This window comes from Corynebacterium sp. 20-84, from assembly GCF_053479455.1.
In genome coordinates, this window is record NZ_JBRBCB010000007.1 from 57672 (window position 1) to 114925 (window position 57254).

Here is a 57254-nt window from a genome sequence, read left to right on the forward strand (position 1 = left end):
GACGGCGGAAGCCGCCGAGCGGGTCACCGAGTACCCGCTCGTGGTCACCTCTCCGGGTTGGCGCCCGAATTCTCCGCTCCTCCTCGCCGCGCAGGACATGGACTGCACGGTGATCGGCGATGTCGAGCTGTGCTTCCTGCTCGACCAGAACAGCTTCTTCGGCCCGCCGCGCGACTGGCTCGTGGTCACCGGCACCAACGGCAAGACGACCACGACGGGCATGCTCGCCCGCATCATGGAGGAATCGGGGGAATACACCGGTAAGCGCGCGACAGCCTGCGGCAATATCGGTATCGCGGTCGGCGACGCGCTGTTGAGCACACCGCGCATCGACGTTCTTGTCGCGGAACTGTCCAGCTTCCAGCTCCACTGGTCCCACGACCTCACCGCTGATGCCGGCGTGTTGCTCAACCTCGCCGACGACCACATCGACTGGCACGGCAGCTTCGACGCCTACGCGGAAGCGAAAGCGAAAGTCTTCGGTTATTCGACAGCCGTCGCTGGCATCGACGACGAGCACGTGCGGAGCTACGCCGAGAAGTCTGGCCGCGCGGACATCATCGGCTTCACACTCAACGAACCGCAGGACAACCAGGTCGGCATCATCGACGGCACGATTGTCTCGCGCATCGGATCAGCGACGACGGAGATCACGCGTATCGACGGCATCGAGCCCGCTGGCACCGCCGGCACGCTTGATGCGCTGGCCGCTGCGGCCGTGGCTATTACCCGTGGCGCCACCCCGGAACAGATCGACCGCGCATTGCACTCTTACGAAGTGTCGGGGCACAGGGGAGCGGTAGTTCACACCGACAACAGCATCGACTGGATCGACAATTCCAAAGCGACCAACCCCCATGCGGCAGATTCGGCCCTCAACGGTGTCGAAGGACAGATCGTGTGGATTGCGGGCGGCCGGCTCAAGGGCGCTGAGATCGACCAGCTTGTCGCCGACCATGTGCAGCAATTCAGGGCAGTCGCTTTGCTGGGGGTGGACAGGGAAGAGATCGCACGCGCCGTCGATAAGCATGCCCCCGAAATTCCTGTCTTCCTGACAGATAGCGCGGACCCCGAAGAAGCTATGCGTGCTGTCGTGGAATTCGCGGCGGAACAGGCTCGCCCGGGTGACTCGGTGATCCTCGCGCCAGCTGCCGCGAGCCTGGATATGTACTCGGGAATGGCGCAGCGCGGAAATATCTTCGCTGACGCTGCGCGCGCCCTCGCCGGAAAACGCGACGTTTAAGGCAGTCTGAAACACGATGACCACAGCAGCTCAGCGCCCATCACGGCCACACCAGCCCCGTAAGCCGCATGCGAAACAGGCACAGCGGCCTACGCGACCGCGCCAGCGTGCCGCTGCCGGGCAGCATTCGTCCGGCATGGCGCGCGCGCTGTCCCGCATGAACGCGTGGATGGATGCGCGCCCGCTGCTCGATTACACGATGGTGCGCACGATCGTGCTCGTGCTCGCCGGTCTCGGCGTGGTCATGGTGACCAGCTCCTCGATGACCTGGTCCGCGCTCAACGATTCTTCCGTGTGGGCCCAGCCGCTCAAGCAGGTCATCGTCGTCTCATTGGGCCTGTTCATGTTCTGGATCGCGCTGCAAATTCCTCCCGAGCGGGTGCAGAAGATCGCGCTGATCCTGATGGTGCTATCGATTCTGCTGCTCATCGCGGTGCTCCTGCCCGGCGTGGGCACCGGGCGTGAGGAAGTGGGCTCCCAGTCGTGGATCTATATCGGCGGCTTCCAGCTGCAACCTTCGGAGGTGGCCAGGGTAGCCATCTGTGTGTGGGGTGCGTCGATTCTGGCGAATAAGGACCCACGCCGCATGTTCGACATGACCAACGGCTTCGTGCCGTTCGCCGCCGTCGCGGTGCTGTGCGTCGGGCTCATTGCCGCGCAGGGCGACCTGGGCATGGCCGTGTCGTTCTGTATCGTCGTCGCGTTCATCCTCGTCTTCGCGGGCATTTCCTGGAAATTCATCGGCGTTGTCGCCGCTTTCGGCGTGCTGCTCTTCGTCGGCGTCATGGCTGCCGGCGGCTACCGTTCCCAACGCTTCCACGTTTACTTCGACGCGCTCTTCGGCCATTTCGAAGACACCCGCGGCGTAGCGTTCCAGTCCTACCAGGGCTTCTTGTCGCTGGCGGACGGTTCCGTATTCGGTGTCGGTCTCGGCCAGTCCCGCGCGAAGTGGTTCTACCTCCCGGAGGCGAAGAACGACTTCATCTTCGCGGTCATCGGCGAGGAACTCGGCCTGTGGGGCGGGGCCTTGGTGATCATCCTGTTCACCATGCTGCTCTTCTTCGGTCTGCGCACCGCGCGTCTTGCCGCGAACCAGTACCAGGCTCTTCTGGCGGCCTCGATCACCACTGGAATTGTCTCCCAGGCATTCATCAATATCGGTTATGTCATCGGCCTGCTTCCGGTGACCGGTATTCAGCTGCCCATGATCTCCGCCGGCGGCACCTCGGCAGTGATCACCCTCGGCGCAATGGGGCTGGTCGCCTCCGTCGCCCGTCACGAGCCGGGTGCTGTGTCCTCGATGCAGAACTATGGCCGGCCGTTGTTCGATCGTCTCTTCTTCCTCCGCGAGCCGACTGCGAGCGAGCCCCGTCAGCGTCCCGCCGCACGGCAGGAGAAGAAGCAGCAGACAAATGACAGCCGCTACGGCACCCCTGTCACTGCGCGTCGCCGTCCCGCGCCGGAGGCACGCGCGGCCCAACGCGAAGGACAGCGGCGGGGCCGTGCTCAGGCCCCGACCCGCAGCGGTGGCCGCGGCGATGTTCGTGGCGGTGCCCGCACTGGCGCACGTCCGGCGGCCCGGACGCGATACGATGAGCCACGCGCGCGACGTGAGCCCCGGAACCACCGGAACGCACACGACACCCGCCGCGCCGGATAGTAAAGGCGGTTGAATCACCCAGTGACAGCACCACACATCGTGGTGGCCGGCGGCGGCACTGCCGGCCACATTGAACCAGCTTTGGCAGTGGCGGAAGTCCTGCGCGACTCCTTCGGTGCCGAGGTCACCGCGCTGGGCACCGAGAAGGGCCTGGAGACGACGATCATTCCCGCCCGCGGTTTCCCGCTCGAGCTCATCGAGCCCGTGCCGATCCCGCGCAAGAAACCGCTGAAGCTGCTCGGCGTGCCCGCGAAGCTCATTCGCTCCGTGGCACAGACTCGCGCAGCGCTGAAAAAGGCCAAGGCTGACGCGGTTTTCGGCACCGGCGGCTATGTGTCAGCTTCTGCATATCTGGCAGCGAAATCGCTCCGCATTCCCTTCTATGTGCTGGAGACCAACGCGCTGGCGGGCATGGCGAACAAGCTCGGCGTGAAGCTCGGCGGCACCGGTTTCAATGCCGTGCCTCATTCAGGCATGCCAGGCGAGGTCCTCGGCATTCCCGTTCGCCCGGGTGTCGGTGTGGACACCGACGGTGTGAAGGCGGAGCGAGGCTACAAAATGTGGAACCTGGATCCGCAGCGCCCGACAGTGCTGGTGACCGGTGGCTCGCAAGGAGCACGCAGCATCAATACCGCACTCGAGGGCGCGGTCGGCCCGCTTGTTGACGCCGGCTATCAGGTGCTGCACGCCTACGGCCGGAAGAATGACGCGCCGGCCGAGCACGCCCACTACACGGCTGTGCCGTACATCGACGACATGGAAGCGGCCTACGCCGTAGCCGACGTGGTCATTTGCCGGTCGGGCGCAATGACGGTGGCAGAGAATTCTGCGGCGGGCGTCCCCGCGATCTACATTCCGCTGCCGCACGGCAACGGAGAGCAAGGCCTCAATTCGGCGCATGTCGTCGAGGCAGGGGCGGCAGTGCGTATCGACGACGCCGACCTGACCCCCGAGGCCCTCGTCGACGCTGTCACGGACATTCTCGGCCCCGGCGGCACCGCTTCTGCCATGCGTGCGGCGTTGGATGACTCCGGGGCAGGCAATGCGGCGGAGGAAATCGCCCGGCGCATCATCGGAGAAAGGACATCATGACTTCTGCGGCACCCATCGACCTCTCCCGGGTCCACCTGATCGGCATTGGCGGTTCCGGCATGTCGGGCGTTGCCCGCATCTTGCTTGACCGCGGCTCTGTGGTCACGGGCTCCGATGTGAAAGACTCCCGCCCCGTCCGTGCTCTGCGCGCACAGGGCGCCACCATTGCGGTGGGGCACGCGGCGGAGAACCTCGAACTGTCTGGGCAGTTGCCGACTGTCGTCGTGACGAGTTTCGCGGCCATTCCGAAAGACAACCCGGAGCTTCTCGCCGCCGCGGAGCACAGCATTCCGGTGATCCGCCGCTCGGATTTGCTGGGCGAGCTCATGGAGGGCTACACCCAAGTCCTCTTCGCCGGCACTCATGGCAAGACATCGACGACGTCGATGGCGGTCGTCGCCCTTCAGGCGGCGGGGGAGGACCCCTCCTTCGCCATCGGCGGTCAACTCAACCGGGCTGGAACGAACGCGCACCACGGAAGCGGCCATATCTTCGTGGCGGAAGCCGATGAATCCGATGCGTCGTTGCTGCGCTACCGCCCGTCGGTCGCCGTGATCACGAATATTGAGCCGGATCACCTCGACTATTTCGGCAACGCGGAAAGCTACTACCAAGTCTTCGACGAATTTGCGGACCGTCTTCCGGACGACGGCACGCTGGTTGTCTGCCTTGACGATGAGGCGACGGTGCGGTGCGGCCTGCGCGCGCAGGAGCGCGGAATCACGGTGTTGGGCTACGGCACGGACACCGCAGCTGCCCGTCACCCGGAGATCCTGGCTGGAGCGGTGATCACCGACGAGTCGGCCGACGGCCACCTCACCGAGGTCGCCGTTGACTTGCGCCTCCAAGGCCACGAGGGCACGGTGGCGTACCACCTCGCGCTGCCAGGTCGTCACATGGTGCTCAATTCCGCCGCAGCGCTTTTGTCCTGCGCGATCGCTGGCGCGGATCCGCGAAAGCTCGCCGAGGGTTTGAGCAGCTTCACTGGTGTGCGCCGCCGTTTCGAGCTGCGCGGGGAGATCACCGCGGGTCCGCAGACCGGCACCCGGGTCTACGACGATTACGCGCACCATCCAACGGAGGTGCACGCCGTTGTGTCCGCCGCACGTGGCAAGGTCGAATCCGAAGGTAACGGCGCCCGCGTCGTCGTCTGCTTCCAACCTCACCTGTACTCGCGCACGCAGGCCTTCGCGCAGGAATTCGCCGAGGCGCTTTCGCTTGCCGACGCCGCCGTGGTCCTCGACATCTTCGGCGCCCGCGAAGCTCCTGTGGAAGGAGTGGACTCCCGAATCATCACTCAGCACATTGCCGATGGCACTGAGACTGTTTATGAGCCGGACTTCTCCCGCGCGCCAGCCACTGTGCGCTCCGTGACCCAGCCGGGCGACGTTGTGATCACCATGGGCGCCGGCACCGTCACCATGCTCGCCGACCCGATCCTCGAGGCGCTAGCGGGCACTGACACAGCCTCCGGTTCCACCGACGGTGAGGAAGCGAACTAAACACTCATGTCCACAGCCGTGAACCCGTCCAGCAGTGATGATCGGAACGACGATCGCACCCTTGACAGCGGACAAGCGAAGAACGTAGACCGGCAGCGCCGTAATGCTGCCCGCGGCCGCCGTGAGCTGCCGTGGCGCCGGATCGCGGGGATCGCGGCAGTCGGTGTGGTCGTTCTGGCGCTGTTGTGGGCGATCGTCTATTTCACGCCGTTGTTCTCTGTGAAGAACGTGGAGGTGGAAGGCAACGAGCACCTCGACGAAGAGGCAGTCGTCTCCGCCGCCGGCGTCGCCGAGGGCACGCCCCTGGCGCAGGTGAATATGCGCCAGACGGCGTCGAATGTGGTCTCCCTGCCGTGGGTGAAATCCGCGACTGCAACGCGGAAATGGCCGTCGACAGTCTCCGTGAAGGTGGAAGAGAACACCGCCGTCGCATACCGCGCCGCGTCGGACGGCACCCACCTCATTGACCCGGAGGGCAAGGAATTCGCGGTCGACACTCCGCCGGAGGACGCAGTGGAGCTGACCGGCGCTGCTGATTCAGATGAATCCGTGCGCAAAGACGCCGTGGACATCGCCGCGGCTCTCAGCGAGAACGGGCGCGCCGCGGTGACATCCATCGAGGCGAAGTCGAAATACCAATTCGTGCTCAATCTCAAAGACGACCGCACCGTCGTGTGGGGCGCGAGCGAAGACAACAAAAATAAATCCCTGGCGTTGGACACCGTGCTTCAGCGCGAAGGAAAAGAATTCAACGTGACCAACCCGCGGCAGATCACCGTCAAATAGAGACGTTTCTGTAAAAGCCCAGGTCATAAACCCTAAAGTACAGGTTGAGGGTACCGACACGCCGAAAGAATTCGCCGAAATGCCGCATCGTTTAGTCATGATGGGAGGCGTCTTTGAATCACATGTCCCCGTTATCTGAAAGGCGAGCACACACCCATGACCTCACCTAGCAACTACCTCGCCATGATCCGCGTTGTCGGTGTCGGCGGCGGCGGTGTCAACGCAGTGAACCGCATGATCGAAGAGGGCCTGAAGGGTGTCGAGTTCGTCGCCATCAACACGGACTCCCAGGCACTCCTGTTCACCGATGCGGACACCAAGCTCGACATCGGCCGTGAGGCGACCCGCGGTCTCGGTGCAGGCGCTAACCCGGAGGTCGGCCGCACCTCCGCCGAGGACCACAAGCAGGAGATCGAGGAGTCCCTCAAGGGTTCCGACATGGTCTTCGTCACCGCCGGCGAGGGCGGCGGCACGGGTACGGGTGCGGCACCGGTCGTTGCCGGTATCGCCAAGAAGATGGGTGCGTTGACCATCGGTGTGGTCACCCGGCCGTTCTCCTTCGAGGGCAAGCGCCGCACCCGCCAGGCGCTCGAGGGCATCGACGCTCTGAAGGAAGTCTGCGACACCGTCATCGTCATTCCGAACGACCGCCTGCTGCAGCTGGGTGAAGCAGACCTGTCGATGATGGAAGCGTTCCGCGCTGCCGACGAGGTGCTCTACAACGGTGTTCAGGGCATCACGAACCTGATCACCATCCCGGGCATGATCAACGTCGACTTCGCTGACGTTCGCTCCGTCATGGCCGATGCCGGCTCTGCGCTCATGGGTGTGGGCTCGGCCCGCGGCGAGAACCGCGTCATGGCCGCCACCGAGCAGGCCATCAACTCGCCGCTGCTGGAGACCACCATGGAGGGCGCCAAGGGCGTGCTCATCTCCGTGGCCGGCGGTTCCGATCTCGGCCTCATGGAAGTCAACAACGCCGCCTCCATCGTCGAGGAGAAGGCCGACGAAGACGCCAACATCATCTTCGGCACGATCATCGATGACAACCTGGGCGACGAGGTCCGCGTGACCATCATCGCCACCGGCTTCGACGAGAAGGCCAACGCTCGCCCGCAGGCGCCGGGCCAGGAGCAGGCAGGCCAGGGCTCCACCCAGGTGGTCGAGACCCAGCAGGTCCAGGTTGAGCCGGCTGCTGCTGCCGAGACCCCGACTCCGGCACCGTCCTCGAGCTCCCTGTTCGAGTCCAGCGACCGTCAGGAACCCGCTGACGCACCGGTGGCCGAGGAGTACACGCCGCGCCACCGTTTCGACGAATCCCGTGGCGGCCTGTTCACCAATTCGGACCGTGGCTCCGACCGCGACTACGACCGTGAGTACCGCACGACCCGCCGCTACGAGGACACCCGCGATTCCCGCGGCGGCGATGACGACCTCGACGTGCCGGACTTCCTCCGGTAGTAGCCTTGGGTGTCATGATTGACACCACCAGCCGCCCCGTCCGCATGCTGTTCACCAGCCGTGCGGGCGGGGTTTCTGCTTCCCCGTACGATTCCTTCAACCTCGGCGATCACGTCGGCGACGACGAGCAGTCAGTATCAGCTAACCGTGCGCGCCTCGCCGATATCGCCGGCCTTGAGTCAGAGCGGTTCGTGTGGATGGAGCAGTTGCACACCAATAACGTCACCGTCGTCGACGGGCCGCAGGATGGCCCAGTCGAGGTGACCGACGCGATCGTGACCACCAAACAGAACCTGGCGTTGTGCGTGCTGGTCGCCGACTGTGTTCCTGTGCTGCTGTCCGACCACAATGCCGGGGTGGTCGCGGCAGTGCACGCCGGGCGACTCGGCGCCCGCAACGGGATCGTGCCGCGCGCAGTGGAGAAAATGCGTGAGCTCGGCGCCGAACCTGCGAATATTCAAGCGCTCCTCGGGCCTGCCGCGGCGGGTGAATCCTACGAGGTGCCGCAAGAAATGGCCGACGATGTGGAGAAACACCTGCCGGGATCCCGCACGCGGACCAAGAAGGGCACGCCGGGATTGGATATCCGCGCCGGCCTGGTGCGGCAATTGATGGCGGCGGGCGTGACCCACATCGATGCGGATCCGCGCGATACCGTCACCGACGAATCCTTCTTCTCCTACCGGCGGTCGGGCACCACTGGGCGCCAGGCGGGCGTGATCTGGTTGACGGGAAAATCTGTTGATTCCGGGGAGGAGAACTAAGTGGAATTCACCGATGAGCGTCGCGATGAGATCGCAGCGAAGTGGGAGCAGCTCCAGTCCCAGGTGCGGGCGGCCGAAGAAGGAGCGGACCGGATGCCCGGCAGCGTGAGCATTCTTCCGGTCACCAAATTCCACCCGGCATCCGATGTCGCCGTGCTGGCGGAACTGGGCATTGGCCTCGTGGGGGAGAACCGCGAACAAGAGGCGCGCGGCAAGGTCGAGGAACTCACCGCCGCCGGAGTGGAGATGCGTTTCGCGATGATCGGCCAGATTCAATCCAAGAAGGCGAATGCCGTCGCGCGGTGGGCGAGCGAAGTCCATTCAGTGGATTCAGTGAAGCTCGCAGGCGGCCTCGACCGCGGCATGGCGCTCGCGCTGGAGCGTGGCGACCGCACCACAGACACCCTGCCCTGTCTGATCCAGCTGTCATTCGACGACGACACCAACCGCGGGGGAGTGCCGCATGACGACGCAGAGCTGCTTGATTTCGTGGTCGCCGCCGTCGATACGGCCGAGCATTTGCTTTTCGACGGCTTCATGGTGGTCCCGCCCCGTGAAGCCGAGCCGGGGGAGGTGTTCGCGGCGTCGAAAAGCATCTGCGATGCATACGCGGAAAAGCTCGGCCGTTCCCTGCGGCTGTCAGCGGGAATGTCCGGTGATTTTGAAGATGCAATTGCTCACGGATCGACCGTCGTGCGTGTCGGAACCGGGCTGTTGGGAGCACGGCCCGTAGGCTGACGAACAACGCTAGATCGACTCCCCAAAACAGCCCGCGAACAGGAGACTTACGCGCATGTCATTCTCTAACAGCCTCAAGGAATTCTTCGGCATCGGCCAGTACGACCCGGCAATGGACCCGTACTACGACGACCCGGCCTACGAAGAAGCTGGCGCTGGCGCGTACTCCCGCACCGCGACCGCTGCTGAGCCCCGCAGCCGCGAGCGCGAGTACAGCTACGAGCCGCGCGACTACTCTGCGGCGATCATCAGCGTCCGCCCGCGGAACTACAACGACGCTAAGGAGATCGGTGAGCCGTTTCGTGATGGCGATGCAGTGGTCATGGACCTGTCCAACGTCGATAAGCCGACCGCAATGCGCCTGATCGACTTCGCTGCTGGCCTGTGCTTCGCTGCCCGCGGCAAGATGCACAAGCTGTCTCGCACCGGCGACGAGCACCTCGTGTTCGCCATCGTTCCGGAGAATGCGCGCACCACCGTCAGCGAGCTCGAGCGCGCCGCGCACATCCGTTAGTTCACCGCTAATTCATTTGGCGTACGCGCCTAGGTAGGGTGGGTTCCCGTGAATATGCTCGGAGCCGTTCTCTATTCAATCGTCGGTCTGTACACGCTTTTCGTGATCATCCGGCTGATCATCGAGATGATCCAGTCGTTCTCCAAGCACTTCGACCCGCCGCGCTGGTTCATGGTGGCGGGCGAGTTCTTCTTTGTTGTCACGGACCCGCCGATCAAACTCCTGCGCAGGTACATCCCGCCGCTGCCGCTCGGTGGCGTCGCGTTGGATGTCAGCGTGATCGTGCTGTTCCTCGCCCTCGCGGTGCTTCAAGCGTTGATCCGTGGCATCTTGCTGTAGTGGCAAAACTGCAGAGCGGTTAAATCCCGGAAAATAAAATTCTGAAACTCACCCTCGGGTAAACGTTGAGGGTATAACTACTGTCAGCTAGGCTTTATGCCTAGACCGTGCCACTGGCCCGATCGGGGCTGGCAAAAAACGTCATTACTTGAAGGGAACGCAAATGCCGCTGACACCAGCTGACGTGCACAATGTCGCTTTCAGCAAGCCGCCGATTGGCAAGCGTGGCTACAACGAGGACGAAGTCGATCAGTTCCTCGACCTCGTTGAGGACACTCTCGCCCAGCTGCAGGATGAGAACGACGATCTTCGCGCACGCATCGAGGAGCTCGGCTCCGGCAGCGGTGCACCGGCTGCGGCAGCCGTTGCTCAGCCGTCCAACCAGGTTGACGAGAATGCGATCCGCCAAGAGATCGAGGCTAAGCTCCGCAAGGAGTACGAGGCACGTCTGAAGGATGCCGAGGACGAGGCCAAGGCAGCCCGTTCCCGCGCCGAGGCGGCAGATGCCGAGATTCGCTCCGCACGCGAAGAGGCTGCGCAGGCACGCAAGCAGGCCGAGGCATCCCAGAAGGGCGACGCACAGGCTCAGGGCATTTCCCGCCCGGTCACCCAGCAGCAGCCGAAGACTACCGGCGAGGCACACATCCAGGCTGCTCGCGTTCTCGAGCTGGCGCAGGAGACCGCCGACCGCCTCACCCGCGAGGCTGCCGAAGAGTCCGAGCGCGTTGTTGCCGATGCACGCGCCAACGCCACCACTCAGGTGTCCGACGCAGAGAAGAAGGCCGCCGAGACCACCAAGGCAGCCGAGCAGCGCGCTAGCCAGCTCGTCAGCGACGCTGAGCGCAAGGCTGAGGAGACCACCAACGACGCTAACTCCCGCGCCGAGGCACAGATCCGCCAGGCTGAGGAGCAGGCTTCCAAGCTGAAGAGCGACGCTGAGCGCAAGCACACCGAGATCATGAACACGGTCAAGCAGCAGCAGACCGCACTCGAGTCCCGCATTTCCGAGCTGCGCACCTTCGAGCGCGAGTACCGCACCCGCCTGAAGACCCTGCTCGAGTCCCAGCTCGAGGAGCTGGAGACCCGCGGCACCTCCGCTCCGAGCGGCGATGTGACGCAGAAATAAGCGCCAGCTTCTAGCACGCGTTTACAGGAATTGACCCGCCCCGATGTGGGCGGGCTTTTTCTATTGCAGCTACACTGACCCATGTCAGAACCAGACACGCATTGATCCGGCCATCACCGGGGAGCGTTTCCGGAAGAACAGCCATACAGCCTATTTCGCGCCGCTGGCCCAGTAGAACCGGACGTGCATAGGGATACGTCAATCCTTCACCACAATGAAGTGGGAATTTCCCCCTCCGGGAAGTTCCAAGCGGGGTGGTACCGCGCAGCCTGCTGCGTCCCCGCGCGATGATGTGCGTGGAGGAATCATGGCAGACAAGCAAGGTGTCGGCGGCGTGTACCCCAAGGTCGATATGACCGGTGGCTCGTCGAAATTCCCGGTAATGGAGCAGATCGTCCTGGATTATTGGAACCAGGACGGCACTTTCCAAGCCAGCCTTGAAAACCGCGAGGGCTGCGAAGAATACGTCTTCAACGACGGTCCGCCTTTCGCGAACGGCCTGCCGCACTACGGCCACCTGCTCACCGGTTATGTGAAGGACATCGTTCCGCGCTACCGCACCATGACGGGCTACCACGTCCCGCGCGTCTTCGGGTGGGACTGCCACGGCCTGCCCGCCGAGCTTGAGGCAGAGAAGCAGCTGGGCATCACCGACAAGGCCCAGATCGAGGACATGGGCTTGGCCAAGTTCAACGAGTACTGCGGCAAGTCGGTGATGCACTACGCCGACGAGTGGGAGGACTACGTCACCCGCCAGGCACGCTGGGTGGACTTCGACAACGGCTACAAGACGATGGATCCGGAGTACATGGAGTCCGTCATGTGGGCGTTCAAGGAGCTCTACGACAAGGGCCTGATCTACCAGGGCTTCCGCGTCCTGCCGTATTCCTGGGCCGAGCACACGCCGCTGTCGAACCAGGAGACGCGCCTCGACGACGCGTACAAGGAGCGCCAGGATCCCACGGTCACCGTCACGTTCCCGATCAAGGACGCCAAGGGGCACGAGGAGCTTATCGACGCCGCCTTCATCGGCTGGACCACCACCCCCTGGACGACGCCGTCGAACTTGGCTCTCGCTGTGGGGCCGGAGATCGAGTACGCACTGGTGCGCGTGGGCGAAGACACCTCCGTGCCGGAATTCGCTGGTGCGAAGCTGGTCTTGGCGTCTGACCTGATCAAGGCCTACGCCAAGGAGCTAGGGGAGAACCCGGAGGTGCTGGCCACCTACCGCGGAACCGATTTGGAGGGCGTCACCTACGAGCCGCTCTTCGAGTACTTCGCCGACGAGCCGAATGCCTTCCAGGTGCTGCTGGCCGATTACGTCACCACGGAGGACGGCACCGGCGTCGTCCACCAGGCACCCGCCTTCGGTGAAGACGATATGAATACCTGCGAGAAGTACGGCATCGGCCTGGTCATCCCGGTCGACGCCGACGGCAAGTTCACCTCCCAGGTCCCCGAATACGAGGGCAAGCTCGTCTTCGACGCCAACCGCGACATCATCCGCGACCTCAAGGCCCGCGGCCGTGTCGTGCGCGACCAGACCATCGTTCACTCCTACCCGCACTCCTGGCGTTCCGGCGAGCCTTTGATCTACATGGCTTTGCCAGCATGGTTCGTCAAGGTCGTCGACATCCGCGACCGCATGGTGGAGCTGAACCAGGAGATTGACTGGATCCCGTCGCACATCCGTGACGGCCAGTTCGGCAAGTGGCTGGAAGGCGCCCGCGACTGGAATATCTCCCGCACCCGTTACTGGGGTTCCCCGGTGCCGGCCTGGGTCTCCGACAACCCGGAATACCCGCGCGTGGATGTCTACGGCTCCCTCGACGAGCTGGAGGTCGACTTCGGCGTCCGTCCGGAGTCGCTGCACCGCCCGTACATCGATGAGCTGACCCGCCCGAACCCGGACGACCCGACTGGGAAGTCCACCATGCGCCGCGTCCCGGATGTTCTGGACTGCTGGTTCGAGTCCGGCTCCATGCCATTTGCGCAGTACCACTACCCGTTCGAGAACAAGGAAGAATTCGACACCCGCCAGCCCGCGGACTTCATCGTCGAGTACTCCGGCCAGTCCCGCGGCTGGTTCTATGTCCAGCACGTGCTGTCCACCGCGCTGTTCGACCGCGTGGCGTACAAGCAGGTAGTCGCCCACGGCATCGTGCTCGGCGAGGACGGCCTGAAGATGTCCAAGTCCAAGGGCAACTACCCGGATGTGAAGGAAGTCTTCGACCGCGATGGCTCGGATGCGATGCGCTGGTTCCTCATGTCCAGCCCGATCCTGCGCGGCGGCAACCTGATCGTCACCGAGCAGGGCATCCGCGACGGCGTGCGCCAAGCGATTCTGCCGTTCTGGAATGCCTACACGTTCTTGCAGCTCTACTCCGACCGTGAGGCAACCTGGGATACCAGTTCCGATAACGTGCTGGACCGCTACATCTTGGCCAAGCTGCACGACATGGTGAAGAACACCAGCTCAGCCCTCGAGTCCACAGATATCTCCGGTGCATGCGAGGAAGTCCGTCTCTTCGCCGACACTTTGACCAACTGGTACGTGCGCCGCTCCCGTGACCGCTTCTGGGCGGGCCAGGACGAGCACCCGGAGGCATTCAATACCCTCTACACCGTGCTCGAGGTCCTTGCCCGGACCGCGGCTCCGCTGCTGCCGTACATCACCGAGGTCATGTGGCGCGGTCTCACCGGCGAACGCTCCGTGCATCTTGCCGATTACCCGAATGCGGACGACTTCCCGGCCGACGACGAGCTCGTTGCCGCGATGGACACCACCCGCGCTGTGTGCTCCGCTGCGTCCTCGCTGCGCAAGGCGAAGAAGCTGCGTAACCGCCTGCCACTGCCGGGCCTGAAGGTCGCCCTGCCGGAGGCGGACACACTCGCCCCGTTCGAGTCGGTCATCCGCGACGAGGTCAACGTGAAAAACGTCGAGCTCACCCAGGACGTCGCCTCCGCCGGTTCCTTCGACGTTGTCGTCAATGCGAAGGTCGCCGGCCCGAAGCTGGGCAAAGACGTCCAGCGCGCGATCAAGAACGTGAAGGCCGGCAATTACGTTCACGATGGCGAGAATGTCGTCGTCGACGGTGACCTGGTGCTCACCCCGGATCTGTACACCGAACGCCTCGTCGCCGCAGACCCGGATTCCACTGCACGCGTGGAGGGCATGGACGGCCTCGTCGTCCTCGACACCACCCTGACCGAGGAGCTGGAGGCCGAGGGATGGGCCGCCGATATCATTCGCGGTCTGCAGGACGCCCGCAAGAACGAAGGGCTCGACGTCTCCGACCGTATTTCGGTCACCCTCCACGTCCCAGCGGACAAGGAGGAGTGGGCGAACCGCCACGCCGACCACATCGCGACTGAGACGCTCGCAACGTCGTTCACCGTCACGACTGACACCGATGACACTGATGACGCCGACGAGACCACTGACTCCGGCCACAAGGTCCTCGATGGCGTCACCGCGAACGTGACCAAGAACGGCTAAACGGTCTGCTTACGCCAAACACCTATTCCAGAGCACCTATTCACAACGTCGCGGGACACCCCACCGCGGCACCCACGTTGTGAACAGGTACCTAGGAGTAGGTGTTTGTTTTATTGCAGTGGAGACGATGGTTGTGCGCGATTACACAACGACAATCTGCACCAGCTCTTCGAGGCCCTTGAAGTCATCGGGATTTCGGGTGAAAAGAGGAAGGTTTTCAGCGATTGAGATAAGCGTCTACATCGGAGCGGAATCGCTGAAAATCTACCTGCGGGGCACTACGGAACGCTTCCAAGAGATCTTCTTTGCGTGCAAAGCGAGGGCGTCGCAAGGGCCGAAGTTCACCAACGGGTTGAGCATTCCTGGTCACGACGAAATTGCGGCTCGCATCAAGTTCACGCATGATGCGACCGCTGTCATTGCGGAGCTCTCGTTGGCTGATCATGTCGGTCATGGCGTTAGCGTAGCACTGCTAGCTACGTGCCAGCGAGGATGCAGCAGGGACCTGACCTGCGGTCACCGGGCCTTCCGGCCTACGCTGGAGTGGCTATGAATCGCTGGGTGCTGCACATCGACATGGACGCGTTCTACGCGTCCTGCGAGCAGCTGACTCGTCCGACACTGCAGGGTCGGCCGGTGTTGGTCGCCGGGGTGACCGGGCGCGGAGTGGTCGCGGGAGCGAGCTACGAAGCGCGTAAATACGGAGCGCATTCGGCGATGCCGACGTACCGCGCGGTCCAACTCGTCGGGCCGAAAGCCGTGCTGGTCACGCCGCGTCGGCCGGTGTACACCACGGCATCGCGCCGGGTCTTCGGGATCATCGCGCGCAGAGTGGATGTCGTGGAACAGCTTTCCATCGACGAGGCGTTCCTCGAACCGCGCGAACTCGCGGGAGCGTCCCCCGTCGAGGTCAAAAAGTGGGCGGATAATCTTCGCGAGGAGATCCGCCGGGAGACAGGCCTGCCCAGCTCCATCGGGGCGGGAACAGGCAAGCAGTACGCGAAGATCGGGTCCGGTCTCGCAAAGCCGGACGGCACATTCATCATTCCGCGGGAGAAACAAACGGAGATCCTTCACCCGCTACCCGTCGGCGAATTGTGGGGTGTCGGGCCCGTGACCGCGAATAAGCTCACCGGCATCGGGGTGGAGACCATCGGCGATTTCGCGGCCATGAGCGAGCGTGAAGTGGAAGTGGCGCTGGGCGGGGTCGTGGCGAAGCAGCTGTGGACGCTGGCTCGCGGCATCGACGATCGCGAAGTCGCGCCGCGGGCAGAGTCGAAGCAGATCTCCGCCGAACACACCTACCCGCGCGACCTGACAACGAAGAGCGAGGTCGAGGCTGCCATCAGACGCGCGGCGGAAGGAGCGCATAAGCGGTTGCTTATCGACGGCCGCGGTGCCCGCACCGTCACCGTCAAACTCAAGATGGCTGATTTCCACATCGAATCGCGCTCCAGCACTTTGACCTACGCCACTGATGACATAGACACGCTCACGGCGGCGGCGTTCCGCATCGCCCGCTACCCGGACGAGCTCGGACCGATCCGTCTCGTCGGTGTGGGATTTTCCGGTTTAGAGACCGTCATGCAAGAAGTGCTCTTCCCGGAGCTTGACCGGGCGAATTTGCCCGAGCCGCAGACGGGGGAGATCCTTCCGGTCATGCCCACCGGCACCCGCGCGTGGGCGGCGACGCAGGATGTCCACCACTCCGAATTCGGCCACGGCTGGATTCAAGGAGCGGGTCACGGGTTCGTCACCGTACGGTTCGAGACCCGCGCGACGGGTCCTGGCCCGGTGAAGAACCTCCGCGCGGACGATCCCGATTTGAGCCCCGCCGACCCTGTCGCGTCGTTGGCATGGGAGGACTGGCTGGCTACGACTGAGGATGCTCCGGCCCAGATGGACGATGCCCCGGCGCCGGGTGAGCCGAACCCGGAAGGCTGAGCCGGGCGATGACACCTCCGCCACGGCGCGGGGTGAGATCGAGGTAGCCGTGGTGGGAGGTAGCAATGGCGTCCACAAGCGCGAGTCCGAGACCGTGACCAGGCCCGGCTACTCGGTTCGCACCGCGAGCGAAAGGTTCTTTGAGCTGGTTCAACTGCTCCGCGCTCAATTCGGGCCCGCCGTTAGACACTTCGATGACCGCCGTGTTCGCGTCGTTGAACAGACGCAGTTGTGTAGTTCCCTCCGTCCCGTGCGCGTGCGCATTGCGCAGCAGGTTGTCCACTGCTTGGCGAATGAGAACAGGGTCGCCGGCGACGGTGACTGGTGCATCGCCGTGAGAGCTTTCTGTGTCGGTCGTGGAGGTGATCGCGGAGACGGGCAGCGCATCGGCGAGGTCGAAGACCGACACATTTGGCGTCTGGGCGCGTGCGAGGTCGAGCAGAGCGGAGACGGTTTCGGAGCTGCGCGCGTTCACGGTGCGAATCTGGGAGAGCGCCGCGCGCATCTCGTCTTCGCCGGCTTCGGGGGCAAGCGCCACGTCGGCGACGGTCTGAATGGTGGCGATGGGCGTTTTCAGTTCATGCGACGCATTGGCAGAGAAACGCTGCTGGCTGGCAATGGAAGCGGCGAGTGAATCCAGCATGGTGTCGAGTGCATTGGCAAGGTCGCCGACCTCGTCGTTAGCGCCGGCATAGCCCGTGCGTTGGTCCAAGTTCCCGGCGGTGACCTGACGTGCAGATTGCGCGATACCGGTCAAGGGAGTGATCGCCCAGCCAGCGACGAACCAGCCGATCGCGCCAGCCAACACGGTGAGAACAGCCAGCGTGGTCAGCGACACCGTGAGCACGACCTTCAAAATGTCGTCTGTGACAGGAACGGCACCGCTGATCGCCGCATCGTCGGGGAAGACTGCTTCGAACGGCACCGGAGTGAGCTTCAGATAGGCGTACATCACCGCGATGAGAATGCCACCGACACCGGCGACGGTGAGCACGAATAGCAAAGTGATGCGGGCGCGCAGACTCAACGCTTTTTTCATGAGTCCATCTCCGCGGGGTCGGCGGCGAAATACCCTTCGCCAGGCAGAGTGTGAATGATCCATGGTTCGCCGAGCTTGCGCCGCAGATACGAAATGGTCACGCGCGGTGAGTTGGTGAAGGGATCGGCGTTGGCGTCCCACGCTTCCTCGAGCAACTCTTCGGCCGAGAGCACCGCGCCGCCGGCCTCCATGAGGACTTTGAGGACGGCGAATTCTTTGGGGGACAGGTTGATCTCGTTACCGGCGCGCATGACGCGCTTGCGGGTCTCGTCGAGACGCACGTCGCCGCACACCAGCACTGAATTGCGCTGCGGGGAGGAGCGGCGCGACAGAGCGGTCACGCGGGCGATGAGCTCGGGCAGCTCGAAAGGCTTGAGCAGGTAGTCGTCGGCGCCGAGCTCGAAGCCGCTCAAGCGGTCGTCCAATGTCCCGGCGGCGGTGAGCATGAGCACCCGGATATGCGGGTAGTCGGCGACGATCCGGGCGCAGATCTCATCGCCGTGCACGCCGGGTAGGTCGCGGTCGAGAACCACGACATCCACATCTGCGGCGTGGGAGGTGAGGTGGGTCAGAGCTGAGGTGCCGTCGTAAAGCGCGGAAGCGTCGAAATTCTCCCTGCTCAACGCGGTCGTTATAGCGTCGGCGAGGAAGGTCTCGTCTTCGACGATGAGTACGCGCGCGGTCATGTTTTGTGATCTTAACGCTCTCGCAACATCGCCCTGAATAGCGTGCGAAGCATGCCAAAACGGATTGTAGGAATCGATGTGTGCCGCGCGGTCGCGCTCATCGCGATGATGGCCGCGCACTTGACGACGACGGGCGCGAACACCCTCGGGATCACCGGTCAGTTGCTGTACGGATTTCCCGCGGCGTTGTTCGCGTTCCTGGCGGGCGTGTCCATGAAGCTCATGGCGCGTTCCGCGGGGCCGCTGCAGTTCACCGTTCGCGGTGTGCTGCTCATCGCGCTGCACTTTGCGCTCGTGCCGTTTGCGGGCGAGATCACCGTCGTCCTGCTTCCCATTGGCATGTCCATGATCGCGCTCGGGTGGATCACTGGCTGGGACGTGCGCGCGAAACTCGCGCTGTGCGTGGCGCTGTCGGTGGCCTCGGGGCTGATCTACCAGTTCGGTCTCGAACCATGGTCGCTGTTCGGCCCGCCGTATCCGCTGCTGATGTGGGCGGCGTTGATGACCGCGGGAATGGTCGCCGAAGAACGTGTTTTGCCGTCGCGCACAGCCACTGTTGTTGCGGCTGTGGCTGGCGCCGTTATCGCCGTGCTCGTGGTGGTCGTGCGACTGAACTTCATCGTGCCGTCCGCATGGCTGGAGCCGAACGGGCACACCGGCGGGCTGCTGGATATTGCCGGTTCGGTCGGGATGTCGCTCGCCGTGCTGGGCCTGTGCAGTTTTGTCCCGCGGTCGTGGATGATGCAGCCGCTCGGCTCGATGTCGCTCACCATCTACTGCCTGCACATGCTCAGCGCCCAGTGGCTGAGCTTCACCGTCAGCGTCATCATCGCCGCTGTCTTCGCCGTCGCGTGGGAGGCCTTCTTCCGCCGCGGACCGATGGAAGGGGCGATGCGCTGGTGCATCGACCGAATCACAGCTCTGGTGCCAAAGCCGGCATCAACCTCGTAGAACTCTTTGAAGGAGAATCATGAAACTCACTCGTACTCATAGTCGCATTGCCGCCCTCGCACTGACTGCTGTGCTGGTGTCGCCGACACCTGCGTGGGCACTGGACAGCAAAGACATGGCTGGTTCGACCCCGGAAGCCGGCGCTGTCGTCTCGCTGCGCATGGAAGACGGGGAGCCGGATGACGGCAGCTGCACCGGCACCGCGATCGCCCCGCACTGGGTGGTCACCGCGCGCCACTGCATGGAGATGTTCAACAAACCCGGCGGCACGGTCCGCACCGGGGAGGGCGACCATCAGCGCATGTACAAAGTCGACCGCTGGGAGAAGGCACCCCGCGGCGATATCGGCCTGGTGCACACCGAAGAGCCGATGCAGCTCGAGCACTTCGCTGAGGTCTCCCATGACGAACTGAAAAACGGGGAGGTCACGGTGTACGGCTGGTCCTCGGAGGGCACCGGCGGTTCGAAGACCCTGCCCGTCGCGAAGGGCGATGCCGATACCGCGGCCGGCGATCAAGCACCCGCGCTTTTCGACGCCCCGTCGGCCGCCGTGGTCTCGCTGAAAAACGGCGCGCGCATCCAGGGCGGCGACTCGGGCGGACCGATCTTCGCCGACGGGAAGGTCGCGGCTGTGATGTCTGCCGGGCTTTTCGATGACCCTGACAACCCGTCCGAGGAAGACCTGATGAGCAACCCGAAGGTGGCCGTGTCCCCGGTAGCGGACCAGGCCGAGTGGATCGAAAAGACCGTTGCCGGTGAAGAAACAGCATCGGGGGAGGCCGCAGCAGGCGAAGAAGCAGCATCCGGCGAAGAAGGATCTGAGGCTGTTTCCGGTGCCGACACCATGACGGCTGATGACGGTGCCCGTCAGATGCCGGTGAGCCTGTGGATCATCCTGGGCAGCGTCGTCATCATTGCTGGTGCGGTGGTGTGGCGCCTGAGCCGTCGATAAGCGTGCGCGGGTCGATACCTGCCGATAGCGCCGCGGCGAGGGCGATACGTGCCTGACCGGCGCGCAACCACCCGGCTGGAATCGCGCCGCGGTCCCCGAGCGTTGCGCCGCCGCCGGCACCGCCATAGGCGAATTCCACCTTGCCGTGCGGCACGACGGTGGTGACCACCACTGGAATCCCGGCGTCCAGTGCACGGTGCAGCGCCTGGCCCATCTGCTCCGAGACATTGCCGGAGCCCATGCCCTCGACCACGATGCCGTCGGGGGCCATCCCGATCACCGCGTCGACGATGTCCCCGTCGGCGCCGGCCCACCCGGCCACGATCGGGATTTTCATTCCGGCAAGCCGCACAGGCTGGATCGGAGCGGGGCGAGGCGGATTCTCGTCGCCGGTCGATCCGGTGGTGGGGCGGAAGGCATCCAGTGCGTGTGTGTCCGCCTTGACTAAGCCCCGCGCCGGGGTGATGCTGCCGCCGAATGCCACGACGACGCCAGAAGCGCGGCGGCGGTCAGCGGCGTCGCCTGAGACAGCTCCAGAGATGTAATCCGCGGCAGCACGCAGATTGCCTGGCCCGTCGGGGGCGTCGGCATCGGCGGCGCGCTGTGCACCAGTGACCACGACCGGCTTAGCCGGGTTCGTGTGGAAGAGATCGAGCGCAAAAGCGGTCTCCGCCAGCGAATCGGTGCCGTGGGTGACCACGACGCCGGCGACGGACGGATCGGCGAGCTGCTTGTGAACGGTGGCGATGAGAGCATCGACATCCGCCAGAGTCATCGACGACGAATCCAAGGCGCGGATGTCGACTGGACGGCACGGCGCAGTGATACCGGCGGATTCGATCAGCTCTGCGGCAGTGCGGCGGGGCACGAGCGCGCCGGTCTCGTCTGCCTCGCAGGCGATGGTTCCTCCAGTGGCGACCACAGCGATTTCTAACGCATTCATGAACTTCAGATTAGGCGCGCCGATTAGTCCTTAACCAACCAGCGCCGGTAACGTTAGGCCAGTTAACGGAATTCAAGGAGAGATAAATGAACGCACCGATCACCGCACGGAAATTCGCCGCCATCGCGGCTGCGTTCGGCGCCGCAATGACCCTCGCGGCGTGCTCGAACGACGAGACCGGATCCGACTCGGACACTGCCACCGAGACCAACACGGCTTCGCAGCAGGCCGCCCCGGCTGCTGAGAAACCGACGGCTGAGCAGCTCAACGAGGTGCTCGCACGTGCCACCAACCCGGAACTGCCGATGGAAGAGCGCGTGAAGACGGTTCAGGGCGGCGAGAACGCCCGTGAGCTCTTCGACGTCATGACGCAGGCAAAGAAGGAGTCCGGCGCGGACTTCCAGGTCGTCGAACCGATCCTGCCGGGTTACACCCCGAACGAGGTCCTCGCCGCCGTGAACTTCACGCAGCCGGACCAGGGCCCGTCTGTGGCTGAGAACGTCTCCTTCATCTTCGAAGATGACACGTGGAAGCTGTCCCAGTCCTGGGCCTGCACCCTGATCACCAACACGGTGACTCCGGAGCAGGTCCCGGCAATGTGCAACGCCCAGGCAGGCCAGGATGCTCAGGCACCGGCGCAGGGCGGCCCGGGCGCACCGGAAGCACCGGCACAGGGCGGCGCTCAGGCCCCGGCACAGGGCGGCGCTCAGGCCCCGGCGGCCCCGGCCCCGGCGCTGTAAGACGAATAGGTCAAGACGACCTATTTCAGTTCTCTTCGCGCCACACTTCTTCCGTCCACAGCGTGGACAGGGTGAGAAGTGTGGCGCGTCCGTCTTTCTGGGCGATGCGCTGGCGCCAACGGCGACGGATCCAGCGGTCGTGGCTGGTGATGATCACGGTGCCGGGGAAATCCACCAGGGCGGCCTCGAGCTCCTCGGCCAAGGCGAGGGAGAGGTGGTTGGTGGGCTCGTCGAGAAGCAACAAATCCGGCGGAGAGCACAAGATCTTGCCCAAAGAGACGCGGCGGCGCTGGCCGAGCGAGAGGTCCTTCAGCGGCATCGCGGCCTGCGCCGATGTCATGAGACCCATGTCGATGATTCCGGGCACGATATCGGCACCGGTGACAGAGAGGTCCGTCCATGAATCGTCCTGTTCCAGGCGGGCGACGGTCATCTCCTCCGGCATGACGAGCTCGCCGGAATAGTCGGTGAGCTCGCCGTCCAGAATCTTCAGCAGGGTCGATTTGCCGGAGCCGTTCGGGCCCTCGACAAGGAGCTGTGCGCCGGGCTGGACTTTGAGGTTCAGCGGTGCGAGACGGTCAGGGACCGCGAGTTCGTTCGCGACGACGGCGGGAACGCCGAGGGAGGTCGCGGTGTGTTCCGGGATGCCGGTGAAACGCAGCGGCTTCGGGGGAGCAGGGATCTGGTACCGCTCCAATTCCTCGAGGCGGTTCTCGGCGGCGCGGCGACGGTTGCCCACGGTCTTGGCGGCGCGGTCGGCATAGAACTTCGCGGCTTTGCGGACCTCGGATTTCGATTCCTGTGAGTGGAAGATGTCCTCCGCCGACTGCTCAGCGGCTTTTTCCAGTCGCTCGCGTTCGTGTTCCTGCGCGGCATAGTCGGTGGCCCAGCGCTGACGGCGCTGCTCGCGGGCCTTCAAATAATCGCTGAAGGAACCGCTGAAACGCGCACCCTGGCGGGTTTCTTCGCCCATACCGCCCTCCGCACCGAGACCCGGGTCGAGGTCGACGAGTGCATCGCAGACCGCGTCGAGGAAATAACGGTCGTGGGAGGCGGCGAGCACGGGACCGGAAAAAGATTCGAGCTCGCCGACGAGGAAGTCCACGGCTTCATCGTCGAGGTGGTTAGTCGGCTCGTCGAGCACCATCGCGTCCACTGGGCGCAGCAGGAGAGTGGCCAGAGCGAAACGGCGGCGCTGCCCGCCGGACATCTCTCCCAGCGGAGTGGACAGATCCACATTGGCCAGTCCGAGACCTGCCAAGACGGCGGCGATGCGGGCATCGAGCTCCCATACGCCGGAATTCTCAGCCCTGGCCAGTGCGAGATCGAATTCATCGGCCAAGCGCGTGTTCTCGGGCTCTTCCGCCATCCGGCCGGAGAGATCCGCAATGGCGCGCTCCACGCCGCGGAGCTCGTCCACGGCGGCGTCGATAAGCATGCTCGCCGGTTCCGTGAACGGCAGCGAGGTCTCCTGGGCGATGAAGCCCGTGACTGGCGGGGTGACCAACGTTCCTGCGGTGGGGGTGAGGTCGCCGGAGATGACGCCGAGGAGCGTCGACTTGCCCGCGCCGTTTTCCCCGATGAGTCCTGTGACGGAGCCGGACGGCACAGCGAAGGAGATGTCCGTGAGCACGCGGTGCCCGTCCGGGTACGTGAACGAGATTCCGTCGAGTCCGATGTGGAGTGGGGCAGGCATGATGGCTTATTTTCCGTATCGTGTCGCGGTGGTGATGTCCTGGACCACCTTGAAGTCTGGGTTTTGGCCGGTATAAACCAGCCGTGTCGTCGCGGCATTCTGGCCGGCGACGGGGATCGGTTTTGTCAGGTCGACCGTGATCTCCGCTTGCGATGTCGTGCTCGTGCTTTCGGTTTCGAGCTGTACTGTATCGCGATCGTCTTCAATCCCATCGGGGTTAGGCCCGAAGTTAGAGGGGCCTTGTGACAGCTCCTCCGAAATATCAAGGTCGAGCGTGACCGTCGATCCCTCGATTTTCGTGACCGTGTAAGTGGTCGTGCGGTTCATCGAGGTCTGCCCAGTCGTTCGCGCCTCCGCCGTCCACGATGCGCCTTCGCCGACCTCCTCGCGGGGGAAGACCGGCATTGTCGACAGAAGCTGGAGCAAACCGCGCTCGAGGCGTTCGCGGTCCTCGTCGCTGCTTCCTTCTTCTGGGAGCAGCTTCACATCGGTGATCAGCCCCGTCGGGTCGGCGGACCAGCGCATGCTAAAACCTTCGGCGACAACGTCGGTGGTCTCCCCGGTGCTGGTGGCCTCCAGCTGCAATGACTGTGCATCAGTGGCGGCCGGCTCCGGTGCGTCGGGGTCGACCTTGTCCGTGGCCACGCGGCCCTGGTAGATGCCGTTTATGGTCTCGATCCCGGTGGTCTGCTCCGCGCCTTCGGTCGCGTACGCGAGCACCTTCTTATCGCCCTCGCCTGCGTTGACGAGCGTGACACGTCCCGGGTCGACATCGAATGCGGGGACCTCCGCGAACGGGTCGGCATCCTGCGACGAGCACGCGGAAAGCATCGCGGTAGCGCCTAGCGCGCCCGCGATCATGATTGCTTGCAGATACATAAAGCTCACACAATGAACCTACCGCACACATAACCGACTACAGTAAGGCGACGATGAGCACCTCTACTTCGCAGAAGCCCAACAGTGCCCGCGGAACCACTCGCCGCCGGACCGTGGCGATGGTCGCCGGCATCATGGTTGCCGTGGGGCTCGTGGACCAGGTGGTCAAACAGATCATGGTCACAACCCTGACCCCCGGTGAGCCCGTCGCGGTGATCGGGGACTGGTTCCGCTGGCTGCTGTTATTCAACTCCGGTGCCGCGTTTTCCATGGGGCAGGACCTCACCTGGCTGATCACCGCGATTCAGCTCGCCTTCGTCATCGGTGCGCTCGTGTTCGCGCACCGTCTCCACAACCGCTGGGAGGTACTCGGCATCGCGCTCATTGCCGGCGGTGCGCTGGGCAACCTCATCGACCGACTATTCCGCCCGCCGGGATTCTGGTTCGGTCACGTCGTGGACTACATTTCCGTCGGCGATTTCGCCGTGTTCAATCTCGCGGACACCGCCATCAACATCGGGGTTGCCGTGTTCATTCTCGCCCTGTTTTTCGCCAAGGATGAAGAGGACACGGCCGAAAAGGACGAGTCATGACCAGCGGTTACAGGTCGATCACGGTTCCGGAGGGGCTCGACGGCATGCGCGTCGACGCCGCCGTGGCCAAGGTCTTCGGCGTGTCACGCTCGGTTGCGGCGGATCTCGATGTGCTTATCGACGGCACCGTGGTCCCTAAATCCACCCGCCTCACCCCCGGGCAGACCCTCGAGGTGACCCTGCCGGAACCCAAGACCGTGCCCATGCCGAAGGACGAACCGGTAGAGGGGCTGGAGATTCTCTACGACGACGAGGATGTCATCGTCGTGGACAAGCCCGTCGGGGTGGCCGCGCACCCGACGCTCGGGTGGGACGGCCCGACCGTCGTCGGCGGCTTAGTGGCCATGGGCTTCCAGCTACCTGATGCCGGTCCGCCCGAGCGCAAAGGCATCGTCCAGCGCCTCGATGTGGGCACCTCCGGCGTGATGGTCGTGGCCAATTCGATCCCCGGCTATTCAGTGCTCAAGCGGGCCTTCAAAGAACGCACCGTGGAAAAGACGTATCACGCGGTGGTTCAAGGTCTGCCCGATCCGATCGTGGGCACCATCGACGCGCCGATCGGGCGCCATCCATCCTCGGGATGGAAATTCGCCGTGACGCAGGACGGCCGGCCGTCGGTGACGCACTACGAAGTGATCGAGGCGTTCCGTGAAGCGAGTCTGCTCGAGGTCCACCTGGAAACCGGCCGGACCCACCAGATCCGCGTGCACATGTCCTCGGTCGGCCACCCGTGCGTCGGAGACCCGATGTACGGCTCCGATCCGAACCTGACCAAACGGCTGGAACTCAAACGCCAGTGGCTGCACGCCACCGGGCTCGGTTTCACCCACCCAGGCACCGGCAAGTGGATGGACGTCACCTCGCCGTACCCGGAGGATCTCCAACGGGCCGTCGAAAAGCTGCGCGCATGAACCGGCGTGAATTCGCGGCGGGCGCAGCCTTAATCCTCGGTGCTGTTGCCGCCGGTGTGCTCGTGGCACTCATCTCCGCGCTGGGCACCCGCACGCGCTTCGAATCGGTCCCGCTTGGCGACACGTTGGGGCAGGACAACGGCGAGACTTTCGCAGAGTACGTCGAACGCGCAGACCACTCGCTGGCTGAGGCGCCGGATGACGAGCCGGTCTTCGCTCTTGTGACCTTCGCTGCTGATGCTTCCGCGGAGCAGGCGTCTGCGGTGCTCGAACCCGTGGGAAGAGTCGACGCCGTGATTCCGCCCAATGCTCCGCTTACACCCGTCGGCGAGCCGAAGGAAGGGCGGGACAGAACTGAAATCTTCCGAATCGCCACAGACGGGGAACTGGCCGGTGTGGTTGTCCGCGATACCGGAGACGTGCTGCGCGGCATCGCCGATGACGGAAAGGTCGTCGCAGTAGAGGCCCTTCCGCCCGATGCCGTGTGGGGTGCTTTCGGGGTACGTTCAGTGAATTTTCAGGCTCGTTAAGCGCCTATCGGTGAGGCCTTCCGAACGTGTAAGGTCATTGAAGGTTAATTTTCGATCCTTAAACGAGGAGATGAGACGTGTCAGCTATCCGTAAAACCGGGGCATCGCTCGCTATCGCTTCGACCCTGTTCTTCGCAACTGCGTGCGGTCTGGGCGGAGGCGGCGGCGACAAGGAAGATGGAGCCTCCCTCGGCGCTGGCGAATACGATGTCGTGGCCAAGGAAGAAGTGGTCAACAGCATCATCGTCGACGGTTCGATCGCCCCGATTCGTCAGGCTGGCATCTCCACCACGCTGCAGGTTCCGGTGGAGAAGATCCACGTCGGCGTCGGCGACAAGGTGAAGCAGGGGCAGCTCCTGGTCACCATGGACACCTCCTCGATCGAGCGCGAAATCGACGCCCAGCGTCAGGCGAACGAGCAGCTGACGAGCCAGGGCCAGGCCGGCGGGGAACCCGTCGAGATGACCGCCGCGTCGAACAACGTGAAGCGGATGGTCGATGACGCGCGCAAGACGATCGACGACTGCATCAAGCAGGTTCTGCCCGGCCCCGCCCCGGCACCCCAGCCGGCACCTGCTCCGGAAGAGAAGGGCCCGTCCCGCGAGCAGATCGAAAAGGCGTTGAGCGAAGCCCACGAGCAAGGCCGCGCCCAGGGCGCACAGGAAGCGCAGGACGCACTGCAGCAGCAGGCACAGATGGGTGGCGGCGGCGCAATGCCGGGCCAGGGCGGCATGTCTGAAGAGGAAGCCATGGCCCAGCAGCAGGCGCTCGCACAGCAGGAAGCGATGGCGCAGGGCGGTGGCATGCCGGGCGGCGGTGGCGCTGATACCAGCATGCTCGAGCACCAGGTTCAGGAGCGTGAAGTCACTTCGCCGATCAACGGTGTCGTGACCAAGATCGAGGCTGAGGAAGGCTCTCCGGCCGCCGGCGCTCTCATGACCATTGCCGATACCTCCCGCTACCTGATCAAGACCACTGTGCGCGAGTCCGACATCGCAAATGTGAAGGAAGGCAACCGCGTCACCTTCACCACCCCTGTCACGGGCGACCGCGAATTCGAAGGCAAGGTGCGCCGCGTCGCACCGATGGCCGACGGCGGCGAAGACGGTGGTGCTGCGGCAGCCGCACGCGCCATGCAGGGCGGCCCTGGCAGCGGTGGTGGCCAGAACAGCAAGAAGGACACCGGCATCAGCTTCCCGGTCGAGATCGAGGTCACCGGTGACACCAAGGGTCTCCGCCTGGGTGGTTCCGCCCGCGTAGAGATCATCACCGAGGAAGACCGCGACCACCTGAGCATCCCGCGCGATGCTGTCTACGACGAGAACAAGGTGCTCGTGCTCAACCGCGCCAACAAGGATGCGACCGAGGGCACGATCGAAGAACGCACCGTGAAAACGGGCGTGAAGAACGACACCGACATCGCGGTCACCAGCGGTGATCTCAAAGAAGGCGATATCGTCATCGCGTGGCCGGATGATTTCCGTGGCCGCGTGGGCGAGACCCTCAGCATCAACGACGAGAATTTCGGCCGCGGATCGTCCGGCAATGGTGAGAAGGACGACAAGGCTGATCAGGACGAGCAGTCCGACAAATCGGACAAGTAGGGGGAGAGTAGCCCTGTGAGCACTGCCATCAACGGCGGCGAACAGCCGGCCATGGTCAAAATCGACCCCGACAAGCTGATCTTCATGCGCGGGATCGTCAAGACCTACAACCAAGGCAAAGACACCGAGCTGACCGTATTGCACGGCATCGACTTCGACACCGACCACGGAGAATTCGTGTCCATCGTCGGTCCGTCCGGTTGCGGCAAGTCCACATTGATGAACTTGATCGGCATGCTGGATAAGCCGACGCACGGCGGGTACGCGTTCAACGGTGAGGACATTTTCCAGAAAGTGGATAATGAGCTCGCCGCGTACCGCTCGGAAAATATCGGTTTCATTTTCCAGAACTTCAACCTCGTCGGCCGCATCAACGCGCTGCAGAACGTCGCTATGCCGATGATGTACGCGGGTGTGGGCAAGCGGGAGCGCGAGGAGCGCGCTGCGGAATTGCTCGAACTCGTGGGCATGGGCGATCGCATCAAGCACGCACCCAACGAGCTGTCCGGTGGCCAGAAGCAGCGCGTGGCTATCGCGCGCAGCCTCGCCAACGACCCGGATTTGCTGCTTGCCGACGAACCGACCGGCGCCCTCGACTCCGAAACCGGGCGCATGGTGATGGATCTGTTCCACCAGCTCAACCAGGAATACGGCAAGGCGATCGTCTTCATCACCCACAACCCGGAGCTGGCGGAAGAAACCAGCCGGATCGTCGAAATGAAGGACGGCCGCGTCGTGGACGTGCGTTCGGGAGGAGCGGTCTAAACCATGGAATTCCGTGAATCAGTCAACCTCGCGCTCGGCAGTCTGCGGACGAACAAGATGCGTTCGATCCTCACCCTGCTGGGCATCATCATCGGCATCATGGCCGTGGTGATCATTATGACGCTCGGCCGCGGCTTGCAAAACAGTGTGACCAGCGGCCTCGAGGACATCGGCGCATCGCAGCAAGCGGTGTTCATCACCGAGAAGCCCGAGGAATCCGAGGACGGCGCCGAGGACGCGGGCGGCTTCAGCCCGCCTGTCGGCGACGAAGCGGACAAAGTCACGCTCGAGCAGCTGGACGAACTCAAGGACCACTTCGGCGACCGCATCGTTGGCGTGGACATTCAGGACAGCTTCGGCGGCGATGCCAAATTCGAGGGTGAGGATGCCTCGGTCCAGGTGCACCCAGTTCTCGGCGAGTCCATGGAAGTGCGCAACGTCGAGATCGCCTACGGGCGCGCAATCGAGCAGCAGGACATCGACAGCCAGCGCCCGGTCGCGGTCGTTTCGCAGGAGCTTGTCGACGCCTTCTTTGGCGGCGACGGTGCCGCCGCCCTCGGAAAGCGCATCGATCTGAGCGTGGAATCGACCGGTGTCTACACCATTGTTGGTGTCGCCGAGGCGGAGAAGCAAGACGCCAGCAACTTCGGCCAGGATTCCGCTGCTGGCCAAGCCTTTGTGCCACTGAGCTCCGTCGACCGTATCGCGGAGCCGATCACGAGCACTGATTTGTTCAACGTGCAGGCCAAAGGTGACGAAGATCCGGCGGAGTTCCGCGACGAACTCCAGAAGTACGTTGACCGGTGGTACTCCAAGAGCGAGACGGCTCAGGCCGAAGTCATCGACATGCAAGCGGAGCTCGCGTCCTTCACCAAGATCTTCGGCGCCATCAGTGCTGTGATCGCCTCCATTGCCGGTATCTCCCTGCTCGTCGGTGGCATCGGTGTCATGAACGTCATGCTCATCACCGTCACCGAGCGCACCCGCGAAATCGGTGTGCGTAAGGCGCTCGGCGCGACCCGCCGTGACATTCGCACCCAGTTCATCGTCGAGGCAGTCATGGTCTGTCTCCTCGGCGGCATCATCGGCATCGTTTTGGGTGGTCTCATTGGCTCGGTCGCCAGCGGCTTTATCGGCATGTTTGGCGGTGGCGAATACGGACCAATGGCGTGGCCTCCGATCAGCGCTGTCCTTGCCTCGTTGATCTTCTCCATGGCGATCGGCGTTTTCTTCGGCGCGTACCCGGCGAACAGGGCCGCCAAGATGCAGCCGATCGACGCTTTGCGCTACGAGTAAACTACCGGCATGGCCAAAAACTCCTCGTTCGTCCACCTGCACAACCACACCGAGTTTTCCATGCTCGACGGTATGGCCAAGGTGGATCTCTTGGCCGAGGAAGTCGTCCGCCAGGGCATGCCCGCCGTGGGCATGACGGACCACGGCAATATGTTCGGCTCGAACGCGTTCTACCGCCGGATGGTGGAAGCCGGCGTGAAGCCGATCATCGGCATCGAGGCGTATATGGCCCCGGAATCCCGCTTCAACAAAAAGCGTGTGCTGTGGGGCACTCCCGACCAGAAGGGCGACGACGTCTCGGCCTCCGGCGCTTACCTGCACCAGACGATGCTGGCGGAGAATGCCACGGGCCTGCACAACCTGTTCAAGCTGTCCTCCTTGGCGTCTTACGAGGGGCAGCTGGGCAAGTGGCCACGCATGGACGCAGAGCTTGTCGCCGAGCATGCCGACGGAATCATCGCCACCACCGGCTGCCCGTCCGGTGATGTCCAGACGCGCCTGCGTCTCGGCCAGTACGACCAAGCACTCGAGGCCGCCGCGATGTGGCAAGACATCTACGGTAAGGACAATTATTTCCTCGAGCTGATGGACCACGGCCTGCACATCGAGCGCCGGGTCCGCGACGATTTGTTGCGCATCGGCCAGGCGCTCGACCTGCCGCCGCTGGTCACCAACGATTGCCACTACGTGCTCGAATCACAGGCACCAGCCCATGAGGCAATGCTGTGCGTCCAGACGGGCAAGACGCTGCTCGATCCGGACCGCTTCAAATTCGACGCCACCGACTTCTACATCAAGTCCGCTGAGCAGATGCGCGCCACGTGGGACGATATGGTGCCGGACGGCTGCGATAACACTCTCTGGATTGCTGAGCGCGTCGGTGATTACAGCGAGCTGTGGGAAGAACACCCGCACGACCGCATGCCGATCGCGACAGTGCCGGAAGGGGAGACCCCGACGACGTGGCTGCGCAAGGAGGTCCACCGTGGCCTGGAGGAGCGCTTCGAGGGCAAGGAAGTCCCGGAGGAGTACTTGAAGCGCGCCGATTACGAGATCGGTGTCATCGACATGAAGGGCTACCCGTCCTACTTCCTCATCGTCGCTGAACTGATCAAGCACGCCCGCTCTGTGGGCATCCGTGTCGGACCGGGCCGTGGTTCCGCTGCGGGCGCACTGGTCGCATATGCCTTGACGATCACGAATATCGACCCGATCGAGCACGGTCTGCTCTTCGAGAGGTTCCTGAACCCGGAACGTCCCTCCGCACCGGATATCGATATCGACTTTGACGACCGCCGTCGCGGCGAGATGCTCACCTACGCCGCCGAGAACTGGGGCGAGGACAAGATCGCCCAGGTGATCACCTTCGGCACAGTGAAGACCAAACAGGCCATCAAGGACGCCGCCAAGGTCAATTTCGGCCAGCCGGGATTCCAGATGGCCGACCGCATCAACGCCGCACTGCCGCCCGCGATCATGGCAAAGGACATTCCGCTCGCCGGCATCACCGACCCGGAGCACGAGCGCTACTCGGAGGCCGCCGAGGTCCGCTCCATGGTCGAGACCGACCCGGATGTGGCGAAGATCTACGAGACTGCCCGCGGCCTCGAAGGCGTCGTGCGCCAGGCGGGCGTTCACGCTTGTGCAGTGATCATGGCGTCGGTTCCGCTCATGGACCACATTCCGATGTGGAAGCGCCCCGCTGACGGTGCCTTGATCACTGGCTGGGATTACCCGGCGTGCGAGGCCATCGGCCTGCTGAAGATGGACTTCCTCGGTCTGCGCAACCTGACCGTCATCGGCGACGCGATCGAGAATATCCAGAAAAACAGGGGCGAGACCCTCGACCTTGAAGGCTTGGACACCGATGACCCGAGTGTCTACAAGCTTTTGTCTCGCGGCGACACCCTGGGGGTGTTCCAGCTTGACTCTGGCGGCATGCAGGAGCTGCTCAAGCGCATGAAGCCGACGGGCTTCAACGATATTGTCGCCTCGCTCGCGCTTTACCGACCGGGACCGATGGGCGTGAACGCGCACTGGGACTACGCAGACCGCAAGAACGGCCGCAAACCGATCACGCCGATCCACCCGGAGTTGGAGGAGCCGCTGCGCGAGATCCTCGACGAGACGTACGGTCTCATCGTCTACCAGGAGCAGATCATGAGGATCTCCCAGAAGGTAGCCAATTACACGGCTGGTGAGGCAGACGGCTTCCGTAAGGCCATGGGTAAAAAGAAGCCGGAAGTGCTTGCCCAGCAGTACGAGAAATTCTCGCAGGGCATGTTCGACAACGGTTACACCAAGTCCGCGGTCGACGCGCTGTGGGGCACGATCGAGCCATTCGCGTCCTACGCGTTCAACAAATCTCACGCCGCTGGCTACGCGTTGGTCTCGTACTGGACGGCGTACCTGAAGGCTAATTACGCCTCCGAGTACATGGCGGCACTGCTGACCTCTGTCGGCGACAAAAAAGACAAGTCCGCGATCTACCTCGCTGACTGTCGCCACCTGGGTATTTCTGTTCTGCCGCCGGATATCAACGAGTCCGAGGAGAACTTCCTCGCTGTGGACAAAGACATCCGCTACGGGCTCGCCGCGATCCGCAATGTCGGCGTGGAAGTGGTGGAGTCCATCATGGAGACACGCCGCACCAAAGGCGCGTTCACGAGTTTCTCCGACTACCTGGACAAGATCGACCTGCTGCCGTGCAATAAGCGCATCACGGAATCGCTGATCAAGGGCGGCGCATTCGACTCGCTCGGCCATCCGCGCAAGGGGCTGCTGCTCGTCTCTGACGGTGCGGTCGATTCAGTTCTGACGACGAAGAAGGCAGCTGATAAGGGTCAGTTCGATCTGTTCTCGTCCTTCGGCGGCGACGACGGCGACGACAGCGCCGCAAACGCATTCAGCATTGATGTGCCGGAAGAAGAATGGGAGAAGAAGCACAAGCTCGCGCTCGAACGGGAAATGCTCGGCCTTTATGTCTCGGGCCACCCGCTCGACGGGTTCGAGGAAGCACTCGAAGCGCAGACGGACACTCCGATGCCGAAGATTCTCGGCGGGGAGATGCGCCACGGCGACCAAGTGACCATCGGCGGCATCATCTCCGGTGTTGACCGGCGCTATTCCAAGAAGGACGGCTCACCGTGGGCGATCGTCACGCTTGAGGACCACAACGGTGCCCAGGTGGAGGTTCTGCTGTTCAACAAGGTCTACGCCCTTGTCGCGCCGCAGATCGTCGAGGACAACATCATCTTGGTCAAGGCGCACGTCTCCATCCGTGATGAGCGCATGAGTTTGTTCGGCGACGACGTGAAGGTCCCCGAGCTCGGACCCGGCAACGGTGCTGGTCTGCCGCTGCGCCTGACATTGCGCACCGACCAGTGCACGATGGATAACATCCGGAAGCTCAAGCAAGTGCTGGTAAATAACCCGGGTGATTCCGATGTGTACTTGAACCTCGTCAACGGGGACCACTCCCAGCTGATGGTTCTCGGTGACCACTTGCGGGTGGAGCGCTCCGGCAGCCTCATGGGCGATCTCAAGGCAGCCATGGGCGCCGGCGTGCTGGGGTAGGTCAGCAGAGGCGACGTCGATAAGCGCGCTTATCGACGCGCAAGCGAAAGACTCCTCGCCCCCACGGATTCATTCCGAGGGGAACGAGGAGTCTTTAACAATTGAGGCGGCCCTTCATCATCTAAGGGGCCGTGCCGTACTTAGCGGAGGCTCCTCAAGAAGTTGTCGAACTGAGCCTTCGCTGTAGGGGAGACAGAGATGATCAGCGCGGCCACCTGGGAGCCCACCGTGATCACACCGGAGATCAGGGCCACGATCGTGGAGATGCTCTTGAACTGGTTGCTCTGGGTGTAGTTCGAGATGCGGTTCAGGCCGGACGAGCCGAAGGGACCTTCCTTACCGGCTTCGGAGCTGGCACCGCCGTTGTCCCACTTGCCCTTGGTCGGGTCGAGGGCGTTCGGGTTCTCCTCCTCTTCTTCGTCTTCGTCCTTATCCTTCCCAGGCTTATTCGGTGCCGGCTTGGTTTTACCGTTGTCGTCGTCTCCGTCCTTATCCTTCGGAGGTGCCGGCTTGGTTTTACCTTTGTCGTCGCCAGTCTCGGAGGTGGTGTCATCGTTGCCGGAGGTGGTGTCACCATCGTTGTTGGTGCCGGTGTCGGTCGATGCGTTGGACACGTCGGTGGTCTCGGCGACGGCCGGTGCGACGCTGAAAGCCATTGCGGCGGAAAGTGTTGCGGCGATGAATGCGGTGCGCTTCTTCACGAAGGACTCCTTCTGCACTGAATACGTTCGGGTAAAGCTAATAGGAACCTCGAAAGAGCTTACGCCCCGCATTAACTAATGCCAAGGGTTTTCGCGGGCTGCTCTGCTTGGCCCAGCCTTTGTCAAGGCCGGAGCTGGTGCAGAGGAAAGGTGATGACTCCGTCGTCCAATTCCGCAGTGATGCCTGTGCCAGTGATCACGGCGGTGAATGAGGGTGCACGTCCTTCGTGATTGATGGCTTCGACGGCTTTCTTGAGGGATTTAGCGCCACGCTCAACTCCGCCGAAACCAGTCTTGACCTCGATAGCTCCCCATCGGCCATCGGGGAGTGTCAGCACTGCATCGATCTCATTCCCGTTCGAGTCGCGGTAGTGGTGGATAGCTCCACCCAACGATTCGATCATGACCGCAAGGTCGTGAATCACGGCAGATTCGAAGAGCAGACCAGTGGTCTCGGGGTCTTGTTCCAGTGAAGCGGAGGTGGCGCCCAGAGCTGCGATGGCGAGTCCAGCATCTGCGAGGTGGTATTTCGGGGACACCCGCAGACGTGCCTTGGAACGGAGCTGCGGTGTCCAAGCGGCGACTGCTTCGACGACAAAAATGCGCTGCAAGCTGTCCAAGAGCTTGTTCACCGTTGGCAGCGAGATGCCCGGGCTTACCGCATCTAGGTCTTTCCGTAACGTGGCCACGGAGACTTCGCCTGCAGTTGACCGCGCGATCGCAGCAATGAGTCGTTCGGTCGCTAAGGGCGAGATGCGGAGATCCACCACCCGCTGCATGTCGGCTCGGGCTGCCTCCGTCAGGTAACCACGCAATTGAGTGAGCACGACTTGCTCGTTCGTGTCCTGATAGCCGGGAAAACCTGGCCGGAGCAGATCGCGGATGACCTGTTGGTAGGAGATTTGTTTTGCATCTGGAAGTGGGGACTCGCCGTTGAACAACGATTCGAGAGAAACCGCCGGCTCATAGTCTGCCTTCTCAAAAAGTGTCAGAGTGCGCTGCCGCATGCGCAGGAACCGTGCGGCGCCTGTGTGGCGAGTGAGATCATCTGCCGGCACAGCCGAGCCTGCCAAGATGAACTGTCCCGGCTCCCCGGCCTGGTCGATGGCGCGACGGGCGAGATTGAACAGATCCGGTGCAGTCTGCCATTCGTCCAGCAGCCGGGGTCGCGGGCCCGCGAGCACGGACTCAGGTACGAGTCGCGCTACTTGGTTGGTGGCGGGATCGTCAACAAATGCGAAGGACTCGCAGTGGTACAACCCGGTCATCGTCTTGCCGCATCCGCGCGGACCTTCGATGATGACGGCGCCGCTGGCCTGCAGCAAAAATTCGACTCGAGTGTCGACGATCCGTGGACGGTAGCGGCGGCCTGCTAGCTGTTTAGTATCCACACCAATCCCTCCTAATTTATGTTTTGCAGCAAGTGTAGTTTATGTTTTGCAGTAACCATAGTTTAAGTTTTGCAGATTCTGGGGCGGGGGACCTGCTGGAAACGCGGCGGTCTTCGGTCATGGAGCACGCTCGCGGCGTCCGGAAATTTTCGGTTCACATGCGCTTGAGGGGCCATGTGTGAGTCTATGATTGCTCGGTATGACACATTCGCCTGATTTTTCACCCGTCCATGCAGCAGACATCCAAGGGGCACAGGCGAGCATTTCGAGCATTATTGCGCCGACTCCGTTGCAGTATTGCCCGCGTTTATCGCAGGCCTACGGGGTGGAGGTGTATTTCAAGCGCGAGGACCTGCAGGATGTGCGGTCGTACAAGATCCGCGGCGCGTACTACAACATCAGCAACCTCACCGAAGAAGAAAAAGCGGCAGGTGTCGTCGCGGCGTCGGCAGGCAACCATGCGCAGGGTGTCGCGTACGCGTGCCGCTCGATGGGCATCGACGGAAAGATCTTCGTGCCGAAGCGCACGCCCAAGCAGAAGCGCGACCGCATCAAGGTGCATGGCGGGGACAATGTGGAGCTTGTTCTCGTCGGCGACACCTTCGACGAAGCGGCAGAAGCAGCGCGCAAGGACGCACAATCACGCGGTGCCACCATCGTCGAGCCCTTCAATGCGCGCAATACCGTGATCGGCCAGGGCACCGTGGGCGCTGAGGTGGTCTCCCAGCTGTCGGGTCTGGGCAAGTCGCTCGACTCCATCGTTGTCCCAGTTGGTGGCGGCGGACTGCTCGCTGGCATCACTTCCTATTTGGCAGACATGTCACCGCGCACCGCGGTCGTCGGCGTGGAACCGGCAGGCGGCCGATCGCTGCAAGCGGCGCTCGATGCCGGCGAGCCAGTGACGCTGGAGACTATTGACCCGTTCGTCGACGGTGCCGCGGTCAAGCGCATCGGCGACGTGAACTTCAAGATCATCGAGGAAAACCTCGGGCGCTTGCACGTTGTGGCAGCCGATGAAGGGGCGGTGTGCACGAGCATGCTCGCCCTGTACCAGAACGAGGGCATCATCGCGGAGCCCGCGGGCGCCCTGTCAGTGGCGGCGTTGGCCGATGTGAACCTGACACCTGGCAGCACCGTTGTGTGCGTCATTTCCGGCGGCAATAACGATGTCTTGCGCTACGCCGAGATCATGGAACGGTCCCTGGTGCACCGGGGACTGAAGCACTACTTCTTGGTCAACTTCGCGCAGGAGCCGGGCCAGCTGCGTCGCTTCCTCAACGACGTACTCGGCCCCGACGACGACATCGCGTTGTTCGAGTATCTGAAGAAGAACAACCGCGAGACCGGCGCGGCACTCGTCGGCATCGAGCTCGCCCGCGCATCCGATCTCGACCCGCTGCTCGAGCGAATGGAGGAGGCCGCATTCGACTGCCGCCGGCTTTTCCCGGGCACCCCCGAATACGATTTCATTGTCACTGGCTAGCGCCTGATGATGGCGAATCCCCAGGGCTCCAGCTGAGTCTCGTCGGCGGTGACAGTGGGAGAGCCGAATGAGTAGATGAGCTCCCCGCCCGCAGGGACGGTGACTGGCTGGTCAGTGAAATTCGCCGCGAGGAAGACATCGTCGTAGCCCATGGTCAGCCAGGAATCGGAATGATCGACTTCAAGCTCGCGCAGATCCTCGCGGGCGAGGTTCAATTCGCGGCGCAGGGTGATCAGTGTCTTGTACGCCTCGTGCATTGCGGAGGCATCGTCGTTGGCATTCCAGTTCAGCTTCGCTGATGCAAAAGTAGCTGGATCAGCCGGATCAGGGACCTCGTCGAAGTCCCAGCCGTAGCGCACGAATTCGTGGGCGCGTCCCTGACGGGTCAGCTGCATCAGCTTCTCGTCAGTGTGGGAGACGAAGAAGGGAAACGGTGTCTGCGCGAAGGATTCCTCGCCCATGAAGATCATCGGCGTGAACGGGCTGAAGAAGATCACGGCGGCTTTCAGCGCGTGCTGGGCCAACGTGAGATTTTGCGACGGGCGGTCGCCCTGCGCGCGGTTGCCCACTTGGTCGTGCGTCGTGGTGTAGGTGATCAGCTTCCACGGCGGGATCGTCGACAGATCCAGTGCACGACCGTGGGTGCGGCCGCGGAAACTGGAGTAGTGGTTACGGAAGCGGAAGCCGTGGCGTAGCGTGTCCGCGAGAATCTCAATCGTGCCGAAGTCTTCGTAATATGCGTTATTTTCGCCGGTGACGACGGTGTGGAGGGCATGGTGGACGTCGTCAAGCCACTGCGCGTCCAGGCCGTAGCCACCGACGGAATAATCGGAGATGATCCGCGGATCATTGAGGTCGCTTTCGGCGATGATGATCGGATTCGGCCCGAATTCCGCCTCCACCTCGTCGGCGAGCATGTTGATCTGCTCCATGATCGAGTACGCGTTGCGGTCATCGTAGGAGTGCACCGCGTCGAGACGCAGCCCGTCGATGTGGAATTCGGTGAGCCAGCGGCGGACAGCGTCCAGCACATACGCCCGGACCTCGTCCGAATCAGCGCCGGAGAAATTGACCACGTCACCCCACCCCGTGGAACCCGACGTAGTGTACGGCCCGAATTGGCCGTTGTAATTGCCGTCGGGCCCGAAGTGGTTGAACACCACATCCAGGTACACGCCCACGCCGCGACGGTGCGCGGCATTGACCAGACGTTTAAGCCCGTCCGGCCCGCCGTAGCTCTCCTGCACCGCGAACCAGTCCACACCGTCGTAGCCCCAGTTGCGCTCGCCGCCGAAGGGCTGGACGGGCATCAGCTCGATCGTGGTCACGCCCAGGTCCACAAGATAATCAAGCTTATCGACGACCCCGTCGAACGTTCCCTCCTTACTGAACGTTCCCACGTGGAGCTCGTAGATCACTTGCCCCTTGAGCTCGTAGTTGGTCCAGTGCTGGTCGGACCACTCGAATTCGGGATCCGTCACCGCAGACAGGCCGTGCACTCCGTCAGGCTGGCGGGTCGAGCGCGGGTCTGGGAGGGGAGAGGTCCACGACGCGCCGTCGAAAAGCGAAAAGCCGTAGCGCTGACCTGGAACCTTCTCGATATCGCTCAACCACCAACCCGTGCGCGCGTCGTCGCGGCGCATCGGGTGCTCGACGCCGTCGACCACCACTTTCACATCGTGCGCGTACGGGGCCCACACATCGAACTTCATATGTTCAACCCTAAGTAAAATGATCTACCGATGGCGACAACATATTCATTGTCTGTCGCGGGTGAGCTGACGGTGAGCGAGATCGAGATCAAACTTGCCGAAGCGTGACCGCGATGCTTGTAGACCGATTAAGAAAAAGCGCCGCGAGCTAGACAAACTGCGTGGCAGGTGCGGCTAAGCGTGGAGCGGGAAGCGCCGCCAGGGAGAGTTCGGGTCGATCAATGCTTCCGTGAGAATGTGGTCGAACAACTGGAGTTCACCCTGCATGTCGTCTGCGTTGTCCCTGATGGTGTCGGCTGACCAAATGGCGCGACCCCACCAGAAGCTGGCTGCGGCATCCCCCCAAGACCGGAAGTGCTTCTGCAGCTCGGCGACAGCGCGCGAGGCGTAGCTGGAGTATTCCTCAGGGGTGATGAGCCCGACGAGCGCGGCTGTCGCGCCTGTCATTTCCACCCGCATGATGTCCCAAGCGCGGGTCGTTGCCGGGGCTGACGGCGCGTTAACGTTCGCGAACGAAGGGTGGGTGCGCACAGCTATCCAGTGGTCGAAGTCGGTCCAGAGCTGCTTCGGATCCATCCAGTTGGAAATAGCCAAGTGCTCCAGGAAGATCTCCATCGTCCGGCGGCGCTCCGCAAAATCCTTCGAACGCCATTCCTGCGGCGCGAACTCACCCGTGAGCATTTCGGCTGTGTGCAGCACTGCATCAAGCGACGCGGTGTGCATGTCGCCGGCGATGAGCATCTCCATCATTCGACGGGTTTCATCAGCCGAGGTGATGCCCCACCACTGCTCAAGCAAGCGCTTGTATTGCACGCGATCTTTCTTTACAGGCAACGTGGGAGTGTCCACGGGCCGGTCGTTTCCCACCCGGTACGGCAGGGCGAAGACCGCCTCCAGTACCGTCTGACGGTCCGGCTGCGGGGTGCTCCATTCCCACAGGTCAACTGCCATATCTTCGGCCCTGGCGCGGGGGCGTTCGAACCGTGCGGCGGTGATGGCGGTCATCAGGGGATTCCTTCCTCACAAGACGAAAATCGCGCAATACACATGTTAACCTGCCTTACGTGGTCGATGAGAACGAGTTTGTGCGTAAAGCGTTAGAGCGCTGTGGCGACACCCAGATCGCACCGGCCGTCGTGAACGATGTCATGCAGGTGCTTGGGCCTGGTGAGGAAATCCTGGAGGTGGCACTCACGAGTGCTCCCGGGTTCACGTCAGCATGCGTGTGCACGACTTCGCGCCTGTTTCTTGGCACTGCGCCAGGCCAGGTGACAGTGATCGACCACGCCTGGCTCACCGGCTTCTGTGCTCGCCCGTACGGGCCCGCAGAAGAGCTCACACTCACACTCAAGGCCGTGGACGGGGAAGTGAACTGGATCGGATTCAATCGCACTGGACTGATGCGTATCTTGCACGCCCTCGATTTCGCGATGCAGAGCCCGGCACCGGAAGCAACCATTCCAGAACTGTTCAACAAGTGGATCGATGTCCAGCAGGAAGCGGACAACGTTGAGATAACTCCCGAGCAGTTCGAACTGAACATCCGCGAAGCGATCGGAGAGCGTAAGTGGCTGACATAAACACCTACCCGGAGCCAAGGGCCGCCTTCTCTGGCGACGCGCTTCTACCCGAGCCGCCATCGAACCGGCCCCAGCCCAATTACGGGCCGAAAGTTGCGCCCCCGGCGCAGAAGGCTCATAATGGCGCCCCTTACGGTGAGGACTACGATCAGGGCCTGCCCCCGGTGAAGCTCTCCGTTCAGACGCAGCTCATTCTGGCCGCCGTGATCGTGACCATTATCGTGACTTTCGCGGTGATCTTCGTTTAAGGATCTAGCGCAGCTCTGCGCCGCCCACGCATCGAACTTCATGTGTTCAACCCTAAGTAAAATGGTCCGGCGATGGTGACAACATATTCATTGCCTGTCGCGGGTGAACCGACGGTGAACGAAATCGAGATCAAACGCTCCCGCTTTATCACCTGGATTGCACGAGCTGAGACCGAAGAAGAAGCACGCGATGTCATCGCGCGCGCACGACACGAATTCCCCGATGCGCGGCACCACTGCTCCGCATTCATCGTGCACGTCGACGGTGCCGTGCCCATTGAACGCTCCAGCGATGACGGTGAACCTGCCGGCACAGCCGGTAAACCGATGCTCGATGCACTGCGCGGCTCTGGCCTCGAATCCGCTGTGGCCGTGGTGATCCGTTATTTCGGCGGTGTGAAACTCGGCGCAGGCGGGCTCGTCCACGCCTATTCGGAATCTGTCTCACAAGCTCTTGAATCCGTGCCACGGGCGGAGAAATCCCTTCGCGAACTCGTCACAGTCGATCTTCCTCATGCTGATGCCGGGCGGATTGAAGCGGAACTGCGCACCCACGGCATCGACGTCGTCGACGTGACCTATGGCGCGCACGCGAGCTACCGGCTCGCCATTGCCCCCGGAACCCGAGACGATTTCGATGAGCTGCTCGCCGCCGTCACTCAAGGAAACGCAATCGCGCGCGAGGCGGGAACAATGTGGGTGGAGCGCGCCCGCTAAACTTATGCCCATGACTCTTCAGCCCCGACCGAATAACCCGATCGAAGCCCGTAAACAGGCCGTGCGCCGCTACTCCCGCAACGGAGTGGCTTGCGTCGGTGGCGGTGTGCTCGGCGGTGTGGCGCTGGGCCTGATCTTCTCCTCCTTCTGGTTTTGGTTCGCCCTCGGCATGGTCGTCGCTGTCGGCGGCGGGCTGTACAACTACAGCAAGATCCAGAAGATCATCAACCACCAGGACAACTACTAATTCCGTGGCTGGTGCTGAACCCGACGGCAGCCCCGTCCGCATCGACGTGTGGGTGTGGGCCGTCCGCATGTACAAGACCCGTTCCGAAGCCGCCAACGCGGTGCGCGCCGGGCACGTCAAGCTCAACGGCAACGCCGTGAAACCATCCACGCAAGTCGTGCCGGGCGACCGAGTCAAAGCGTGGAAAGACTACCGGGACATCGAGTATGAAGTGGTGCAGACCCTTCGCAAACGCGCCGGTGCACCTGTAGCCCGGACCTGCTACAACGATCACTCGCCGCCGCCTCCGCCGAAGGAGTACTTCTACTCCATGCCGAAGCGCGACCGGGGTGCCGGCCGCCCGACCAAGAAGGAGCGGCGCGAACTCGACCGGCTGATGGGTCGGCGCTGAACTGGGACTGAGCAGGCGAGCCCTGGATGTGGGCATCCTCGGCGAGGATGTGAACCCCAAAACTTAGTTAGCCCAGGTCGGCGAAAATGGCTTGAAATTCGCGACCTGGGGTAACTCATTTCTGGGGTTAACATCTAGAAAGCTGAAGTCCAGGGGGGCTAAGTTTGAGCCGCGCTACACGTCGGTGTGGGCAGCGACCAGTAGCGCCGTCGGCAGGACGTCCAGGACATCGCGGACGAGGACCGTGCCCGTGAAAGTCGAGCCGGTGAGCCGGTCCGTCCACTCGCCCTCGGGCAAGGTGACGGTGGTCTCGCCCCATCCGCCGCGGTCCTCCAGCAGGAGCGGGCGGCGGGTGGCTAGCGCGACAACATCGAGGCCGTCGGTGCCCCGCGCCATGCCGACGAGGTGGCTCGCAGCCTCGCCCACGCCGAAGACTGCCTGGTAATCACCGTCCAAGAAGATGTCCGGGTGCTCTCGACGGAGGTAGACGCCCTCGTGGGTGACAGCTTGCTTGGCGCGGTCGATGATGCCGGCCAGATGCGGATAGAGGCCGGGCTGCTCGTCGCCCGCCGCGGCGTCGCGGGCCCGGGCCAATTCGGCGTGGACACGGCCGGACAACGCCGCCTCCTTGAACTGTTCCAGTGTTTGCTCCCGGGCCACGTAATCGACGAAGCGGCGATTGTCCGGGTCCACCAGCGACAAATCCCAGAATTCCTGGCCCTGGTAGGTATCTGGGATACCGGGGCCGATGAGCTGGAGCATCTTCCGGCCGAGGGAGACTTGCACGGCACCGCGGTGAATCTCACAAAGGAAGTCATCGATCATGGGGGCGGCGGGGCCGTCGATAAGCGCGTCGACCCAGTCCGTGATTGTCCGTTCGAAATGCTCCTCGTTGTCGAACCACGACGTGTGCACACCAGCTTCGCGCACTGCTTTGACGGCGTAGTCCTTGAGGCGCTCGCGGATGGTGTCGGTGCTGCCGTCGGTCGGCCAGATGCCGATGATGTTCTGGAGGAGGAAATGCGCCGTCGCATCGTCAGGCGCGGGGACCAGGGCGCTGATCTGCTGGGCCAGCTCCGCGAAATCCTTGTGGCGCTCGGTGAGCTCGATGATGCGGGCGCGTGTGTCCTCGCTGCGCTTCGTGTCGTGGGTGCTCAGCGACGTCATGGCGTGCGGCCACAGCATCGCACGCTCCTGCTGGAGCAGGTGGAATTCCGCAGCCGAGACCCCGAACCGGCCGGGCGCACCACCGACCTCCTGGAGCGCGACGAGGCGGCAGGCCCGATAAAACAGCGTGTCCTCCACGCCCTTTGCCATGACGGCACCGCAGACCTGGGCGAAGCGTGTCTTGGCTTCGCCGTTCGCAAGAAACGCCGCAGAGATCAGATCGAGTGCTCCGCGGCGCGACGGGAAGCGTCGCACCATGTCCGCCACGATCGTCGACGTCTGGCGGGATAGGGAGATATAGTCCGCGCGGTAAACCGGCATAGCGGCGACGAGGTCGATGACAGTGCGTTCCAGGTCCTCGTCGGTCACGTCCGCGCCGGCCGTGGAGAAATTATCGCGGCGGATGGCGCGGGTCAGGCGTCGGACCTCGGCGGCCAGCTCCGACTGCGCCACGTCTCGTTTGAGCTGGTGCTCGGCTGCAGCGATAGCTGCTTCATCCCATGTCGAGCCGGACTGCTGGAGGGAGAGCATGCTCAACGAATCCTCGGCGTCGCGGGAAATGAAAATGCCGTCGAGCTCTCGCAGCGCGTCGTATCCGGTAGTGCCGTCGACGGCCAAACGCGGGTCGAGCGGTTCGGTGACGCCGAGAATCTTCTCGGCAACCAGCCACCGGTCCTTCCCGATTAGATCCCGCAAGCGGTTCAAATAGGTGAATGGGTCGGCGAGTCCGTCTGGGTGGTCCACGCGGACACCATCGATCAGGTCTTCCGCGATGATCTGGCGCAGCGTGCGATGGGTGTGCTCGAAGATGAGCGGGTCCTCCTGGCGGATGCCCGCCAGGCCGTTGACGGAGAAGAAACGGCGGTAGGAGATCACTCCGTCGCGCCAGAACATAAGGCGGTAGCTCTGCTTTTCGTAGACCTCGCGCGGATCATCGTCGAGGCTGGAAAAAGAGCCCGGCGCGAGGGGGAAATAACTGTCGAAATAGGCGAGCACCGGCTCATCGATATCGTCGAGATAGGTCAGTTCGAATTTGTCCTCGTCGCCTGGCTGGCCCAGCACAGGGAGTCCCAGCTTGCCGCCTGCGCCGTTGTCCTCGTGCCAGTCGATGTCGAAATACGACTCGAATTCCGAGTCCTGCCCGTTTTTGAGTACGTCCCACCACCAGGCATTCAACTGTGGTGTCTCCACACCGAGGTGATTGGGCACAATATCCACGATCAGACCGAGCCCTGCCGCGTGCGTTTCCGCCGCTAGGTGGCGTAGCCCTTCGATTCCGCCGAGTTCCGGGTTCACTTCGGTCGGGTCTGTCACGTCGTAATTGTGGTTGGACTCCGGATACGACGTGAAGATGGGGGAGAGGTACAGGTGGGAGACCCCTAACTCCTTCAAGTAGGGGACGAGAGCGGCGGCATCGGCGAAGGTGAAGCTTCGGCCCGCCGGGTCCGCTTTCGCGCCGCGCAACTGCAACCTGTACGTCGAGGTGATCGGGCGGGGCATGTGCGGACACTCCTTATCGTCGTGACACTGTGTTGTACACCCTCACACACTAGTGAGATGAAGCCGCGCTCTCACCGCTTCCGCAGTCATGATGGTTGACCGGAAAGCCGTAGGAATAGGTGAATACCGCAGCAGCCGGGAATTCCTCGCGTACCTGGCGCGCATCTGAGTCGAGAACAAAGAGCTCTTTGTGGTCGCGGGTGAGAAACACCAGTGCTGCTTCGGGGGAGAGGATCTCCGTGAAATGTGCGTGGAGCACTCTGAACGTCCGCGGATGCGCCAGCCACGCTGCTGGCGGATGCGCACCGCCTCGCACTTCGAGGCCCCGGGGCGCTGTATCCCCTAGTGCGAAAGATGCGTTGCGCACCGTGAATTCGATTCTGTCGTGCTGCGTGCGCAGCAAGGTGTCGGCGGCGGTATCCCAGGCCTGCTGCGTGCTCAATTCCATGTGCCCCAGATCAAGCGGTGTCAGTAAACGCCCGTCTGGGGCTTTCAACAACGCCACATGGTCGCGGGAGAGCGCGACATATGCCGGCTTGGCCGTTGAACCCGGGTGCGCCCAGCCGGTTGACTTCACAGCACGCGTCCGCGGTGCGGGAACAGCGTGCAGTGCACTCGCTGGGAGCTGAGCGACGGCCAGCCCGGCGGATGAAGACGCCGGGGACGGGACGGAAACGGGGACAGGGACAGCGACAGGAGTAGGAACGGCAGGTGGTGCAGGATTCAGCGCGACATTCATGCCTTTTTAGACTGCGCTGACCCAGCCCGCGGTTCCCTCGCCGCCGAAATTTCTTTAAAACGGGGGCTGCTCGTTCAACCCGAGAATGTCCAGCAGCTTGTCCGCAGGCCAAATCTCAATCTCTTGGCCCTTTTCCATCAGCTCGCGGGCGCGCTTCTCCTTGGAGGTCATCGACGCCCATTCGCCAACGACGAGAATCGTCGTCTTCTTGGTCACGTTTTTGCCAACCTGGCCGCCACGTGCAGCGATGCCGTCCCACAGCTGGCCTTTGTCGAACGGCTCGAATTCGCCGGTGAGCGTGACATTCTGCTCGTACAGCGGGGACTCCGGATCAGCATCGACAGCCGGTTCCGGGATCGTGTCAGGGGTTGCCACCGACTGCCACGGCGCAGGGCCACGCCCGGATTTTCCGGAGCTCCCGTTCTCGTCCGGCTCGCTCTTCTCCTCAGCAGCGGAGGCGGACTGCAGGGCCGTCTGCGCGCCGGAGAGGTCTTTGAGCACAGGGGTGACGCGGGCGCTGTCGACGGATCCCAGGGCGAAGCCGGTGGAATGGACGTATTCGGCCAGCGTGCCGGTGTGCTCCGCGCGCCGGGCGAGTCCGAGCATCACGCCTGCGCACGCTTCCGCATCGGCGGCGGCATCGTGGTGGTTGTCGAGTGCGATACCGAAATGCTCTGCCACCGTGGGTAAACGGTGGTTGGCCACGCCCAAATCCGCGGCGCGTGACTGTGCCAGCGTGCACGCGAAGGTGATGTGCGGAATCTTCGCGCCCGAGGCCTGCGCCGCGTAGCGCATGGCGGAGGCATCGAAATACGCATTGTGCGCCACGACGGGCAGGTCGCCGACGAAGTCCGTGAATCGCTCAAACAGCTCACCGACAGCGGGCTCATCGGCGACGGCGTCTGCCGTGATGCCATGGCAATCGACATTGAACGGATCGAACTCGTCGATGCCTTCCGGCGGGCGGCACAACCACGATGCACGCTCGACGATCTCGCCATCGATGACTCGCACCAGCCCCATTTGGCAGACCGAACCCCAATTCTGGTTCGCGGTTTCGACATCGAAAGCGACAAAGCTGAAGCCTGGAATGCTATCCGCGCTGATCTTCTTGCCCGAACGCGCAGCATCCACAATGGCCTGCAGCTGTTCCGGCCCCTTCTCGTCGCCCGGGACGAAACGAATGACGGTCTCACCAGCGCCGCCAGCAATGACGACACGTGCGCCATCCCAGTCATCGCCGGGATGCACGCTTATCGACGACACCTCCGCCAGCGGGAGCACCACCGCCTCTGCTGTGCCGGTCAACGCGGCTTCAAGCGGATCCGGGTGAACCTCCAGCGCGGAGTCGGTGACCAGAATTCGGGCACCGTGCGTGTTAATCATCTGTGCCCTGTGCCTCCTCGACGCCTTCGTTGTTCTTGTCGCCCTCGTTGTTCTCCTCGTTCTCGTTGTTCTCGTCGAAAATCGGAGGCTCGATCTGGCGGAGCACGATGGTGGAGCGCGCCGGCACATTCTTGGTGCCGCCGGCTTCGATCTCTTCGGTCTCTGCCGGGTGACCGAGGGGTTCGGTGGTGTCGATGAGAACTTCCCACTTCGCGCCGAGGGTCTTCGACGGCAGGGTGAACTCGATGTCCTCGTGGAAGGCGTTGAACATCAACAGGAAGGAATCGTCGATGACCTGCTGGCCGCGTGCATCCGGCTCAGCGATCTGGCTGCCGTTGACGTATGCCTGCAGCGCCTTGCCGAAAGCGAAGTCCCAGTCGTCCTGCGTCATCATTCGGCCGTCGGGCGTGAGCCACGCGACATCGCGGTCCTGGGCGTCAGTGCCCAGCGGGCCACCGGCGAGGAAGCGGCGACGACGGAAGACCGGGTGGTTCTTACGGATGGCGATCAGGCGCTTGGTGAAGTCGTGCAGGTCGTCGCCCACCTCCAGACGGTCCCAGTTCATCCAGGACGTCTCGTTGTCCTGGCAGTACACGTTGTTGTTGCCGCCCTGGGTGCGCGCGAATTCATCGCCGTGGGCGATCATCGGTGTGCCCAGCGAGAGCAGCAGCGTGGTGAGGAAGTTGCGGCGCTGCTGCGCACGCAGCTTCAAGATCTCTTCATCGTCGGTCGGGCCCTCCACACCGCAGTTCCAGGAGCGGTTGTGGCTCTCACCGTCGCGGCCGTCCTCCTGGTTCGCGTCGTTGTGCTTCTCGTTGTAGCTGACCAAGTCGTTGAGGGTGAAACCGTCGTGCGCGGTGATGAAGTTGATGGACGCGGTGGGGCGGCGGCCATTGTGGTTGTACAGGTCCGACGAACCAGTCAGACGCGACGCGAACTCACCGAGCGTGGCAGGTTCGCCGCGCCAGAAATCACGCACCGTGTCGCGGTACTTGCCGTTCCACTCACGCCACAGCGGCGGGAAATTGCCCACCTGGTAGCCGTTCTCGCCCACATCCCACGGCTCGGCGATGAGCTTGACCTGGGACACGATCGGGTCCTGCTGCACCAAGTCGAAGAAGGTAGCCAGACGGTCCACATCCGAGAACTCGCGGGCCAGGGTGGATGCGAGGTCGAAGCGGAAACCATCGACGCGCATCTCGGAGACCCAATAGCGCAGCGAATCCATGATCAGCTGCAAAGAGTGCGGGTCGCGGACGTTCAGCGAGTTACCGGTGCCGGTGTAGTCCATGTAGTGGAACCGGTCGCCGTCGACAAGCCGGTAGTACGCCTCGTTGTCGATGCCGCGGAAGGCGATCGTCGGGCCCATGTGGTTGCCTTCTGCCGTGTGGTTGTACACGACGTCGAGGATGACCTCCATGCCCGCTTCGTGGTAGGCACGGACCATGCCCTTGAACTCGGCGACAGCGTCGCCCGGCTTCTTGCTGGCCGCGTAGTCCTGGTGCGGCGCGAAAAAGCCGAAGGTGTTGTAACCCCAGTAGTTGCGGAGGCCGAGGTCACGCAGACGATCGTCCTGCAGGAACTGGTGGACCGGCATGAGCTCCACCGAGGTCACCCCGAGGTCCTTCAAATAGGAAATGACGCTCGGGTGGGCAAGCCCGGCGTAGGTGCCGCGGAGATCTTCCGGCACATCCGGGTGCAGCTGCGTCATACCTTTGACATGCAGCTCGTAAATGATCGCGTCGTTCTCCGGAATGCGCGGAGACCTGTCATCGCCCCAGTCGAAGAACGGGTTGATCACCACAGACTTCATCGTGTGGCCGAGCGAGTCCTCCTCGTTGCGTCCGGTGCCCGGCTCCTCGGCGTGAATGTCGTAAGAGAATAAGGACGAATGTCCGTCGAATTCACCGTCGAATGCGCGGGCGTACGGGTCGACCAAGAGCTTGGACGGATCGCAGCGCTTGCCGTTTTCTGGGTCCCACGGGCCGTGGACGCGGTATCCGTAGCGCTGGCCAGGCAGGACGCCCGGCAGGTAGGCGTGCCAGACATGGTTGTCCACCTCTTCGAGGTTGACGCGCACTTCATTTTCTTCACGGTCGATCAGGCAGAGCTCCACCTTCTCGGCGACGTTGGAAAAGATGGCGAAATTGGTGCCAGCACCGTCGTATGTAGATCCCAGGGGGTAGGAGGATCCAGGCCACACCTGGATGGTCTGCTCATTCGCGCTCGGATTTGTCATGAGACCCGATGTTAATAGAAATCGGGGTGCGTGATGCACCTAGTGCGGGTCCGCGTCGAGCCCTGCGAGAAGGAGATCCACAGCAGCATCGACCTGCTCGGCCGAACCATAAAGAACCTGCTTGTCACCTGCAGTTATTTCTCGCAGTTGTGTGCCAGCTTGGTGAAGGCTCGTGGCGCCCAAGGTGAGATAGAGCAGTCCGGCGGCCGCCGACTCAGGCGGGTCCCCGGCAAAGCTCGCTCGTATTCCGTCGAGCAATGCGGGAAAGACAGGGGAGTCGGCCTGGGACGCGGCGGTGGAGACCACATCGGCGCCGTCGATATGCGATAAAAGCGCCTCGCGCAGAGCCGCGCAGAATTCTCTGGGCCCGGGGTGCGGGGATATGAGCACAGGGGCGATGATCTCGTCGGCCATCGCGGCGATGAGTGCTTGTTTGCTGTCGATATGCCAGTACAAGGCACCCGGTGCGACGCCCAAGGACGTGGCGACCCGGCGCATGGAAACATCGGCGAGACCGTAGGAATCCAAGATCTCCACGGCTGCTCGGGCGATCACCGGGCGGGACAGTTGCATGCTATAACAGCGTACACGCAGCTCCCCGGCCATTCTCACAGCTAGTTCATGGCATCTTCAACGTCCCACAGTTAATGGGAATCACGTGGCCGTTGCTATGATCTGATGTGCACTGAAAGCAACACTAAGCAATACGCGTTATCAAAGATGTTCCCGCGTCACATGACGCGGTGGCTTTCGCCGGGGACATCGGTAGGCCCCACTGTTTCGAAGAGGGCTTCGGATAACGGAACAGTTTGAGGAGACTTCTTTTATGACGTTGACCATCGCTCCGAAGAAGACGGTCGCGGCAGCTATTCTGATCGCACCTTTGGCTCTTGCTGCCTGCGGGTCCAACGAGGACGAGAATGTCGCCGAGGGCATGGCCACCGAGACCAATGTCGTCACTGTCGATCCGGAGGCTGAGAAGCCTGCGGACGATAAGGAGAAGAAGGACGACGACAAGGACAAGGAAAAGGACAACAAGGACGAGGAGTCCAAGCCTGAGGACGCACCGAAGCCGGAAAACGACCCTGCGGCGCAGGGCGTGCCGAATGAGGGCGCAGCTGGGGTGGTCAACCCGTTCGAGGACGGCACGCTGCCGACCGTTGAGGCGAAGCCGGTTGAGGGTGGCCAGCAGGCCAGCGAGTCAGACGTCAAGGGCATGACCGACACGATGAACAAGATCTACAACCCGAAGGATCTTGTCTCCTGGTCCCGCGTGATCATGGAGAACTCCTGCCAGAAGGTCGTCGACCAGACCAACCAGGAGCTGGCAGGCCGCGGCACCTCCCTCGAGCAGACTGAGCGCGAGATGCAGCAGGCCGTCGACGCAGCGCGAGCTGCGGGCCGCCCGTTGCCGCCGGTCCCGCAGACCCAAGCGGAGCTTAGTGACGTTCGAGTGGATGGCGACTCCGCCTCCGCCACCGTGACCGTCAATACCAACGGCCAGACCGAGTCTGGCGTCCAGCGCTTCCAGCGCGAGGGCGACCAGTGGAAGGTGTGCAACTAAGTCATTCCCCGCGTATTTCCCGGCCTTTCGGCTGGGGCGCGGGGCTTGTTGCGCTTGGGGGCACCATCGCCGCGCTTGTCGGCGGCGTGTGGGGCCTTACTCGTCCGGGCTATTCCGCCACCGTCGATGATGGCGGCGCACGGATCGACCCGGCGTTGAACGCCGATAGTGTCGAGTTCATTTCTTTTGTCGGCTTCGTTCTTCTGACCACACTGCTGGGTCTATTGATCGGCGTAGTGGCTTTTCTGACCGCGGGAAAACGCGCGGGGATCGGGCGGATGCTGTTCACCATTGCCGTGGCGGCGTTTTCAAGCTGGACGTTATTTATTCTCGGCACCTGGTCCGCGGAGCTGTACCACGGAGTACCTGATCCCCATGATGTGGAGCCGGGGCAGACACTGACCTTTGTGCCGGTCCTGCGCCCGGGGCCCGCGTGGCTCGCGGGGCCGTTCGTGGCGGCGTTGGCGTATTGGCTCGGCGCGGTTTCATCGGTGGGAAGTGGCCCGGCGCCGCGTGACGCCGAATATGATGAGCGCCATGCTCAATGTGATTGATCTTCGTGGACGCACTCCTTCGACATCCGAGCTGCGCCGGGTTCTGCCCCGGGGCGGCATGGATATTGCATCGGTGGTTCCCACTGTCACTCCGATCATTGAGGACGTGAAGCAGGGAGGCGCAACAGCGGCGCTCGACTACGGCGAGAAATTCGATTCGATCCGTCCCGAGACTGTGCGGGTGCCGGACGAGGTCATCGCCCGCTGCGTTGAGGATCTTGGCGGTGAGCTCCGCGCCGCTCTGGAAGAGGCGATTGCGCGGATCCGTGCAGTCCACGCCGCACAGAAACCGTCTGAGCACACTACCAACGTGGCCGACGGAGCCACGGTCACCGAGGTCTTCCTCCCAGTGGAACGCGTCGGCCTCTACGTGCCGGGCGGCAAGGCGGTCTACCCATCGTCGGTGCTCATGAATGCTATTCCGGCACAGGAAGCAGGAGCAGAATCGCTCGTGGTGTGCAGCCCGCCGCAGGCGGAACACGGTGGATGGCCGCACCCGACGATCCTCGCGGCGTGCGCGATGCTCGGTGTGGATGAAGTCTGGGCTGTCGGCGGTGCGCAGGCGGTCGGCCTCATGGCCTATGGCGACGACGCAGAGAACCTCGAGCCTGTCGACATGGTCACCGGCCCCGGCAATGTCTTCGTTGCTGCGGCGAAACGCGTGGTCAACGGGGTAGTCGGGATCGATGCAGAAGCGGGGCCGAGCGAGATCGCTGTGCTCGCGGACGATTCCGCGGACCCGGTCCTTGTCGCCGTGGATCTGATCTCTCAGGCAGAGCACGATGAGAATGCCGCGTCGGTGCTGATCACGGATTCGGAGGAACTCGCAGCCGCCGTCGACAAGGAGATCGACGCGCGAGCAGCGCAGACCCTCAACGCCGACCGTGCGGCGACAGCGCTTGGCGGGAAGCAGTCCGGCATCATTCTCGTCGACGATCTCGCCGCAGGTATCGCTGTTGCCGATGCGTATGCTGCAGAGCACCTCGAGATCCACACACGCAATGCCGCCGATGTGGCAAGGAAGATCACGCACGCCGGCGCGATCTTCGTCGGACCATTCTCCCCGGTGCCGTTGGGGGACTACATCGCAGGCTCGAACCACGTGCTGCCCACGTCTGGCACAGCACGTTTCACCCCGGGACTGTCCACCCACACATTCCTGCGCCCAGTCAACATCATCGAATACGACGAGAAAGCTCTCGCCGAAGTCGGGCCGCACATCGTCACCTTGTCCGGCGACGAGCAGCTTCCCGCCCACGGTGAAGCGATCAAGGCTCGCACCGAGAAATAGTGAAGGGGAAGACAAGGAGAAATAATGACTGAGCGCAATCAGCAGAACCAGCTTGCCCTGTCCGACCTGCCGCTGCGTGAGGAGCTGCGAGGCAAGTCCCCGTACGGCGCGCCGCAGTTGAGCGTGCCGGTGGCGCTGAACACGAACGAGAACCCGTACCCGCCGTCGGATGAGCTCATTGCGGACCTTGTCGAGGAGGTCCAGCGGGTCGCTGCAGGACTGAACCGCTACCCGGAGCGTGACGCGGTCGAGCTTCGCGACGACCTCGCCGCGTACGTGTCCAAGCAGACCGGTGTCACAGTCACGCGCGACCAGGTGTGGGCAGCGAACGGCTCCAACGAGGTGCTCCAGCAGCTGCTCCAGGCCTTCGGTGGGCCGGGCCGGACAGCGATGGGGTTCGTGCCCAGCTATTCCATGCACCCGATTCTCTCGTCGGGCACGCAGACGGAGTTCATCGGAATTCCGCGCGGAGAGGACTTCCGCATCGATGTGGATCTGGCCGTTCGCGAGATCAACGAGCAAAAGCCTGATGTGGTCTTCGTGACCACCCCGAATAATCCGACGGGCGATGTCACCGCGCTCGCTGACATAGAGCGCATCATCGAAGCAGCCTCCGGCATCGTGATCGTGGATGAGGCGTATGCGGAATTCTCCCCGTCGGCCTCCGCCGTGTCGTTGTTGGAGAAGTACCCGGCCAAGCTCGTGGTCTCCCGAACCATGTCGAAGGCCTTCGATTTCGCGGGAGGCCGTCTCGGCTATTTCGTCGCCGCCCCCGCCTTCATCGAGGCAGTCATGCTCGTCCGCTTGCCGTACCACCTCTCGGTCCTGTCACAGGCGGCAGCGCGGGTGGCGTTGCGGCATGCGGGGGAGACGCTGGGGAACGTCGATAAGCTTGCGTCTGAGCGTGAGCGCGTTCAGGCTGCGCTGCTTCAGCTGGGGTACGAGGTCGTGGACAGCGAATCGAATTTCCTCTTCTTCGGCGACTTCGACGATGCGCACGCAGCGTGGCAGGAATTCCTCGACCGCGGGGTGCTCATCCGCGATGTCGGCGTGGCTGGACATTTGCGTGTGACAATCGGGTTGGATGAAGAAAACGACGCGTTCTTGGCTGCAGCGAAGGAGATTAAGAATAATGACTGACCGGATCGGTACAGCGACGCGCACGACCAGCGAGTCGGACATTTCGGTCGAGATCAACCTCGACGGTACAGGCAAAGTCGAGGTGGACACCGGCCTGCCGTTCTTCGACCACATGCTCACCGCATTCGGCACGCACGGCAGCTTCGACCTGAAGATCAAGGCGGAAGGTGACACGCACATCGACGCGCACCACACGGTCGAGGACACCGCGATCACACTCGGCTGGGCGCTGATCGACGCGGTGGGGGACAAGTTGGGCATCCGCCGCTTCGGCTCCATGGCCCTGCCGATGGATGAGACCCTCGTCGAGGCCGTCGTGGACATCTCCAACCGCCCGTACTTTGTCATGAACGGCGAGCCGGAATCCATGGAGTGGCAGATCATCGGCGGCCACTACGCCACGGTGATCAACCGCCACTTCTTCGAGACGCTGGCGTACAACGCGCGCATCACCCTCCACGTCAACGTGCGGTACGGCCGCGACCCGCACCACATCACGGAAGCCGAGTACAAGGCGGTCGCGCGCGCCCTGCGCCAGGCCTACGAACGCGATCCACGCGTTGAGGGCGTACCCTCTACCAAGGGCGCGCTTTAAAGCACGCTTATCGACGTCAGCGTTGTTCCGCTAACCGCCACGCCCAACGCTGATTTTTCGGGCTTTTCCAACTGTGAGTCCTCACGGTTGGTGGGAGCCTGATTTTTCTTGTTGGAACCGTCCGGTTCCTTTTTTCTTTGTGCAGTCGATGTGAGTTTTGGGAGGGTTTTCACCGTGGGTTCCCCGCAAGGGACTGGTCCGGACGATGCTTCCCAGACTGAGGTCAATTCGGTCTGGGAGGCATCTGGCTTCATTCCGACTCTGGTGGCGGTCGCCGCCGCTTTCGGTTCGTGGGCGCTGTTGCTGCCGGTCGTGCCGGTGGCAGTCCTCGATGCAGGTGGCTCACACGCCCTCGCCGGTGCGTCGACAGGCGTGTTCATGGCTGCGACTGTGCTCACGCAGGTCTTTATGCCGCGGTTGCTGCGCCGGTTCAGCTACCGCTCCGCGATCGCCGTGTCAGCGGTGCTGCTCGGTGTCCCGGCGCTGGCGTTCATGTGGAATATGGATCCGTCGGTGGTCCTTGCGGTGAGCGTGGTGCGCGGTATCGGCTTCGGCGCGATGACTGTTGCTGAGGCCGCGATCATTGCTGAGCTCGTGCCCCGCAAACTGCTGGGTAAGGCCTCCGGTGTCTTCGGTGCTTCGAGCGGCTCGGCCCAGATGATCGCGTTGCCGTTGGGCCTGTTCCTCAGCGAGAAAATCGGGTACGAACCCGTGTGGATCATAGCCACGGTGATCGCCGCCGTCGGTGGCTTGGCGTGTGCTGCTATCCCGCCCATCAAGGGGGCCCAACCCGACCCGGTGGCCAGCGGCGCGATGTCCGCCCCGACGTGGAAGCTCGTGCTCGTGCCCACCCTGGCGCTGGCCATCGCCGCGATGGCGTACAGCCTGATCGCCAACTTCCTGCCCGATGCCGCCCGCGACACGGGGATCACCTCCGGCACCACGCTCGGTGGCCTGATCCTGGCGGTGATCAACCTGGCAGTCATGTCGGCGCGCATCTTCACCGGTGTCGTCGCCGACCGCCGCGGCGAGCCGGGCACCCTCATGATTCCGTTCCAGATCGCCGCCGCCATCGGCATGTTCGGCTTCGCCGCCTGCCTGGCTACCAGCGCCCACCCAGTGTGGATGGTAGTCTCCGCGATCTTCTTCGGGGCCGGCTTCGGCGCTGTGCAGAACGAGTCCCTGCTCAGCATGTTCTACCGGCTGCCCCAGTCCAAGGTCAGCCATGCTTCCGCCGTGTGGAATGTCGGTTTCGACGGCGGCCAGGGCATCGGCTCCTTCATGTTCGGCGGCATGATCGCCGGGCTCGGCGCCGCCGGAGCGTTCGCTTCCTCCGGTGCTGTCGTCGTCGCCGGGATCGTGATGACCACGGCGGACTGGATCATCGGAAAACGGCGTCTCGGGAGGTAGCTCCAAATGGTACCTGAATGGTACCGTTTTGCCATGGCTTTGAATCTCCGCTTGACCGCCGAGGAAGATCATCAATTGAGCGACCTCGCCGCTTCCTCGGGGCTGTCCAAACAAAGGGTCATTTCCATGCTGATTCGCAGAGAGTGGGAAACAGAGCAGGCGCGCCTTGCAAACTCCCGGGATATAGGCGAGTTAATGGGCGAGCGGAACGTTCTGATGCAACGATTGAAAGACGCTTAATAGAAGCTATGTCTCTGCAACGACGCAGATTCACGCTCGAGACGGTTCTTCCCGCTCTCGAAGAGCACGGGTTTACCGTCGGAGATATGGGCCTTCTCGCGTCAGCTTTAGAGCGGCCGTGGGCGACTTTTTGCGGTGAAGAGCTCTACCCGGACGAATGGTCGAAGACTGCGGCGCTCGTGCACAGCATCGAATCGAATCATCCGTTCCTCGACGGAAACAAGAGGGTGGGAGTCCTGCTGGGATCGATCATGCTCAGGGTTCATGGCCGGGATGACCGCCGTATCTCCGACGACGATTGGTTTGATCTGGTGGTAGCGGTTTCCGCCGGTGAGCTCGACACCGAGGGAATTGCTCGACGTCTGGAAGCGGTGTACCGGAAGGGTGGGGTAGACAGCTAAACTTCCCACTCATGAGCAACGTGGTGGCCCTTCTGGATTACGGTGCAGGAAATCTCCGCTCGGCGCAGCGCGCACTCGAGCATGTCGGGGCGGACGTGGTGGTCACGCGCGACCCCATGATCGCGGTGGAGGCAGACGGCCTGGTCGTGCCGGGGGTCGGGGCATTCGACGCGTGCATGCGTGGGTTGAAGGGCGTCGCCGGGCCACGCTTGATCGGGCAGCGGTTGGCTGGCGGTCGGCCGGTGCTGGGGATCTGCGTGGGGCTGCAGGTGATGTTCGAGAAGGGAGTCGAGCATGGCATCGAGGCGGAAGGGTGTGGGGAGTGGCCGGGGGTCGTCGATAAGCTTGATGCCCCTGTCTTGCCGCACATGGGCTGGAATACCGTCGATGTGGCGGACGGCTCTGAGATGTTCGCGGGGTTGGATGCGGACACGCGGTTCTACTTCGTGCACTCCTACGGCGTGCAGAACTGGGAAATGGCCGAGGATGACTTCATCGCCGCGCCGAAAGTCTCGTGGTCGCAGCATGGCAATTCGCGGTTCGTCGCAGCCGTGGAAAACGGCCCGCTGTGGGCCACGCAATTCCACCCGGAGAAGTCCGGGGACGCCGGTTTGACGTTGTTGCGGAATTGGGTCGGCCATCTGAATTAGACTGCGGATATGAGTTTCACTGTTCTGCCCGCAGTAGACGTCGTCGACGGCCAGGCTGTCCGCCTTGACCAGGGGGAAG

The 57254-nt window shown here is 63.0% G+C and carries 54 protein-coding genes (2 of these 54 cut by a window edge); 39 read left to right on the top strand and 15 right to left on the bottom strand.

The window, feature by feature from the left end:
• The 12 genes from murD to ileS all read left to right on the top strand — a co-directional run.
• On the top strand, positions 1 to 1243 hold the 3' portion of the coding sequence (murD, locus tag ACUY2Y_RS06680) for a UDP-N-acetylmuramoyl-L-alanine--D-glutamate ligase (RefSeq protein ID WP_448325333.1). Its footprint begins 206 nt before the window's first position; 1243 of the gene's 1449 nt are visible here — the last part of the coding sequence; its start codon lies beyond the left edge, outside the window; it ends in the stop codon at positions 1241 to 1243.
• Positions 1244 to 1379: 136 nt separating this feature from the next.
• A complete protein-coding gene (locus ACUY2Y_RS06685) occupies positions 1380 to 2903 on the top strand; it encodes an FtsW/RodA/SpoVE family cell cycle protein (RefSeq protein WP_448325406.1) in 1524 nt (507 codons plus the stop codon).
• Positions 2904 to 2924: 21 nt separating this feature from the next.
• Positions 2925 to 3995 carry an undecaprenyldiphospho-muramoylpentapeptide beta-N-acetylglucosaminyltransferase gene (murG, locus tag ACUY2Y_RS06690; RefSeq protein ID WP_448325334.1) on the top strand — a complete coding sequence of 357 codons (1071 nt, stop codon included), beginning with the start codon at positions 2925 to 2927 and terminating at the stop codon, positions 3993 to 3995.
• Positions 3992 to 5497, top strand: a complete 1506-nt coding sequence (gene murC / locus ACUY2Y_RS06695) for a UDP-N-acetylmuramate--L-alanine ligase (protein ID WP_448325335.1) — start codon at positions 3992 to 3994, stop codon at positions 5495 to 5497. Before murG ends, murC begins: the two co-directional genes overlap by 4 nt.
• Positions 5498 to 5503: 6 nt before the next feature.
• Entirely contained in the window at positions 5504 to 6283 is a 780-nt protein-coding gene (locus ACUY2Y_RS06700; RefSeq protein ID WP_448325336.1) for a cell division protein FtsQ/DivIB, read from the top strand.
• A 156-nt stretch (positions 6284 to 6439) separates the two neighbouring features.
• Entirely contained in the window at positions 6440 to 7744 is a 1305-nt protein-coding gene (ftsZ, locus tag ACUY2Y_RS06705) for a cell division protein FtsZ (protein ID WP_448325337.1), read from the top strand.
• Between the two features lie 14 nt (positions 7745 to 7758).
• A complete protein-coding gene (gene pgeF / locus ACUY2Y_RS06710) occupies positions 7759 to 8508 on the top strand; it encodes a peptidoglycan editing factor PgeF (RefSeq protein WP_448325338.1) in 750 nt (249 codons plus the stop codon).
• Entirely contained in the window at positions 8509 to 9246 is a 738-nt protein-coding gene (locus ACUY2Y_RS06715) for a YggS family pyridoxal phosphate-dependent enzyme (protein WP_448325339.1), read from the top strand.
• A gap of 55 nt (positions 9247 to 9301) precedes the next feature.
• Complete coding sequence (locus ACUY2Y_RS06720) at positions 9302 to 9760, top strand: cell division protein SepF (RefSeq protein WP_448325340.1); 459 nt, start codon at positions 9302 to 9304, stop codon at positions 9758 to 9760.
• 54 nt (positions 9761 to 9814) lie between these two features.
• Complete coding sequence (locus tag ACUY2Y_RS06725; RefSeq protein ID WP_210571839.1) at positions 9815 to 10099, top strand: YggT family protein; 285 nt, start codon at positions 9815 to 9817, stop codon at positions 10097 to 10099.
• A 163-nt stretch (positions 10100 to 10262) separates the two neighbouring features.
• Positions 10263 to 11225, top strand: a complete 963-nt coding sequence (gene wag31, locus ACUY2Y_RS06730; protein WP_448325341.1) for a DivIVA-like cell division protein Wag31 — start codon at positions 10263 to 10265, stop codon at positions 11223 to 11225.
• A gap of 307 nt (positions 11226 to 11532) precedes the next feature.
• The gene (gene ileS / locus ACUY2Y_RS06735) at positions 11533 to 14724 is read left to right on the top strand and encodes an isoleucine--tRNA ligase (RefSeq protein WP_448325342.1); all 3192 of its coding nucleotides are present in this window, start codon (positions 11533 to 11535) and stop codon (positions 14722 to 14724) included.
• Between the two features lie 217 nt (positions 14725 to 14941).
• On the opposite strand, the gene ACUY2Y_RS06740 is transcribed toward ileS, so the two are convergent.
• Complete coding sequence (locus ACUY2Y_RS06740) at positions 14942 to 15178, bottom strand: type II toxin-antitoxin system Phd/YefM family antitoxin (protein WP_448325343.1); 237 nt, start codon at positions 15176 to 15178, stop codon at positions 14942 to 14944.
• A gap of 95 nt (positions 15179 to 15273) precedes the next feature.
• Here ACUY2Y_RS06740 and ACUY2Y_RS06745 point away from each other — a divergent pair, with 95 nt between their 5' ends.
• Complete coding sequence (locus ACUY2Y_RS06745) at positions 15274 to 16668, top strand: DNA polymerase IV (RefSeq protein WP_448325344.1); 1395 nt, start codon at positions 15274 to 15276, stop codon at positions 16666 to 16668.
• Here ACUY2Y_RS06745 and ACUY2Y_RS06750 read toward each other — a convergent pair.
• Together ACUY2Y_RS06750 and ACUY2Y_RS06755 are read right to left on the bottom strand one after the other, a co-directional pair.
• The gene (locus tag ACUY2Y_RS06750) at positions 16598 to 17707 is read right to left on the bottom strand and encodes a sensor histidine kinase (protein ID WP_448325345.1); all 1110 of its coding nucleotides are present in this window, start codon (positions 17705 to 17707) and stop codon (positions 16598 to 16600) included. The two genes, ACUY2Y_RS06745 and ACUY2Y_RS06750, sit on opposite strands and share 71 nt — an antisense overlap.
• A complete protein-coding gene (locus ACUY2Y_RS06755) occupies positions 17704 to 18393 on the bottom strand; it encodes a response regulator transcription factor (protein WP_448325346.1) in 690 nt (229 codons plus the stop codon). Before ACUY2Y_RS06755 ends, ACUY2Y_RS06750 begins: the two co-directional genes overlap by 4 nt.
• A 51-nt stretch (positions 18394 to 18444) precedes the next feature.
• Here ACUY2Y_RS06755 and ACUY2Y_RS06760 point away from each other — a divergent pair, with 51 nt between their 5' ends.
• Together ACUY2Y_RS06760 and ACUY2Y_RS06765 are read left to right on the top strand one after the other, a co-directional pair.
• Complete coding sequence (locus tag ACUY2Y_RS06760) at positions 18445 to 19344, top strand: DUF418 domain-containing protein (RefSeq protein ID WP_448325347.1); 900 nt, start codon at positions 18445 to 18447, stop codon at positions 19342 to 19344.
• A gap of 19 nt (positions 19345 to 19363) precedes the next feature.
• A complete protein-coding gene (locus ACUY2Y_RS06765) occupies positions 19364 to 20296 on the top strand; it encodes a trypsin-like serine protease (protein ID WP_448325348.1) in 933 nt (310 codons plus the stop codon).
• Here ACUY2Y_RS06765 and ACUY2Y_RS06770 read toward each other — a convergent pair.
• Positions 20256 to 21239 (bottom strand): asparaginase, encoded by a 984-nt coding sequence (locus ACUY2Y_RS06770; protein ID WP_448325349.1) that lies wholly within the window; start codon positions 21237 to 21239, stop codon positions 20256 to 20258. The two genes, ACUY2Y_RS06765 and ACUY2Y_RS06770, sit on opposite strands and share 41 nt — an antisense overlap.
• Positions 21240 to 21337: 98 nt before the next feature.
• On the opposite strand from ACUY2Y_RS06770, the gene ACUY2Y_RS06775 reads away from it, so the two are divergent.
• Positions 21338 to 21979 carry a hypothetical protein gene (locus tag ACUY2Y_RS06775; RefSeq protein WP_448325407.1) on the top strand — a complete coding sequence of 214 codons (642 nt, stop codon included), beginning with the start codon at positions 21338 to 21340 and terminating at the stop codon, positions 21977 to 21979.
• Positions 21980 to 22004: 25 nt separating this feature from the next.
• Here ACUY2Y_RS06775 and ACUY2Y_RS06780 read toward each other — a convergent pair whose 3' ends face one another.
• Entirely contained in the window at positions 22005 to 23675 is a 1671-nt protein-coding gene (locus ACUY2Y_RS06780; protein ID WP_448325350.1) for an ABC-F family ATP-binding cassette domain-containing protein, read from the bottom strand.
• Between the two features lie 6 nt (positions 23676 to 23681).
• A complete protein-coding gene (locus ACUY2Y_RS06785; RefSeq protein WP_448325351.1) occupies positions 23682 to 24563 on the bottom strand; it encodes a hypothetical protein in 882 nt (293 codons plus the stop codon).
• A 44-nt stretch (positions 24564 to 24607) separates the two neighbouring features.
• Here ACUY2Y_RS06785 and lspA point away from each other — a divergent pair, with 44 nt between their 5' ends.
• The 7 genes from lspA to dnaE all read left to right on the top strand — a co-directional run bounded on the left by lspA (position 24608) and on the right by dnaE (position 33829).
• Positions 24608 to 25147 carry a signal peptidase II gene (lspA, locus tag ACUY2Y_RS06790; RefSeq protein ID WP_296148179.1) on the top strand — a complete coding sequence of 180 codons (540 nt, stop codon included), beginning with the start codon at positions 24608 to 24610 and terminating at the stop codon, positions 25145 to 25147.
• Complete coding sequence (locus tag ACUY2Y_RS06795; RefSeq protein WP_259901880.1) at positions 25144 to 26058, top strand: RluA family pseudouridine synthase; 915 nt, start codon at positions 25144 to 25146, stop codon at positions 26056 to 26058. The genes lspA and ACUY2Y_RS06795 overlap by 4 nt, the downstream gene beginning before the upstream one ends.
• Positions 26055 to 26588: a hypothetical protein gene (locus ACUY2Y_RS06800; RefSeq protein ID WP_448325352.1), complete on the top strand. Its 534-nt coding sequence runs from the start codon at positions 26055 to 26057 to the stop codon at positions 26586 to 26588. Before ACUY2Y_RS06795 ends, ACUY2Y_RS06800 begins: the two co-directional genes overlap by 4 nt.
• Positions 26589 to 26665: 77 nt before the next feature.
• The gene (locus tag ACUY2Y_RS06805; RefSeq protein ID WP_448325353.1) at positions 26666 to 28192 is read left to right on the top strand and encodes an efflux RND transporter periplasmic adaptor subunit; all 1527 of its coding nucleotides are present in this window, start codon (positions 26666 to 26668) and stop codon (positions 28190 to 28192) included.
• Between the two features lie 51 nt (positions 28193 to 28243).
• Positions 28244 to 28957, top strand: coding sequence for an ABC transporter ATP-binding protein (locus tag ACUY2Y_RS06810; RefSeq protein ID WP_448325408.1), 714 nt, complete (start codon positions 28244 to 28246; stop codon positions 28955 to 28957).
• Positions 28958 to 28960: 3 nt separating this feature from the next.
• Positions 28961 to 30253, top strand: coding sequence for an ABC transporter permease (locus tag ACUY2Y_RS06815; protein ID WP_448325354.1), 1293 nt, complete (start codon positions 28961 to 28963; stop codon positions 30251 to 30253).
• Positions 30254 to 30262: 9 nt separating this feature from the next.
• On the top strand, positions 30263 to 33829 hold the full coding sequence (gene dnaE / locus ACUY2Y_RS06820) for a DNA polymerase III subunit alpha (RefSeq protein ID WP_448325355.1): 3567 nt from the start codon (positions 30263 to 30265) through the stop codon (positions 33827 to 33829).
• 140 nt (positions 33830 to 33969) lie between these two features.
• Here dnaE and ACUY2Y_RS06825 read toward each other — a convergent pair whose 3' ends face one another.
• Entirely contained in the window at positions 33970 to 34530 is a 561-nt protein-coding gene (locus ACUY2Y_RS06825; protein ID WP_448325356.1) for a hypothetical protein, read from the bottom strand.
• Between the two features lie 122 nt (positions 34531 to 34652).
• Positions 34653 to 35921, bottom strand: a complete 1269-nt coding sequence (locus ACUY2Y_RS06830; protein WP_448325357.1) for an ATP-binding protein — start codon at positions 35919 to 35921, stop codon at positions 34653 to 34655.
• A 199-nt stretch (positions 35922 to 36120) separates the two neighbouring features.
• On the opposite strand from ACUY2Y_RS06830, the gene ilvA reads away from it, so the two are divergent.
• On the top strand, positions 36121 to 37404 hold the full coding sequence (gene ilvA / locus ACUY2Y_RS06835; RefSeq protein WP_448325358.1) for a threonine ammonia-lyase IlvA: 1284 nt from the start codon (positions 36121 to 36123) through the stop codon (positions 37402 to 37404).
• On the opposite strand, the gene treZ is transcribed toward ilvA, so the two are convergent.
• Positions 37401 to 39116, bottom strand: a complete 1716-nt coding sequence (treZ, locus tag ACUY2Y_RS06840; RefSeq protein ID WP_448325359.1) for a malto-oligosyltrehalose trehalohydrolase — start codon at positions 39114 to 39116, stop codon at positions 37401 to 37403. The genes ilvA and treZ overlap by 4 nt on opposite strands.
• 174 nt (positions 39117 to 39290) lie before the next feature.
• A complete protein-coding gene (locus ACUY2Y_RS06845; RefSeq protein WP_448325360.1) occupies positions 39291 to 40121 on the bottom strand; it encodes a DUF1266 domain-containing protein in 831 nt (276 codons plus the stop codon).
• 59 nt (positions 40122 to 40180) lie between these two features.
• Here ACUY2Y_RS06845 and ACUY2Y_RS06850 point away from each other — a divergent pair, with 59 nt between their 5' ends.
• The 5 genes from ACUY2Y_RS06850 to ACUY2Y_RS06870 all read left to right on the top strand — a co-directional run bounded on the left by ACUY2Y_RS06850 (position 40181) and on the right by ACUY2Y_RS06870 (position 42299).
• The gene (locus tag ACUY2Y_RS06850; RefSeq protein ID WP_448325361.1) at positions 40181 to 40696 is read left to right on the top strand and encodes a hypothetical protein; all 516 of its coding nucleotides are present in this window, start codon (positions 40181 to 40183) and stop codon (positions 40694 to 40696) included.
• The gene (locus tag ACUY2Y_RS06855) at positions 40684 to 40944 is read left to right on the top strand and encodes a hypothetical protein (protein ID WP_448325362.1); all 261 of its coding nucleotides are present in this window, start codon (positions 40684 to 40686) and stop codon (positions 40942 to 40944) included. The genes ACUY2Y_RS06850 and ACUY2Y_RS06855 overlap by 13 nt, the downstream gene beginning before the upstream one ends.
• A gap of 72 nt (positions 40945 to 41016) precedes the next feature.
• Positions 41017 to 41661 (top strand): YigZ family protein, encoded by a 645-nt coding sequence (locus ACUY2Y_RS06860; protein ID WP_448325363.1) that lies wholly within the window; start codon positions 41017 to 41019, stop codon positions 41659 to 41661.
• A 10-nt stretch (positions 41662 to 41671) separates the two neighbouring features.
• Positions 41672 to 41908 (top strand): hypothetical protein, encoded by a 237-nt coding sequence (locus ACUY2Y_RS06865; protein ID WP_210571662.1) that lies wholly within the window; start codon positions 41672 to 41674, stop codon positions 41906 to 41908.
• Between the two features lie 4 nt (positions 41909 to 41912).
• A complete protein-coding gene (locus ACUY2Y_RS06870; RefSeq protein WP_448325364.1) occupies positions 41913 to 42299 on the top strand; it encodes an RNA-binding S4 domain-containing protein in 387 nt (128 codons plus the stop codon).
• A gap of 174 nt (positions 42300 to 42473) precedes the next feature.
• Here ACUY2Y_RS06870 and treY read toward each other — a convergent pair whose 3' ends face one another.
• Genes treY through ACUY2Y_RS06895 form a run of 5 tightly spaced genes read right to left on the bottom strand, consistent with a single transcriptional unit; the run spans position 42474 to position 49903 of the window.
• Positions 42474 to 44966: a malto-oligosyltrehalose synthase gene (treY, locus tag ACUY2Y_RS06875; protein ID WP_448325365.1), complete on the bottom strand. Its 2493-nt coding sequence runs from the start codon at positions 44964 to 44966 to the stop codon at positions 42474 to 42476.
• 49 nt (positions 44967 to 45015) lie between these two features.
• Complete coding sequence (locus ACUY2Y_RS06880) at positions 45016 to 45705, bottom strand: hypothetical protein (RefSeq protein WP_448325366.1); 690 nt, start codon at positions 45703 to 45705, stop codon at positions 45016 to 45018.
• Between the two features lie 54 nt (positions 45706 to 45759).
• Positions 45760 to 47091: an exonuclease domain-containing protein gene (locus ACUY2Y_RS06885; RefSeq protein WP_448325367.1), complete on the bottom strand. Its 1332-nt coding sequence runs from the start codon at positions 47089 to 47091 to the stop codon at positions 45760 to 45762.
• Complete coding sequence (gene glgX / locus ACUY2Y_RS06890) at positions 47084 to 49330, bottom strand: glycogen debranching protein GlgX (protein WP_448325368.1); 2247 nt, start codon at positions 49328 to 49330, stop codon at positions 47084 to 47086. Before glgX ends, ACUY2Y_RS06885 begins: the two co-directional genes overlap by 8 nt.
• Positions 49331 to 49369: 39 nt before the next feature.
• Positions 49370 to 49903, bottom strand: a complete 534-nt coding sequence (locus tag ACUY2Y_RS06895; protein WP_448325369.1) for a TetR family transcriptional regulator — start codon at positions 49901 to 49903, stop codon at positions 49370 to 49372.
• 253 nt (positions 49904 to 50156) lie between these two features.
• Here ACUY2Y_RS06895 and ACUY2Y_RS06900 point away from each other — a divergent pair, with 253 nt between their 5' ends.
• From ACUY2Y_RS06900 to priA, 10 genes are all read left to right on the top strand, one after another.
• Entirely contained in the window at positions 50157 to 50894 is a 738-nt protein-coding gene (locus ACUY2Y_RS06900; protein WP_448325370.1) for a hypothetical protein, read from the top strand.
• Positions 50876 to 51448, top strand: coding sequence for a hypothetical protein (locus ACUY2Y_RS06905; protein ID WP_448325371.1), 573 nt, complete (start codon positions 50876 to 50878; stop codon positions 51446 to 51448). The genes ACUY2Y_RS06900 and ACUY2Y_RS06905 overlap by 19 nt, the downstream gene beginning before the upstream one ends.
• Positions 51432 to 52739 (top strand): histidinol dehydrogenase, encoded by a 1308-nt coding sequence (hisD, locus tag ACUY2Y_RS06910; RefSeq protein WP_448325372.1) that lies wholly within the window; start codon positions 51432 to 51434, stop codon positions 52737 to 52739. Before ACUY2Y_RS06905 ends, hisD begins: the two co-directional genes overlap by 17 nt.
• A gap of 24 nt (positions 52740 to 52763) precedes the next feature.
• The gene (locus ACUY2Y_RS06915; RefSeq protein ID WP_448325373.1) at positions 52764 to 53879 is read left to right on the top strand and encodes a histidinol-phosphate transaminase; all 1116 of its coding nucleotides are present in this window, start codon (positions 52764 to 52766) and stop codon (positions 53877 to 53879) included.
• The gene (hisB, locus tag ACUY2Y_RS06920) at positions 53872 to 54474 is read left to right on the top strand and encodes an imidazoleglycerol-phosphate dehydratase HisB (RefSeq protein ID WP_448325374.1); all 603 of its coding nucleotides are present in this window, start codon (positions 53872 to 53874) and stop codon (positions 54472 to 54474) included. The genes ACUY2Y_RS06915 and hisB overlap by 8 nt, the downstream gene beginning before the upstream one ends.
• Positions 54475 to 54648: 174 nt before the next feature.
• Entirely contained in the window at positions 54649 to 55884 is a 1236-nt protein-coding gene (locus tag ACUY2Y_RS06925; protein ID WP_448325375.1) for an MFS transporter, read from the top strand.
• Between the two features lie 33 nt (positions 55885 to 55917).
• A complete protein-coding gene (locus tag ACUY2Y_RS06930; protein WP_210571684.1) occupies positions 55918 to 56124 on the top strand; it encodes a hypothetical protein in 207 nt (68 codons plus the stop codon).
• 8 nt (positions 56125 to 56132) lie between these two features.
• Positions 56133 to 56525 carry a Fic family protein gene (locus ACUY2Y_RS06935; RefSeq protein ID WP_210571685.1) on the top strand — a complete coding sequence of 131 codons (393 nt, stop codon included), beginning with the start codon at positions 56133 to 56135 and terminating at the stop codon, positions 56523 to 56525.
• Between the two features lie 11 nt (positions 56526 to 56536).
• Positions 56537 to 57175: an imidazole glycerol phosphate synthase subunit HisH gene (hisH, locus tag ACUY2Y_RS06940; RefSeq protein WP_210571686.1), complete on the top strand. Its 639-nt coding sequence runs from the start codon at positions 56537 to 56539 to the stop codon at positions 57173 to 57175.
• Between the two features lie 9 nt (positions 57176 to 57184).
• Positions 57185 to 57254, top strand: partial view of a bifunctional 1-(5-phosphoribosyl)-5-((5-phosphoribosylamino)methylideneamino)imidazole-4-carboxamide isomerase/phosphoribosylanthranilate isomerase PriA gene (gene priA / locus ACUY2Y_RS06945; protein WP_448325376.1) — the beginning only. It continues 677 nt past the right edge of the window; the window shows 70 of its 747 coding nt (coding positions 1-70); its start codon is at positions 57185 to 57187; the stop codon falls past the right edge of the window.

Bases quoted from the DNA above. Each gene is read 5' to 3' on its own strand.
- ACUY2Y_RS06930 (WP_210571684.1), top strand. From the start codon at position 55,918: ATGGCTTTGAATCTCCGCTTGACCGCCGAGGAAGATCATCAATTGAGC.
- ACUY2Y_RS06750 (WP_448325345.1), bottom strand. From the start codon at position 17,707: ATGAAAAAAGCGTTGAGTCTGCGCGCCCGCATCACTTTGCTATTCGTG.
- ileS (WP_448325342.1), top strand. From the start codon at position 11,533: ATGGCAGACAAGCAAGGTGTCGGCGGCGTGTACCCCAAGGTCGATATG.
- ACUY2Y_RS06700 (WP_448325336.1), top strand. From the start codon at position 5,504: ATGTCCACAGCCGTGAACCCGTCCAGCAGTGATGATCGGAACGACGAT.
- ACUY2Y_RS06800 (WP_448325352.1), top strand. From the start codon at position 26,055: ATGAACCGGCGTGAATTCGCGGCGGGCGCAGCCTTAATCCTCGGTGCT.
- ilvA (WP_448325358.1), top strand. From the start codon at position 36,121: ATGACACATTCGCCTGATTTTTCACCCGTCCATGCAGCAGACATCCAA.
- ACUY2Y_RS06845 (WP_448325360.1), bottom strand. From the start codon at position 40,121: ATGACCGCCATCACCGCCGCACGGTTCGAACGCCCCCGCGCCAGGGCC.
- ACUY2Y_RS06765 (WP_448325348.1), top strand. From the start codon at position 19,364: ATGAAACTCACTCGTACTCATAGTCGCATTGCCGCCCTCGCACTGACT.
- pgeF (WP_448325338.1), top strand. From the start codon at position 7,759: ATGATTGACACCACCAGCCGCCCCGTCCGCATGCTGTTCACCAGCCGT.
- murC (WP_448325335.1), top strand. From the start codon at position 3,992: ATGACTTCTGCGGCACCCATCGACCTCTCCCGGGTCCACCTGATCGGC.
- glgX (WP_448325368.1), bottom strand. From the start codon at position 49,330: ATGACAAATCCGAGCGCGAATGAGCAGACCATCCAGGTGTGGCCTGGA.
- treZ (WP_448325359.1), bottom strand. From the start codon at position 39,116: ATGAAGTTCGATGTGTGGGCCCCGTACGCGCACGATGTGAAAGTGGTG.
- ACUY2Y_RS06860 (WP_448325363.1), top strand. From the start codon at position 41,017: ATGGTGACAACATATTCATTGCCTGTCGCGGGTGAACCGACGGTGAAC.
- lspA (WP_296148179.1), top strand. From the start codon at position 24,608: ATGAGCACCTCTACTTCGCAGAAGCCCAACAGTGCCCGCGGAACCACT.
- dnaE (WP_448325355.1), top strand. From the start codon at position 30,263: ATGGCCAAAAACTCCTCGTTCGTCCACCTGCACAACCACACCGAGTTT.
- ACUY2Y_RS06795 (WP_259901880.1), top strand. From the start codon at position 25,144: ATGACCAGCGGTTACAGGTCGATCACGGTTCCGGAGGGGCTCGACGGC.
- ACUY2Y_RS06810 (WP_448325408.1), top strand. From the start codon at position 28,244: ATGGTCAAAATCGACCCCGACAAGCTGATCTTCATGCGCGGGATCGTC.
- ACUY2Y_RS06685 (WP_448325406.1), top strand. From the start codon at position 1,380: ATGGCGCGCGCGCTGTCCCGCATGAACGCGTGGATGGATGCGCGCCCG.
- ACUY2Y_RS06895 (WP_448325369.1), bottom strand. From the start codon at position 49,903: ATGCAACTGTCCCGCCCGGTGATCGCCCGAGCAGCCGTGGAGATCTTG.
- ACUY2Y_RS06865 (WP_210571662.1), top strand. From the start codon at position 41,672: ATGACTCTTCAGCCCCGACCGAATAACCCGATCGAAGCCCGTAAACAG.
- ACUY2Y_RS06885 (WP_448325367.1), bottom strand. From the start codon at position 47,091: ATGATTAACACGCACGGTGCCCGAATTCTGGTCACCGACTCCGCGCTG.
- ACUY2Y_RS06755 (WP_448325346.1), bottom strand. From the start codon at position 18,393: ATGACCGCGCGCGTACTCATCGTCGAAGACGAGACCTTCCTCGCCGAC.
- ACUY2Y_RS06780 (WP_448325350.1), bottom strand. From the start codon at position 23,675: ATGCCTGCCCCACTCCACATCGGACTCGACGGAATCTCGTTCACGTAC.
- ACUY2Y_RS06770 (WP_448325349.1), bottom strand. From the start codon at position 21,239: ATGAATGCGTTAGAAATCGCTGTGGTCGCCACTGGAGGAACCATCGCC.
- ACUY2Y_RS06760 (WP_448325347.1), top strand. From the start codon at position 18,445: ATGCCAAAACGGATTGTAGGAATCGATGTGTGCCGCGCGGTCGCGCTC.
- treY (WP_448325365.1), bottom strand. From the start codon at position 44,966: ATGCCCCGCCCGATCACCTCGACGTACAGGTTGCAGTTGCGCGGCGCG.
- wag31 (WP_448325341.1), top strand. From the start codon at position 10,263: ATGCCGCTGACACCAGCTGACGTGCACAATGTCGCTTTCAGCAAGCCG.
- hisH (WP_210571686.1), top strand. From the start codon at position 56,537: ATGAGCAACGTGGTGGCCCTTCTGGATTACGGTGCAGGAAATCTCCGC.
- hisD (WP_448325372.1), top strand. From the start codon at position 51,432: ATGCTCAATGTGATTGATCTTCGTGGACGCACTCCTTCGACATCCGAG.
- hisB (WP_448325374.1), top strand. From the start codon at position 53,872: ATGACTGACCGGATCGGTACAGCGACGCGCACGACCAGCGAGTCGGAC.
- ACUY2Y_RS06815 (WP_448325354.1), top strand. From the start codon at position 28,961: ATGGAATTCCGTGAATCAGTCAACCTCGCGCTCGGCAGTCTGCGGACG.
- ACUY2Y_RS06900 (WP_448325370.1), top strand. From the start codon at position 50,157: ATGACGTTGACCATCGCTCCGAAGAAGACGGTCGCGGCAGCTATTCTG.
- ftsZ (WP_448325337.1), top strand. From the start codon at position 6,440: ATGACCTCACCTAGCAACTACCTCGCCATGATCCGCGTTGTCGGTGTC.
- ACUY2Y_RS06725 (WP_210571839.1), top strand. From the start codon at position 9,815: ATGCTCGGAGCCGTTCTCTATTCAATCGTCGGTCTGTACACGCTTTTC.
- ACUY2Y_RS06745 (WP_448325344.1), top strand. From the start codon at position 15,274: ATGAATCGCTGGGTGCTGCACATCGACATGGACGCGTTCTACGCGTCC.
- ACUY2Y_RS06720 (WP_448325340.1), top strand. From the start codon at position 9,302: ATGTCATTCTCTAACAGCCTCAAGGAATTCTTCGGCATCGGCCAGTAC.
- ACUY2Y_RS06915 (WP_448325373.1), top strand. From the start codon at position 52,764: ATGACTGAGCGCAATCAGCAGAACCAGCTTGCCCTGTCCGACCTGCCG.
- ACUY2Y_RS06935 (WP_210571685.1), top strand. From the start codon at position 56,133: ATGTCTCTGCAACGACGCAGATTCACGCTCGAGACGGTTCTTCCCGCT.
- ACUY2Y_RS06740 (WP_448325343.1), bottom strand. From the start codon at position 15,178: ATGACCGACATGATCAGCCAACGAGAGCTCCGCAATGACAGCGGTCGC.
- ACUY2Y_RS06880 (WP_448325366.1), bottom strand. From the start codon at position 45,705: ATGAATGTCGCGCTGAATCCTGCACCACCTGCCGTTCCTACTCCTGTC.